This window comes from Dyella sp. 05T440 (assembly GCF_056395965.1).
The window spans coordinates 229,928-287,598 of the sequence record NZ_JBFTKN010000005.1; the positions used below are offsets into that span (position 1 = coordinate 229,928).

Annotated in this window: 51 protein-coding genes and 1 riboswitch (1 of these 52 cut by a window edge); of the genes, 45 read left to right on the forward strand and 6 right to left on the reverse strand. The window is 63.8% G+C overall.

Annotated features, from left to right (window positions below; genetic code table 11):
• From AC1DE1_RS07915 to AC1DE1_RS07930, 4 genes are all read left to right on the forward strand, one after another.
• Positions 1–61, forward strand: partial view of an OPT family oligopeptide transporter gene (locus AC1DE1_RS07915; RefSeq protein ID WP_477175301.1) — the 3' end only. 1,955 nt of this gene lie to the left of the window's left edge; 61 of the gene's 2,016 nt are visible here — the last part of the coding sequence; its start codon lies off the left edge, out of view; its stop codon occupies positions 59–61.
• A gap of 185 nt (positions 62–246) precedes the next feature.
• Positions 247–2,811 carry a bifunctional lysylphosphatidylglycerol flippase/synthetase MprF gene (gene mprF / locus AC1DE1_RS07920; RefSeq protein ID WP_477175302.1) on the forward strand — a complete coding sequence of 855 codons (2,565 nt, stop codon included), beginning with the start codon at positions 247–249 and terminating at the stop codon, positions 2,809–2,811.
• Complete coding sequence (locus tag AC1DE1_RS07925; protein ID WP_441611649.1) at positions 2,808–3,587, forward strand: AcvB/VirJ family lysyl-phosphatidylglycerol hydrolase; 780 nt, start codon at positions 2,808–2,810, stop codon at positions 3,585–3,587. Before mprF ends, AC1DE1_RS07925 begins: the two co-directional genes overlap by 4 nt.
• Before the next feature lie 117 nt (positions 3,588–3,704).
• Entirely contained in the window at positions 3,705–4,853 is a 1,149-nt protein-coding gene (locus tag AC1DE1_RS07930) for an acyltransferase family protein (protein ID WP_477175303.1), read from the forward strand.
• 94 nt (positions 4,854–4,947) lie between these two features.
• Here AC1DE1_RS07930 and pyrF read toward each other — a convergent pair whose 3' ends face one another.
• Positions 4,948–5,760, reverse strand: coding sequence for an orotidine-5'-phosphate decarboxylase (pyrF, locus tag AC1DE1_RS07935; protein WP_441605631.1), 813 nt, complete (start codon positions 5,758–5,760; stop codon positions 4,948–4,950).
• A 174-nt stretch (positions 5,761–5,934) separates the two neighbouring features.
• Entirely contained in the window at positions 5,935–7,596 is a 1,662-nt protein-coding gene (gene ettA, locus AC1DE1_RS07940) for an energy-dependent translational throttle protein EttA (protein ID WP_441605630.1), read from the reverse strand.
• Between the two features lie 178 nt (positions 7,597–7,774).
• Between ettA and AC1DE1_RS07945 the strand changes: the two genes are divergently transcribed.
• A complete protein-coding gene (locus AC1DE1_RS07945) occupies positions 7,775–8,764 on the forward strand; it encodes a DUF817 domain-containing protein (protein ID WP_477179063.1) in 990 nt (329 codons plus the stop codon).
• On the opposite strand, the gene AC1DE1_RS07950 is transcribed toward AC1DE1_RS07945, so the two are convergent.
• Together AC1DE1_RS07950 and AC1DE1_RS07955 are read right to left on the reverse strand one after the other, a co-directional pair.
• Positions 8,708–9,313, reverse strand: a complete 606-nt coding sequence (locus AC1DE1_RS07950; protein WP_441605629.1) for a TetR/AcrR family transcriptional regulator — start codon at positions 9,311–9,313, stop codon at positions 8,708–8,710. The genes AC1DE1_RS07945 and AC1DE1_RS07950 overlap by 57 nt on opposite strands.
• Positions 9,314–9,316: 3 nt before the next feature.
• Complete coding sequence (locus AC1DE1_RS07955; protein ID WP_477175305.1) at positions 9,317–10,405, reverse strand: alpha/beta hydrolase family protein; 1,089 nt, start codon at positions 10,403–10,405, stop codon at positions 9,317–9,319.
• A 143-nt stretch (positions 10,406–10,548) separates the two neighbouring features.
• Between AC1DE1_RS07955 and glyA the strand changes: the two genes are divergently transcribed.
• The 14 genes from glyA (at position 10,549) to AC1DE1_RS08025 (ending at position 24,782) form a co-directional block, all read left to right on the forward strand.
• Positions 10,549–11,802: a serine hydroxymethyltransferase gene (glyA, locus tag AC1DE1_RS07960; RefSeq protein ID WP_477179046.1), complete on the forward strand. Its 1,254-nt coding sequence runs from the start codon at positions 10,549–10,551 to the stop codon at positions 11,800–11,802.
• A gap of 92 nt (positions 11,803–11,894) precedes the next feature.
• Positions 11,895–12,413, forward strand: a complete 519-nt coding sequence (nrdR, locus tag AC1DE1_RS07965) for a transcriptional regulator NrdR (protein ID WP_441605626.1) — start codon at positions 11,895–11,897, stop codon at positions 12,411–12,413.
• A 1,283-nt stretch (positions 12,414–13,696) separates the two neighbouring features.
• Positions 13,697–14,761, forward strand: coding sequence for a bifunctional diaminohydroxyphosphoribosylaminopyrimidine deaminase/5-amino-6-(5-phosphoribosylamino)uracil reductase RibD (ribD, locus tag AC1DE1_RS07970; protein ID WP_477175476.1), 1,065 nt, complete (start codon positions 13,697–13,699; stop codon positions 14,759–14,761).
• Positions 14,762–14,828: 67 nt separating this feature from the next.
• Complete coding sequence (locus AC1DE1_RS07975; protein WP_477175307.1) at positions 14,829–15,845, forward strand: Gfo/Idh/MocA family protein; 1,017 nt, start codon at positions 14,829–14,831, stop codon at positions 15,843–15,845.
• Between the two features lie 126 nt (positions 15,846–15,971).
• A riboswitch (FMN riboswitch) is annotated at positions 15,972–16,140 on the forward strand.
• A gap of 128 nt (positions 16,141–16,268) precedes the next feature.
• Positions 16,269–16,910 carry a riboflavin synthase gene (locus AC1DE1_RS07980; RefSeq protein ID WP_477175308.1) on the forward strand — a complete coding sequence of 214 codons (642 nt, stop codon included), beginning with the start codon at positions 16,269–16,271 and terminating at the stop codon, positions 16,908–16,910.
• Positions 16,911–16,959: 49 nt separating this feature from the next.
• Positions 16,960–18,051, forward strand: coding sequence for a bifunctional 3,4-dihydroxy-2-butanone-4-phosphate synthase/GTP cyclohydrolase II (ribBA, locus tag AC1DE1_RS07985; RefSeq protein ID WP_477175309.1), 1,092 nt, complete (start codon positions 16,960–16,962; stop codon positions 18,049–18,051).
• 165 nt (positions 18,052–18,216) lie between these two features.
• Complete coding sequence (gene ldcA / locus AC1DE1_RS07990) at positions 18,217–19,188, forward strand: muramoyltetrapeptide carboxypeptidase (RefSeq protein WP_477179047.1); 972 nt, start codon at positions 18,217–18,219, stop codon at positions 19,186–19,188.
• Positions 19,189–19,228: 40 nt separating this feature from the next.
• Positions 19,229–19,690 carry a 6,7-dimethyl-8-ribityllumazine synthase gene (ribH, locus tag AC1DE1_RS07995; protein ID WP_046970675.1) on the forward strand — a complete coding sequence of 154 codons (462 nt, stop codon included), beginning with the start codon at positions 19,229–19,231 and terminating at the stop codon, positions 19,688–19,690.
• Positions 19,690–20,136: a transcription antitermination factor NusB gene (gene nusB, locus AC1DE1_RS08000; RefSeq protein ID WP_046970674.1), complete on the forward strand. Its 447-nt coding sequence runs from the start codon at positions 19,690–19,692 to the stop codon at positions 20,134–20,136. The genes ribH and nusB overlap by 1 nt, the downstream gene beginning before the upstream one ends.
• Entirely contained in the window at positions 20,136–20,675 is a 540-nt protein-coding gene (locus tag AC1DE1_RS08005; protein ID WP_441602459.1) for a GNAT family N-acetyltransferase, read from the forward strand. The genes nusB and AC1DE1_RS08005 overlap by 1 nt, the downstream gene beginning before the upstream one ends.
• Positions 20,676–20,715: 40 nt before the next feature.
• Positions 20,716–21,693, forward strand: a complete 978-nt coding sequence (thiL, locus tag AC1DE1_RS08010; protein WP_477175311.1) for a thiamine-phosphate kinase — start codon at positions 20,716–20,718, stop codon at positions 21,691–21,693.
• Entirely contained in the window at positions 21,690–22,190 is a 501-nt protein-coding gene (locus AC1DE1_RS08015; protein WP_477179048.1) for a phosphatidylglycerophosphatase A family protein, read from the forward strand. Before thiL ends, AC1DE1_RS08015 begins: the two co-directional genes overlap by 4 nt.
• Before the next feature lie 807 nt (positions 22,191–22,997).
• On the forward strand, positions 22,998–24,170 hold the full coding sequence (locus AC1DE1_RS08020) for an acyltransferase family protein (protein WP_441602462.1): 1,173 nt from the start codon (positions 22,998–23,000) through the stop codon (positions 24,168–24,170).
• A 36-nt stretch (positions 24,171–24,206) separates the two neighbouring features.
• Positions 24,207–24,782: a hypothetical protein gene (locus tag AC1DE1_RS08025; protein WP_441602463.1), complete on the forward strand. Its 576-nt coding sequence runs from the start codon at positions 24,207–24,209 to the stop codon at positions 24,780–24,782.
• 59 nt (positions 24,783–24,841) lie between these two features.
• Here AC1DE1_RS08025 and ahr read toward each other — a convergent pair whose 3' ends face one another.
• Complete coding sequence (gene ahr / locus AC1DE1_RS08030) at positions 24,842–25,849, reverse strand: NADPH-dependent aldehyde reductase Ahr (RefSeq protein WP_477175313.1); 1,008 nt, start codon at positions 25,847–25,849, stop codon at positions 24,842–24,844.
• A 145-nt stretch (positions 25,850–25,994) separates the two neighbouring features.
• Between ahr and AC1DE1_RS08035 the strand changes: the two genes are divergently transcribed.
• From AC1DE1_RS08035 to AC1DE1_RS08160, 26 genes are all read left to right on the forward strand, one after another.
• Positions 25,995–26,963, forward strand: coding sequence for a potassium channel beta subunit family protein (locus AC1DE1_RS08035; RefSeq protein ID WP_477175477.1), 969 nt, complete (start codon positions 25,995–25,997; stop codon positions 26,961–26,963).
• Between the two features lie 214 nt (positions 26,964–27,177).
• Entirely contained in the window at positions 27,178–28,044 is an 867-nt protein-coding gene (bla, locus tag AC1DE1_RS08040) for a subclass B3 metallo-beta-lactamase (protein ID WP_477175314.1), read from the forward strand.
• Between the two features lie 82 nt (positions 28,045–28,126).
• The gene (gene hemP / locus AC1DE1_RS08045) at positions 28,127–28,348 is read left to right on the forward strand and encodes a hemin uptake protein HemP (RefSeq protein ID WP_477175315.1); all 222 of its coding nucleotides are present in this window, start codon (positions 28,127–28,129) and stop codon (positions 28,346–28,348) included.
• 174 nt (positions 28,349–28,522) lie between these two features.
• A complete protein-coding gene (locus AC1DE1_RS08050; RefSeq protein ID WP_441602467.1) occupies positions 28,523–29,107 on the forward strand; it encodes a hypothetical protein in 585 nt (194 codons plus the stop codon).
• Positions 29,108–29,295: 188 nt separating this feature from the next.
• Positions 29,296–30,567 carry an efflux RND transporter periplasmic adaptor subunit gene (locus AC1DE1_RS08055; RefSeq protein WP_441602468.1) on the forward strand — a complete coding sequence of 424 codons (1,272 nt, stop codon included), beginning with the start codon at positions 29,296–29,298 and terminating at the stop codon, positions 30,565–30,567.
• Between the two features lie 22 nt (positions 30,568–30,589).
• The gene (locus tag AC1DE1_RS08060) at positions 30,590–31,312 is read left to right on the forward strand and encodes an ABC transporter ATP-binding protein (protein ID WP_046970517.1); all 723 of its coding nucleotides are present in this window, start codon (positions 30,590–30,592) and stop codon (positions 31,310–31,312) included.
• Positions 31,313–31,375: 63 nt separating this feature from the next.
• Complete coding sequence (locus tag AC1DE1_RS08065) at positions 31,376–32,689, forward strand: ABC transporter permease (protein ID WP_441602469.1); 1,314 nt, start codon at positions 31,376–31,378, stop codon at positions 32,687–32,689.
• 10 nt (positions 32,690–32,699) lie between these two features.
• Entirely contained in the window at positions 32,700–33,932 is a 1,233-nt protein-coding gene (locus AC1DE1_RS08070; RefSeq protein ID WP_477175317.1) for an ABC transporter permease, read from the forward strand.
• A gap of 68 nt (positions 33,933–34,000) precedes the next feature.
• Entirely contained in the window at positions 34,001–35,314 is a 1,314-nt protein-coding gene (locus AC1DE1_RS08075; RefSeq protein WP_477175478.1) for an ABC transporter permease, read from the forward strand.
• Positions 35,315–35,329: 15 nt separating this feature from the next.
• Complete coding sequence (locus AC1DE1_RS08080; RefSeq protein WP_441602471.1) at positions 35,330–36,559, forward strand: ABC transporter permease; 1,230 nt, start codon at positions 35,330–35,332, stop codon at positions 36,557–36,559.
• Positions 36,560–36,591: 32 nt separating this feature from the next.
• A complete protein-coding gene (locus AC1DE1_RS08085; RefSeq protein WP_477175318.1) occupies positions 36,592–37,896 on the forward strand; it encodes an ABC transporter permease in 1,305 nt (434 codons plus the stop codon).
• Between the two features lie 2 nt (positions 37,897–37,898).
• Entirely contained in the window at positions 37,899–39,122 is a 1,224-nt protein-coding gene (locus tag AC1DE1_RS08090; RefSeq protein ID WP_477175319.1) for an ABC transporter permease, read from the forward strand.
• 19 nt (positions 39,123–39,141) lie between these two features.
• Complete coding sequence (locus AC1DE1_RS08095; RefSeq protein WP_477179049.1) at positions 39,142–40,464, forward strand: ABC transporter permease; 1,323 nt, start codon at positions 39,142–39,144, stop codon at positions 40,462–40,464.
• An 8-nt stretch (positions 40,465–40,472) separates the two neighbouring features.
• Positions 40,473–41,684: an ABC transporter permease gene (locus AC1DE1_RS08100; RefSeq protein WP_477175321.1), complete on the forward strand. Its 1,212-nt coding sequence runs from the start codon at positions 40,473–40,475 to the stop codon at positions 41,682–41,684.
• Positions 41,685–41,795: 111 nt separating this feature from the next.
• On the forward strand, positions 41,796–43,130 hold the full coding sequence (locus tag AC1DE1_RS08105; protein ID WP_477179050.1) for an ABC transporter permease: 1,335 nt from the start codon (positions 41,796–41,798) through the stop codon (positions 43,128–43,130).
• 10 nt (positions 43,131–43,140) lie between these two features.
• Complete coding sequence (locus AC1DE1_RS08110; RefSeq protein ID WP_477175323.1) at positions 43,141–44,391, forward strand: ABC transporter permease; 1,251 nt, start codon at positions 43,141–43,143, stop codon at positions 44,389–44,391.
• 81 nt (positions 44,392–44,472) lie between these two features.
• Positions 44,473–46,278, forward strand: a complete 1,806-nt coding sequence (locus AC1DE1_RS08115) for a DUF885 domain-containing protein (RefSeq protein ID WP_441602477.1) — start codon at positions 44,473–44,475, stop codon at positions 46,276–46,278.
• A 147-nt stretch (positions 46,279–46,425) separates the two neighbouring features.
• Positions 46,426–47,763 carry a sigma-54-dependent transcriptional regulator gene (locus tag AC1DE1_RS08120; RefSeq protein WP_477175324.1) on the forward strand — a complete coding sequence of 446 codons (1,338 nt, stop codon included), beginning with the start codon at positions 46,426–46,428 and terminating at the stop codon, positions 47,761–47,763.
• A gap of 168 nt (positions 47,764–47,931) precedes the next feature.
• On the forward strand, positions 47,932–48,249 hold the full coding sequence (locus AC1DE1_RS08125) for a hypothetical protein (protein WP_477179051.1): 318 nt from the start codon (positions 47,932–47,934) through the stop codon (positions 48,247–48,249).
• A gap of 28 nt (positions 48,250–48,277) precedes the next feature.
• On the forward strand, positions 48,278–49,660 hold the full coding sequence (locus AC1DE1_RS08130; RefSeq protein ID WP_477175326.1) for a sensor histidine kinase: 1,383 nt from the start codon (positions 48,278–48,280) through the stop codon (positions 49,658–49,660).
• Positions 49,661–49,728: 68 nt separating this feature from the next.
• On the forward strand, positions 49,729–50,682 hold the full coding sequence (locus AC1DE1_RS08135; protein ID WP_441602481.1) for an SPFH domain-containing protein: 954 nt from the start codon (positions 49,729–49,731) through the stop codon (positions 50,680–50,682).
• Between the two features lie 19 nt (positions 50,683–50,701).
• Complete coding sequence (locus tag AC1DE1_RS08140) at positions 50,702–51,148, forward strand: NfeD family protein (protein WP_477179052.1); 447 nt, start codon at positions 50,702–50,704, stop codon at positions 51,146–51,148.
• A gap of 680 nt (positions 51,149–51,828) precedes the next feature.
• A complete protein-coding gene (locus AC1DE1_RS08145) occupies positions 51,829–53,103 on the forward strand; it encodes a threonine/serine exporter family protein (RefSeq protein ID WP_477175328.1) in 1,275 nt (424 codons plus the stop codon).
• A gap of 153 nt (positions 53,104–53,256) precedes the next feature.
• Positions 53,257–53,934, forward strand: coding sequence for a response regulator transcription factor (locus tag AC1DE1_RS08150; protein WP_477175479.1), 678 nt, complete (start codon positions 53,257–53,259; stop codon positions 53,932–53,934).
• Between the two features lie 346 nt (positions 53,935–54,280).
• Positions 54,281–55,609 carry an MFS transporter gene (locus AC1DE1_RS08155; protein WP_477179053.1) on the forward strand — a complete coding sequence of 443 codons (1,329 nt, stop codon included), beginning with the start codon at positions 54,281–54,283 and terminating at the stop codon, positions 55,607–55,609.
• Positions 55,610–55,702: 93 nt separating this feature from the next.
• Positions 55,703–57,037: a porin gene (locus AC1DE1_RS08160; RefSeq protein ID WP_477175330.1), complete on the forward strand. Its 1,335-nt coding sequence runs from the start codon at positions 55,703–55,705 to the stop codon at positions 57,035–57,037.
• 76 nt (positions 57,038–57,113) lie between these two features.
• On the opposite strand, the gene AC1DE1_RS08165 is transcribed toward AC1DE1_RS08160, so the two are convergent.
• Complete coding sequence (locus AC1DE1_RS08165) at positions 57,114–57,440, reverse strand: H-NS histone family protein (protein WP_477179054.1); 327 nt, start codon at positions 57,438–57,440, stop codon at positions 57,114–57,116.
• Positions 57,441–57,671 lie beyond the last annotated feature (231 nt).

Sequence of the window (57,671 nt, forward strand, 5' to 3'; positions counted from 1 at the left end):
CGTGCTGGTGCTGTACCGCTGGATTGCCCGCATGGCCAACGGATTGGGCGCCAAGCCCTGACCTCACACGGTCGCGACCTGCCTGAAGCGGGCGCGACCGAATGTCATGCCTGCATGCCACGATCGAACAGAAGAGCACGTTGACCGGCTATCCTAGACGGTCGCGAATATCTTGCGCGATGGTCATGTGGAGGCGGTAAACGCGTGGTGGAGCAGACAGGGGCCCAAGCCCCGATTTCCGGTGAAATGCTTGCACGCCCTGGCCTGATGGCCAGGTTGCGCAGGCTTGCCGGTCCGCTGCTTTCGGTGGCCATGCTGTGCCTGGCGCTATGGGCGCTGCACCGCCTCGCCAGCGAGGTGAGCTACCGCGAGGTGGCACGCTACGTCCACGGACTGGAGAACTACCGCGTCGCCCTGGCCGTGCTGCTCACCGCCGGCAGCTACGGCGTGATGATCCTCTACGACTGGTTCGGCCTGAAGTACATCGGCAAGCGTTTGCCGGGGCCGCAGGTCAGCCTGATCTCCTTCATCAGCTACGCCTTCAGCAATGCGCTGGGCATGGCTTTGCTGATCTCCGGTTCGATCCGCTACCGCTTCTACATCCAGGCCGGACTTTCCACGGCCGAAGTGGCGAAGGTGGTGGTCTACACCACGTTGAGTTTCTGGCTCGGCCTGAGCGCGCTCACCGGCGTGACCTTGCTGCTGGTGCCGATTCCGCCGTCCTTGCCGCTGGCCAGCTGGCGCATTCCGGTGGCCGCGGTGCTCACCCTGATCCCGCTGCTGTGGATCGTGGGCAATCGCCTGCTTGGACGTCCATTGCGTATTTGGCGATGGCGCCTGAGCTTGCCGACCACCCTGGTCGCCACGCGGCAGGTGTTGGTCGGCGCGGTGGATTGGGGTTTGGCCGCCTATGTGCTTTATCTGCTGATGCCCAATCAGGTGGACACGGGCTTCGGGCATTTCCTTGCGATCTTCGTGCTGGCGCAGATCGCCGGCCTGATCAGCCATGTGCCCGGTGGCCTGGGCGTGTTCGAGGCGGTGATGCTGGCCGGCTTCGGCGCCGAGGGTAACCAGGGTCTGGAAGCGCCCATCCTCGGTGCGCTGGCGGCGTATCGCCTTATCTACTATTTCCTGCCGCTGTTCGCAGCGACCGTGGTGGTGCTGTGGCGCGAGGCGCGTGGCCTGCGCCAGAAGACCTTGCTGGCGCCGTGGTTCACCGGTTTGCTGCCGCCGTTCTTCGCGGGCCTGACGCTCGTGTCGGGCGCGGTGCTGCTCTTCTCGGGTGCCACCTCGGCGCTGCCCACGCGCATGGCCATCCTGCGCGACGTGCTGCCGCTGGCCGTGCTGGAAGTGTCCCACTTCCTTTCCAGCGTGGTCGGCATGATGTTGCTGATTCTTGCGCGCGGTCTGCAGCGACGCCTCGATGCAGCCTATGTGCTCACACTGATCCTGCTGGTGCTGGGCGCGGTGCTGTCGCTGCTCAAGGGCATCGATTACGAAGAAGCCACGCTGTTGTCGGTGCTGGCGCTCGCGCTGGCGCCGGCGCACAAGTTGTTCTATCGCCGCGCGTCGATGTTCAGCGCGAGCTTCTCGTGGGGCTGGATCATCGCCATCGTGGCGGTGCTCGGCTGTGCGGGCTGGCTGGTCGGCTTCAGCTACAAGCACGTGGAATACAGCAACAACCTGTGGTGGGAATTCAGCTTCTATCACGGCGGTGCGCCGCGTGCGCTGCGCGCATTGGTGGGCGCGACCACCGCTGGCCTGTTGTTTGCGCTGGCCAACCTGATCCGCCCCGTGCGGCCGGACCTGCACCTGCCAAGCGAAGAAGACCTGCAGCGCGCGCTGCCGCTGATCAAGAACTACAACTCCGCCCAGGCGCATCTCGCCCTGATGGCGGACAAGACCCTGCTGTTTGATGCCGACAACCGCGCCTTCATCATGTACGACGTGGAAGGCCGCAGCTGGGTGGCCATGGGCGATCCGGTGGGCGAGGACGAAGAGGCACGTCGCGAACTGGTGTGGACCTTCCGCGACCAGTGCGAGCGTGCCGGCGGCTGGCCGCTGTTCTACCAGGTGCGCCAGGATGATCTGGACCTGTACCTGGAAGTGGGCATGAACTTCCTCAAGATCGGCGAAGAGGCCCGCGTGGAACTGGCCGGCTTCAACCTCGACGGCAAGTCCAAGAAGGTATTGCGCAACACCATCAACAAGCTCACCCGCGAAGGCATGCGCATGGAGATCGTGCCCGCCGACGCCGTGGCCGCGCTGATCCCGCAACTGAAAAAGATTTCCGATGCGTGGATGCGCGACAAGGGCGTGCGCGAGAAGGGCTTCTCGCTGGGCACCTTCGATGCGCGCTATCTCGAACGCACGCCGATGGCGCTGGTGTGGCAGGGCGAGGAACTGGTGGCCTTTGCGAACCTGTTCCTCACCGACAACAAGGAAGAGGCCTCGCTGGACCTGATGCGCCATCTGCCCGACGGCACGGCCGGCATCATGGATTTCCTGTTCATCAGCCTGATGCAGTGGTCCAAACAGGAAGGCTATCGCTGGTTCAACCTCGGCATGGCGCCATTTTCCGGCCTGCAGAATCGCCGCAGCGCGCCGCTGTGGAGCCGCCTGGGTGCGATGCTGTTTGGTCGCGGCGAGCGCTTCTACAACTTCCGCGGCCTGCACAAGTACAAAGACAAATTCGATCCCGTGTGGGAGCCTCGTTATCTTGCGGTGCCCAATGGCATCGCCCTCCCGCTGGTGTTCGCCAATGTGGCAAGCCTCATTTCGGGTGGACTGTCAGGCATGGTGCGCCGTTGAAACGACTCTGGAAGTGGTTCGCTCTCGTTGTGTTGATCGCCGCCGGCGTCGGCCTCTGGGCCTGGCAGCCCTGGCATCACGCCAGCATGCAGGAGTCGCTGGTGCAGGTGCCTGCACAGGCCGGCGTCACGCCGCTGGCGGGGCGCGAGGATGTAGTGGCGATTTTCTATTCCGGCGATGGCGGCTGGCGCGATCTGGACCAGTCGTTGGGCAAGATCATCGCCTCGCACGGCATCCCGGTGCAGGGTGTGAGCCTGCTGCAGTACTACTGGCGCAATCGTCCCGCAAAGGAGTCGGCTGTCGATCTGGATGCCTTGATCGCGCAGGCGGTGTCGCAACCGGGCAAGAAGCGCGTATGGCTGATCGGCTTCTCGTTTGGCGCCGACGTGCTGCCTTCGGTGATCGATCAGTTGAGCCCTGAGGGCCGCGCGCGCATCGCCCAGGTCGTGCTGCTGTCGCCCAGTCACGATGTCAATTTCGAAATCGAAATGGAAGGCTATATGAAGGAGGGCTGGTGGAAGACGCACACCCAGGACTTCTTTCAGTGGCTCAATCCCGTGCAGCATTACGATGCCCTGCCGCCGCTCGAAGCATTGAATGATCATCCGCCGGTGGTCTGCTACTACGGCGTCAAGGATAAGGACGACGCGCTTTGCGCCGACCCGAAATTGCCGACGTGGATCAAGGTCTACGAAAAGACCGGTGACCATCACTTCGACTACAACTACGAAGGCCTGGCGCAGCAGATGATTCACGATCTGCCGGCGGCACAGTAAACGCCTCTCACCTTGTGTGAGCGCAACCTGTGCGCGACGGGTTGGCGAAGAGAAGGCGCTCCCGCGCCTTGTTCGCGCACAGGGTGCGCTCCTACAAGGATTCGGTGGATGGATGCGATGACTGACCCTCAGGCTCAACGCAACACCGGCATCGACCTGCTGCGCGGCTTCTCCATTCTGCTGGTGGTGCTGCACCACATCGGCCTGCGCATTCCGCTGCGCAAGACGGCCTTGCTCGACGTGCTGCCGAAGAAGTTGCTGACGGCGCTTAATTTCAACGGCTACGAAGCGGTTTTCATCTTCTTCGTGATCTCGGGCTTTCTCATCACCAGCAATGCGCTGCGTCGCAGTGGTTCGCTGGCCGGCATCGACCTGCGTGCGTTCTATGCCCGACGCTTCTCGCGCATCGCTCCCTGCCTGCTGTTGCTGGTGTTCGTGCTCAGCTTGCTGCATTTGGCGGGCGCGCCGGATTACGTGATCGATCGGGCAGGGCAGTCGTTGCCACGTGCCATCGTGGCGGCGCTCGGCTTCCATCTGAACTGGTACGAAGGGATGACCGGTTACCTGCCGGGCAACTGGGACGTGCTGTGGTCGCTGTCGATCGAGGAAGTGTTTTATCTCGGCTTCCCCATCGTCTGCCTGCTGACTCGGCGTACTTGGGTTTTAGTGCCGATGCTGATCGCATTGGCGGTGTCGCTGCCATGGACGCACGCCGCATTGGCTGACAATGAGATCTGGCAGGAGAAGGCTTATCTGCCCGGCATGGCGGCGATTGCCACCGGTGTGCTCGGCGCGCTGATCGTGCAACGTTGGCGCAGCCTGCCGCGCGCTGTGGTCTGGATGCTGGTCGTCGTGGGCGTCCTGGGTCTGTACCTGGTGATGTTCGAGGGCAAGCTGCTGTGGCAGACGATGCGCGATGGCTACATGCTCGTGCTTACCACCTCCGCGCTGTGCCTGGTGTTGGCCAGCGCTTGGTCACGTCGTGCGGCGTGGCGCGGCTTAGGCTGGCTGCGTTCGTGGGGCCGTCTGAGCTATGAGATCTATCTCACGCACATGTTCGTGGTGTACGGCGTGGTGAGGATCTACAAGGCGATGGGCTCGGATATCGCCCACGGCTATCTCTGGTATCTGCCAGCCCTGCCGCTGTGCTGGTTGTTGGGCAAGGGCGTGGAGCGTTGGGTGTCGACGCCCGCCGAGCGGTGGTTGCGTGAGCGGATGTTGCGTGAGGGTGGAGCGTCAGCCGTAGTGCAAGGCGTCACCTTGTAGGAGCGCACTTGTGCGTGACCATCGTGCGGCAACGTAACATCGTGGCGCTGCGGTCGCGCACAAGTGCGCTCCTACAAAAAAACTGGGGCGACGATCAGCGGAAACGATTGATGGTGTCGCGCAAATCCAGCGCAGCAGTACGCGCAGCCTGCGCGAAATCCTCGTCATTGCCCGCGTAGAGAATTGCACGCGAGGAGCTGATCATCAGCCCGGTGCCGTCGGCGCTGCGGCCATGCTTGAGCACGGCTTCCACATCACCGCCTTGCGCACCGATACCCGGCACCAACAGCGGCATGTCGCCCACGATGCTACGCACCTTGCCCAGTTCTTCCGGCCAGGTGGCGCCGGTGACCAGCGCGCAGTTGCCGTTGGCGTTCCAGTCGCGTGCAATGGTTTCAGCCACGCGCAGATAGAGCGGCTGACCGCCGCAGTCGAGCGCCTGGAAATCCGCGCCGCCGGGATTGGATGTGCGGCACAGCAGGATCACGCCCTTGTCGGCACGTTCGAGAAACGGCTGGGCGGAATCGCGGCCCATATAGGGATTGAGCGTCACGGCATCGGCGCGGTAGCGATCGAACGCCTCGGCGGCATAGTGCTGCGCGGTGCTGCCGATGTCGCCGCGCTTCGCGTCGAGGATCACCGGCACGCCGGGATGCTTGTCGTGGATGTGCGCGATCAGGCGTTCCAGCGCGTCTTCGGCACGCAGCGCGGCGAAGTGCGCGATCTGCGGCTTGTACGTGCAGACCAGGTCAGCCGTGGCATCGACAATGTCGCGGCAGAATTCGAACACCGCGTCCGGGCGACCCTTGAGGTGCGCGGGAAATTTCGCGGGCTCGGGATCGAGGCCGACGCATACGAGGGAGTCATGGGCAGCCCATGCCTGTTGCAGGGATTGCATGAAGTGCATCGTGTTCTCCTCGTCGCTGCCTTTCACTCCCTCTCCCCTCCGGGGAGAGGGTTGGGGTGAGGGGACAATCTTGCGTTGTCGCTGATTTGAAATCTTGTTCTTTTGAGGATCGGGGCCAGCCGTGGCCCCTCACCCCAGCCCTCTCCCCGGAGGGGAGAGGGAGCAGGAGCTCGCTTACGCCAGCTTCTTGTACTTCACGCGATGCGGGCCGGCGGCTTCGTCGCCGAGGCGGCGTTTCTTGTCGGCTTCGTACTCGTTGTAGTTGCCGGGGAAGAACTCCACGTGCGAATCGCCTTCGAACGCGATGATGTGCGTGGCGATGCGATCGAGGAACCAGCGGTCATGCGAGATCACCATCGCGCAGCCCGGGAATTCCAGCATCGCGTCTTCCAGTGCGCGCAGCGTTTCGACGTCCAGATCGTTCGACGGTTCGTCGAGCAGCAGCACGTTGCCGCCCTGCATCAGGGTCTTGGCCAGGTGCAGGCGACCACGCTCACCGCCGGACAGGCTGCCGACCATCTTCTGCTGGTCGGTGCCCTTGAAGTTGAAGCGGCCGATATAGGCGCGCGACTGCAGCTCGTAACGGCCGATGGTGATGATGTCGGCGCCGTCGGAAACTTCCTGCCACACGTTCTTGTTCGGATCGAGGCTGTCGCGCGACTGGTCCACATAGGCCAGCTGCACGGTGTGGCCGAGCTTCACTTCGCCGCTATCAGGCGTTTCCTGGCCGGTGATCAGCTTGAACAGGGTCGACTTGCCGGCGCCGTTCGGGCCGATCACGCCGACGATGGCGCCCGGCGGAATCTTCATCGACAAGTCGTCGATCAGCAGGCGGTCGCCGAAGGACTTGGACACGTTCTTGAACTCGATCACTTCCTGGCCCAGGCGCTCGCCCGGCGGGATGTAGAGCTCGTTGGTTTCGTTGCGCTTCTGGTACTCGACCGAGTTCAGTTCTTCGAAACGGTTGATACGCGCCTTGCCCTTGGACTGACGGCCCTTGGCGGCCGAGCGCACCCACTCCAGCTCGCGTGCGAGAGCCTTCTGGCGACCCTTTTCGGCGGCTTCTTCGCGGGCCAGACGCTCGCTCTTCTGTTCCAGCCAGTCGGTGTAGTTGCCCTTCCACGGAATACCGCGGCCGCGATCGAGTTCGAGAATCCACTCGGCGGCGTGCTCGAGGAAGTAGCGATCATGGGTGACCGCCACGACGGTGCCCGGGTAGTTCTGCAGGAACTGCTCCAGCCAGTCCACCGACTCGGCGTCCAGGTGGTTGGTGGGCTCGTCGAGCAGCAGCATGTCCGGCTTGGACAGCAGCAGGCGGCACAGCGCCACGCGGCGCTTTTCACCACCGGACAGCGGCCCGATCTTGGCATCCCACGGCGGCAGGCGCAGCGCGTCGGCGGCCACTTCGAGCTGGCGCTCCAGGGCGTGCGCATCGTTCACGGCCAGGATGTTTTCCAGCTCCTGCTGTTCCTTGGCCAGCTTGTCGAAATCCGCGCCTTCTTCGGCATAGGCGGCATAGACCTCGTCGAGGCGCTTCTGCGCATCGAGGATCACCGACACGCCTTCCTCGACCGCTTCGCGCACGGTCTTCTCCGGATCGAGCTGTGGCTCCTGCGCCAGATAGCCGACCTTGATACCCGGCTGTGGGCGAGCCTCGCCCTGGAAGTCCGTGTCCACGCCGGCCATGATCTTCAGCACCGTCGACTTGCCCGCGCCGTTCAGGCCCAGCAGGCCGATCTTGGCGCCGGGGAAGAAGCTGAGCGAGATGTCCTTGATGATCTGGCGCTTCGGGGGAACGATCTTGCTGACCCCGTTCATGGTGTAGATGTATTGCATGGAACCTCCGGCGACGTGCACCCAGCCGGCCGAGAGGGCAGGCAGTGCGATCAGAGTGGGTGTAAACCACTCATTATAGCGGCTTGTGGGGTCGCTCCGGTGACTGCTGCCCGACCCCCGCGACCGTTCTGCCCGCGTCTTGCCCGATCCCGCCCCGGTCGTCGCCCAGGCCTTGGCCATGCTGGGGTTTTCCCGGATCAGGCCTATGGACAGGACAGCCACGCGGGCACCACAGCACTTGCTGCGCGTCGCCACCTCACTGGACGAGGAAGCCGCCCGTTGGGCCCGGGTGCGGGGGCCCTGGGCCGTGGTCGTGCACGAACTGGTCTGCTTCGGCGTCAAGCAGGCCAGGGCATGCCTGTTCGGCGGATGCATGCTGGCCCTGTTGTTGGCGACATGGGCCTGGTATCCCGTCGATGCGCCGCTGGCCCGCTACGACTTCCTTGTGCTGGCGGCGCTGGCCCTGCAGGTGCTGCTGATCGCCATGGGACTGGAGACGCGGGACGAGGCCAGGGTGATCCTCTGTTTCCATCTGGTCGGCACCGCCATGGAGGTGTTCAAGACCGCCATGGGCTCGTGGGTCTATCCCGAAGCTTCGCTGCTGCGCGTCGGCGGCGTGCCCTTGTTTACGGGATTCATGTATGGCGCCGTGGGTAGCTATATCGCCCGCGCGTGGCGGCTGTTCGAGTTCCGTTTCATCCGCCATCCCCCGTTCGCGGCCACGGCGTGGCTCGCGCTGGCGATCTACGTGAATTTCTTCACGCATCATTTCCTGCCTGACGTCCGCTGGCTGCTGTTTGCGGTGTTGGCTGTCTTGTTCGGCCGCACCTGGATTTTGTTCCGCGTGCGCCGCGCGTATCGCAGGATGCCCCTGCTTTTCGGCTTCGTGCTGGTGGCGCTGTTTATCTGGTTCGCGGAAAACCTGGGGACATTCGCATCGGCGTGGCGTTATCCGGCGCAGCGCCATGGTTGGGAGATGGTGCCGCTCGACAAACTTGGCGCATGGCTGCTGCTGATGGTGATCAGCTATGTGCTGGTGTCCGCCGTGGCCCGACGAACGCGTGGGCAGCGCTCCGTCGGATGTCGCGCACAGGGTGCGCTCCCACAGAAGTCAGCGCACCGGCCGGGCGGCGTCGAAGATCGCGCTGACAGTACGCGTATGCAGTGAGGCGGCGTCGTAGCCCGGGGGCAGCATGCCGGCGATTTCCAGCATGACTGCGCCATGCAGGGAGGCCCAGATCTGGTGGCCGATGATGGGGGCGTCGGCGTCGGCTGCGATGGTGCCTTCGGCGATCATTACGTCCACATGCGCGGCAATGGTGCCCCACATGCGCTCGTGCGCCTGGCGATAGGCGGGATCGTCCTGCCGTGTCTCCGGGTACTCGAACATCAGCCGGTAGGTGGCGGTGTTCTCGCGGGCAAAGGCGATATAGGCATCGCGCACGGCGCGGCTGCGGGTGCGGCCGTCGCCGGGCGATGCCAGTGCGCGTTCCAGGGCTTCGGAGAAACGGTTGAGGCCGCGGGTGCGCACCGCCGTGATGATTTCTTCTTTGTTATGGAAATAGCGGTAGGGGGTCATCGTGCCCACGCCCAGGTCGCCGGCCAGGCGCCGCATGGTGACGGCGGCCGGGCCTTCTTCCACGTAGATCTTCGCCGCCGCCTCGCACAGGCGTGCGCGGAAGGCTTCGGTTTCCTGCTCGCTCAGCGCCTTGGGCACGCGTCAGTCCTTGACCTTAAGCGTCTTGCGGAAGAACGCCAGCGCATCGGCATTGACCTGCTCATGCACCTTGGCGCGATCCACGCCGGCCGGATCGGTACACATCGGTGCGATCTCCTTGGCCAATTCAGCGGAGCAGGGCGGCAGGAACACCCAGTGGTCGGCGTGCGGTACTTCCTTCACTCCCGCCAGCGTCTTGATCAGCGGCTGGATGTGTTTGGCGTTGGCTTCCGGCGGCAGCACCTTGTCGTTCTGGCCGTAGTAGAGAAAAACCGGGACATGCACCTGATCGAAGCTGTGCGCGTCGAAGATCAGGCTCATCGGGGCCATCGCAAACGCTGCTTTCACCCGCGGATCGGCGGTGTCTCCGTACTTTCCGAGCTGGCCCTGCATGTCCTCCAGCACTTGTTCCATGGTCTTGCCCTGCCTGGCGGCGTTGGCCTTGAACTCCGCGGCGTGGCCGCAGACGTCCTGGTCGTGCGGATAGCGCTGGCAGAAGGCGACGAAGCGCACGAAGCGCGGCTGGGCACCGGCCAGCATCAAGGCCGTATAACCGCCCGCCGAGAAGCCGGCCACGCCGATGCGGTTCGGGTCGATCAGCGGCTTCCAGCGCGGATCGGCGAGCAAGGTGGAGATGGCGGACTTCACCTGCACCGGCCGACCGGCCAGCACTTCGATATGGCCGACCTGGCTGGTATCGCGAAAGTAGTCGCCCAAATGATTGAGCGTGGCGACCACGAAACCGTGGCTGGCGAGGTAGGTGGCCAGATCGTGATGGCCCAGGTTGCTGCCGCCGTTGCCGTGGGAAAGGATCACCAGCGGCTTGGCGCCAGGGATGGCGGGCGCGTCAGGCGTGGCCGCGACGTCGTAGGGGCCGATCGCCGTGGTGCCATGCGTCGGCTGCGACGAGGGATAGAACACATAGCCCTCGGTCGGCTTGCCGCTGACCGGGTCGGGGATCTGGATGGCGCTGATGCCCACGCCGGTGACGTCGGACGCCAGGGCGGCCAGGGGCAGGAGCAGAAAGATCAGAGCAAACGCGGCGAGCTTGCGCAGCGGGCGTACCGAGGCGCGGGACGGCTGGATCGGCATGGCGAGGTCCGTAGGCTGAGTTGCGTGCGCCGTACGGTACGATGTACGTAACCGGGGCGCAAGTGACCCCAAGGTGGCCGCAATAGCACATCACGGCTACAATTTCGCGTTCTAGCCCTGCTTGCCACCCCCACGAGGTCAGGATGTTCCCGAAGCACGAGACGATCGCCGGTTACGACAACGAACTGGCCCAGGCTATGGCCGACGAAGCCCGCCGTCAGGAGGACCACGTCGAGCTGATCGCTTCGGAGAACTACGCCAGCCCCCGCGTGATGGAAGCCCAGGGCAGCGTGCTCACCAACAAGTACGCCGAGGGTTACCCGGGCAAGCGCTACTACGGCGGCTGCGAATTCGTGGACGTGGCCGAACGCCTCGCCATCGATCGCCTCAAGCAGCTGTTCGGCGCCAACTACGCCAATGTGCAGCCGCATTCGGGTTCGCAGGCCAACCAGGCCGTGTACCTCGCGCTGCTCAATCCGGGCGACACCATTCTCGGCATGTCGCTCGCACACGGTGGCCATCTCACCCACGGCGCCAAGGTCAACGTCTCGGGCAAGCTGTTCCACGCCGTGCAGTACGGCGTGAACGAGCAGGGCCTGGTCGATTACGACGAAGTCGAGCGCCTCGCCGTCGAGCACAAGCCCAAGATGATCGTGGCCGGTTTCAGCGCCTACTCGCAGGTGATGGATTGGGCACGCTTCCGCGCGATCGCCGGCAAGGTGGGTGCGTATCTGTTCGTGGACATGGCGCACGTCGCCGGTCTGATCGCCGCAGGCGTCTATCCGAACCCGCTGCCGCATGCGCACGTGGTCACCTCCACCACGCACAAGACGCTGCGCGGTCCGCGCGGCGGCATCATCGTGGCCAAGGACGCCGGCGAAGAGATCGAGAAGAAGCTGCAGTCGATCGTGTTCCCGGGCATCCAGGGTGGTCCGCTGATGCACGTGATCGCCGCCAAGGCCGTGGCCTTCAAGGAAGCGCTGGAGCCGGAATTCAAGGCCTACCAGACCCAGGTGGTGAAGAACGCCAAGGCGATGGCCAAGACCTTCATCGAGCGCGGCTACAAGATCGTTTCCGGCGGCACCGAGAACCATCTGATGCTGGTCGATCTGATTGGTCGCGACGTGACCGGCAAGGACGCGGAAGAAGCGCTGGGCAAGGCACACATCACCGTCAACAAGAACGCCGTGCCGAACGATCCCCGCAAGCCGTTCGTCACCTCGGGCCTGCGCGTGGGCACGCCGGCCGTCACCACCCGCGGTTATCTGGAAGCGGACGTGGTCGAACTCACGCAGTGGATTTGCGACGTGCTTGACGCACCCAACGATGACGCCGTCATCGCCAAGGTGCGCGACAAGGTCACGGCGCAGTGCCACAAGTTCCCTGTCTACGGCTGAGCCGTCACGAAGGATGAGGGCCGATAAGAAACGAGAAGTGAGCAGGGGCGCCTTTTCTCGTTTCTTCCTCCCTTCCAGGAATCGATGAACCTATGCATTGCCCTTACTGCCAGCACGAAGACACTCGCGTGATCGACTCGCGCCTCGCCGAAGACGGTGCCACCGTGCGCCGTCGACGCGAGTGTCCCAAGTGCAGTGAACGCTTCAATACCTTCGAAACCGCCGAGCTCAAGCTGCCTTCCATCGTGAAGAGCGGCGAGCGCCGTGAACCGTTCGACGAACACAAGCTGCGCGTGAGCTTTGAACGCGCCCTGCAGAAGCGTCCGGTGCCCACCGATTCGGTGGACACCGCCGTGCGCGAAATCATCAACGACCTGCGGCGCTGCGGCGAACGCGAAGTGCCTTCGCGGCAGGTGGGGGAGTTGGTGATGCGTGAGCTGAAGAAGCTCGATCAAGTGGCGTATGTGCGCTTCGCTTCGGTGTATCGGAAGTTTGAGGACGTGCAGGCGTTTCGCGAGGAGATCGAGAAGTTGGAGCGCGATTTGCCGGAGCTGGAGGCGTTGCAGTTGTCGTTGTTGGGGGAGCAGGTGGCGCGCAGGAAGAAGTCCTGAGGGGACTTTTTTTGGAGGCGTGATGCTTCTAGGGTCTTGCTTCTTGCTTCTTGCTTCTTGCTTCTTGCTTCTTGCTCCTTGCTCCTTGCTCCTTGCTTCTTGCTCCTTGCTCCTTGCTCCTTGCTCCTTGCTTCTAGCTTCTAGCTTCTAACTCCTAGGTCTTGAGCTCTTCGGTCTCACTCCCTCTCTGAGCTCGTCATCCCGGCGCAGGCCGGCAGCGCTGTTCAACAGCCGAATGGCTGGTCATCCAGAGCCTCGGTGTTTGGCTTTAGCGACACGGCGATCTGGCTCGCCTGCCGCGGGCTTCCGTCCTCCTGCCGGAGGCCGGGTCACTTTTCTTTGCTTGCCCAAAGAAAAGTAACCAAAAGAAAGGCCCCCCGGATGACGCGCCTTCCGGGCCTTTGGCCCTCCAGGTGCGCGGTCGGGTTACGGGGTTTTTCGACAGGACATCCCTGTCCTGTCGAAAAACTGGCCGCATCCATGCGGCCACCCTGCGGGCTTTCCTCCACCCGCCCGCCGCGTCATACGGGGACCCCGGGGATCAAGAGCCACATCAAGGGCCGCGTAACGGACGGTGTTACGGGGTGTCTCTTCTTTTGTAGGAGCGCACTTGTGCGCGACCAGCCTACGGAGCGGTACATCTGAGCTCCGCGGTCGCGCACAAGTGCGCTCCTACAAGGGATCGCGATGGCCTGTGGATGGCGGATCAATGCTACCGCTCAGTCCTTTGTGGGAGCGCACCCTGTGCGCGACAAACCTACGAAGCGGTACACCGCAGCGTGGCTGTCGCGCACAGGGTGCGCTCCCACAGACAAGCAGACGCGGCAGGCGGATGGAGCAATACCTAAAGCCGATGCGCAGCGAGGCCCCGCTTTAAGTCCTCAGCGATTCGGGCGCGTTGCGCAGCGCTTTGAGGTACCCGCTGTGTACCCTCGGAGGTTGTTCCTCAACGACGCGCCTCAAGCGTTCGGGCTTATCCCAGCACGATGCTGCGGGCGTTTTAGGCCATTCTCTTTGGGTTACTTTTCTCTTGGGCCAGCAAGAGAAAAGTGACTCGAGCGGCGGCAGCCGTTCGAAACGCCCGCCGCGCAGGCGGCACCCTGGCCTCAAGGTGACAAGGAAACACCGAAGCTCTGGATGATCAGCCATTCGGCCGCTTGGGCAAAAGCCCCAACAAAAATCCCCGAATCACAAGTCCCCCACCTCTTCACCTAAACTCTCCCCACCGCACCCCAAAGCGACCCCGCATGGCCTCCCCATTCACCGCCATCGACCACCTGCACATGGCGCACGCCTTGCGCCTCGCCGAGCTTGGCCTCTACACCACCCATCCCAATCCTCGCGTCGGCTGCGTCGTCGCACATGGCGAACAGGTGGTGGGGGCGGGTTATCACGTGAGGGCTGGCGAGCCCCATGCCGAGGTCCACGCGTTGTGCGAAGCCGGTGAGCAGGCGCGCGGCGCTACTGCGTACGTGACGCTGGAGCCCTGTGCCCATCACGGTCGTACGCCGCCATGCGCGGATGCGCTGATCGCTGCCGGCGTCTCGCGCGTAGTCATCGCCGCGGAAGATCCGTTCCCCCAGGTCGCCGGGCGCGGCATCGGCAAGTTGCGCGACGCCGGCATCACGGTGGAAACCGGCCTGATGCGCGAGCCGGCACGCGAACTCAATATCGGTTTCTTCAGTCGTCTCGAACGCGGACGCCCCTGGGTGCGCGTGAAGCTAGCGATGAGCCTGGACGGCCGCACGGCGCTCGCCAATGGCGAATCGAAGTGGATCACGGGCGAGGCGGCGCGTGCGGATGTGCAGCGCTGGCGTGCGCGCAGTTCGGCGATACTCACCGGATCGGGCACGGTGCTGGCGGACAACCCGCGACTCACCGTGCGCCTGCCGGAAGGCGAGGCATTTACGCCTCCATGGCGCGTGGTGCTCGACAATCGCCTGCGTACGCCGTCCAACAGCCATGTGCTCGATGGCACGATGCCGACCCTGGTGCTGCACAACGAACAATACGCGCCGGTCGATCCACGCTTTCAGGCAACGGAGTTGGCGGTGGTCGCGGAGCAGGGCGGTGCGATGGACCTGCATGCCGTGATGGACGAGCTCGCGCGTCGCCATGTCAGCGAGGTCCATGTCGAGGCCGGCCCCAATCTGTGCGGCGCGTTGTTCGCCGCCGGACTGGTCGACGAGCTGTTGCTCTACATCGCGCCCGTGCTGCTCGGCGACAACGCACAAGCGCTACTGGGATTGCCCTCACTCAGTGATATGGCGTCGCGCTGGAAACTGCGCACGCTCGATCGGCGCGTGCTGGGCGAGGATATGCGGCTTTTGCTGCGTCCCGTCGTGTGAGCGACGGATTCACGATCAAGTTTGATGGCTATCACGGGCCATATCGCAAGCAGGAGTTCAAGAGCACATGACGAAGGCAGCGGTACGTTGGGGCATCATCGGTTGCGGCAACGTCACCGAGGTGAAGAGCGGTCCGGGCTTCAGCAAGACGCCCAACTCGGCGTTGATGGCGGTGATGCGCCGCGACGGCGAAAAAGCCCGCGATTACGCCGAACGCCATGGCGTGCCGCGCTGGTACGACGATGCGGCCAGGCTGATCGACGACGCCGACGTCAACGCCGTCTACGTGGCCACGCCGCCATCGACGCACAAGCAGTACGCCTTGATGAGCATTGCAGCAGGCAAGCCCGTGTACATCGAAAAACCGATGGCGATGGATCACGCCGAGTGCGAGGCCATCATCCATGCGGGGCAGCAGGCGAAGGTGCCCGTGTTCGTTGCGTACTACCGCCGCAGCCTGCCGCGCTTCCAGAAAGTGCGCGAGCTGATCTTCGGTCAGCTGGCGATCGGCAAGCCGCACATCGTCAACACGGTGCTGTACGAACCGCATCATCCGCGTTATCAGGATCCGGCCAACTTGCCCTGGCACGTGCGTCCGGAGATTTCCGGCGGCGGTGTGTTCATGGATCTGGGCTGCCACACGCTCGATATCCTCGACTGGCTGTTCGGCCCCATCGTTTCGGTCAGCGGGCAGGCAACCAATCAGTTGGGTGCGTATCCGGTCGAAGACGGCGTGGCCATGTCGTTCCAGTTCGGCAACGGCATGCTCGGCACCGGCCTGTGGAATTTCGACGGCTTCAAGCGCCACGACCAGATCGAAGTGATCGGCGACAAGGGCCGCATCGCTTTCGCCACCTTCGGTGACGGGCCGATCCACGTGGAAAACATGGAAGGCTCGCACGACTACCGCGTGGCCAACCCGCTGCATATCCAGCAGCCGCTGATCGAAACCATCGTGGCGGAGCTGACCGGGTACAAGGGCGCCTGTCCGTCCACCGCCGAAAGCGGCGCGCGCACCAGCTGGGTGATGGACCAGGTGCTGCGCGACTACCGCCAGGAAACTGGCCAGATCGCGAGCCTGTAACCCAAAGGCTCGCGGAAGGCACTCACTCCCAGGCGACACATTGTTCCCCGGGGCGGACGCTGCAGCGGCGGCCGTTGCCCGGGATGGTGTTAAACTGCGCCGGCCGGTTCGCCGGCAAACTACAAAAGACGTCTTCAGGGCGGGGTGCGATTCCCCACCGGCGGTAGGTGCCGTAAGGCACGAGCCCGCGAGCGCTTCCAGGTCATCGGAAGGTCAGCAGATCCGGTCCAATGCCGGAGCCGACGGTTGGCAGCCAGCGATGGCGGCCAGAAAGTCCGGATGAGAGAAGACGGTACGGTGCAGGCCCTGGTGGCGTGCGCCTGCCTGACGCCTTGGGGCGTTTTTCGCACTCTTACGCGGGAAACGTTTCATGTCCAAGCATCGTTGCCATTCTTTCGCCACCTCCGTTTCGGAGGTGCGCTGATGTTTACCGGCATCATCCAGAGCGTGGGCCGCATCGCGCGGCTGGAACCACGTGGCGGCGACGTACGTCTGTACGTCGACACGGCCGACCTTGACCTCTCCGACGTGCAACTGGGCGACAGCATCGCCGTGTCCGGCGTATGCCTGACCGCGGTGACGCTGGAGTCGCGCGGTTTCAGCGCGGACGTCTCCAACGAAACGCTCTCGCTGACCACGCTGGGCAAGCATCGCACGGGCGATCCGGTGAACCTGGAAAAGGCCTTGCGCCTGGCCGATCGCCTGGGTGGGCATCTGGTGTCCGGCCATGTCGATGGCGTGGGCAAGGTGGTGTCGATCACGCCCGATGGCCGCTCACTGCGCTGGGTCTTCGAGGCGCCTGCATCGTTGTCGCGCTACATCGCCGCCAAGGGCTCGATCTGCATCGACGGCACCAGCCTCACCGTGAACGAGGTGAACGGCCATCGGTTCGGGGTCAACCTTATTCCGCATACGGTGGAACACACGGCGTTCAACGCGCGTCGCGCGGGCGATGCAGTGAACCTCGAAGTCGACGTGGTAGCGCGTTACATCGAGCGGCTGATCGCCAGTGGCGATGCGCCGCGGATTGATGAAGCGTTTCTCAAGCAACACGGTTTTGCGTGATCGCCATGTCGCCACGCGCGGCGCACAACGTTACTGACTTGGACACCCCATGAGCTTCAACACCATCCCCGAAATCCTCGAAGACATCCGCGCCGGCCGCATGGTCGTGATACTCGACGATGAAGATCGCGAGAACGAAGGCGACCTCATCATGGCCGCACAGATGGTGCGCCCCGAGGACATCAACTTCATGGTGCGCGAGGCGCGCGGCCTGGTCTGCCTCACGCTTACCGAGCAGCGCACGCGCCAGCTGGGCCTGCGGCCGATGGTGGTGGACAACACCTCGCCGTATCAGACCAACTTCACCGTCTCCATCGAGGCGGCCGAAGGTGTCACCACGGGTATTTCCGCGCACGATCGCGCGCGCACCATCCAGGTTGCGGTGAAGTCCGATGCCAGGCCGCAGGATCTCTCGCAGCCGGGCCATATCTTTCCGCTGACGGCGCAGCCGGGCGGCGTGTTGACGCGTGCCGGACATACCGAAGCGGGCTGCGATCTTGCCGCGCTGGCGGGGTTGGAACCTTCGGCAGTGCTGATCGAAATCCTGCATGAAGACGGCTCGATGGCGCGCCGCCCCGAGCTGGAAATCTTCGCGAAGAAGCACGGCCTGAAGATCGGCTCCATCGCCGACCTGATCCGCTATCGCCTGGAAACCGAGAAGACCGTACAGCGCGTCTACGAGGGCGACGTCGATACCGAATTCGGTGCGTTCAAGCTGGTGGCTTATCGCGACGCCATCCGTCATGGACTGCATTTCGCCCTGGTGCGCGGCAAGGTGGACGACGGCGAGCCGGTGCTCACCCGCGTGCATGTGCGCAACACCTTGTCCGACGTGCTGCATCTGCAGCGCGACGACCTCGGCCTCACGGTGACCTCGGCGCTGCGTCGCATTGCCGATGAAGGCCGCGGCGCGCTGCTCGTGCTGTCGGGCGAAGACACCGCCGACGCCTTGCTGCGTCGCCTCAATCGCCAGCCCTCGGTGCAGGCGCCGGAGGAGGCGCAGCAGCAGGAATGGCGACAGCTGGGCCTGGGCGCGCAAATCCTCGCGGACCTGGGCATCCGCCAGCTGCGCGTGCTGGGTACGCCGCGCAAGATGGTGGGGCTGGGCGGCTTCGGGCTGGAAGTGACCGAGTACGTGTGAGCTAGCCTCTCCCCTGTGGGAGCGCACCCTGTGCGCGACTGACGGTGCCTCATGGCCTGAGGCCGTCGCGCACAGGGTGCGCTCCCACATCAAACTTGCCCGGCACGGCCACTTCCACGCCATCCATCCACCGGCATACTCAGGTTTTCACCACAAACCACCGCCATGACCTCTCCCGCCATCCGCCTCATCGCCCCTTCGGGCTATCCGCATGACCGTGACGCCATGGCGCGCGGTATCGCGCGTCTGCAGGCGGCCGGTTGCGCGGTGGATGGCTTGGAAGTGCTCGATCGCGTCGAACATCGTTTTGCCGGTCCCGACGCATCACGCGCAGGCGACCTCAATGCGCTGGCGACGATGCAGCAGCTGCCGGACATCGCGCTCGCCATCCGCGGCGGCTACGGCGCCACCCGCCTGCTCGAGTACCTGCACTACGACGCGCTGCGCGAGCGGCTGACAGGCTCCAACACCTTGCTGGTTGGCCATAGCGACTTCACCGCCATCCAGATGGCGCTCTACGCAAAGAGCGGACTGGTCACCTTCGGCGGCCCCATGCTGGGTCCCGATTTTGGTGCGCCCGAGCTCAACGGCCTCATGTGGGAACACTTCTGGCGCGCCGTGGGCGAGCCGCAGGCCACCGCCAGCTGGAGCACCTCCAGCGCCGCGGAGTTGGAGGTCGAAGGCCCGCTGTGGGGTGGCAACCTCGCGATGCTGTGCAGCCTGCTTGGGACGCCCTATTTCCCGGTCATCGACGACGGCATCCTGTTCGTGGAGGACATCGGCGAGCCGCCGTTCCGCCTCGAGCGCCTGCTGTACCAGTTGCAGTTGTCCGGCGTGCTGGATCGCCAGCGCGCCCTGGTCCTGGGCCATTTCACCCAGTGCCGTCCGCATAGCTACGACAACGGCTACGACACCGAGGCCGCGTTCGAGCAACTGGCCCGGGTGGCGCGGATTCCCATCGTCCGCGACCTGCCATTTGGCCATGAGCCGGACAAGTTCACGCTCCCGTTCGGCGTCCCAGCCCGCTTGCGGGTGGCAGCAGGCCAGGCCAGCCTGAGCTTTCGCGGCCATCCGACCCTCGCTGGGGCGGTTTCCCGGCCCGATCCGGGCACGCCGCCCTTGCATCCCGTAAAATAGACGGCCCCTCCGGGCCCGGAACCCAGGAAACGCATACCCCATGAAGACCATCGAAGGCGATTTCGCCACGCCCAAGGGCCGTTTTGCCATCGTCGCCGGCCGTTTCAACGGCTTTGTCGTTGAGCCGCTGGTGGCCGGCGCACGTGACGTGCTGGTGCGCCATGGCGTGAAGGACGATGCGATCGAGCTGATCCGCGTGCCGGGCGCCTGGGAAATCGCGCTGGCCGCCAACAAGGTCGCCAGCTCCGGCAAGTACGCTGCGGTGATCGCGCTGGGCGCGGTGATCCGCGGCTCCACCCCGCATTTCGACTTCGTTGCCGGTGAATGCGCCAAGGGCCTGGCCCAGGCAGCCTATGCCTCCGGCGTGCCGGTGGCCTTTGGCGTGCTGACCACCGACACCATCGAACAAGCCATCGAGCGTTCCGGCACCAAGGCCGGCAACAAGGGCGCGGATGCCGCCCTGGCCGCGCTCGAGATGGTCAATCTGTACGGAAAGCTGTGATGAACTCTCGCCCCGAAGGCATCGATCTGGCTGCACGCTCGCGCGCCCGTCGCCGTGCGCTGCAGGCGCTGTACGCCTGGCAGATCGGCGGCAGCCGCATGAATGCCGTGATCGAGCAGTTCCGCCACGAGCAGGATATGGAAGTGGCGGATCTGGAATACTTCGAGGACCTGCTCAACGGTGTCGAGCGCAACGTCAAGACCATCGACGAGGCGATCAAGCCCTACGTGGACCGCGACGTGGAGCAGATCGACCCGATCGAGCGCGCCGCCCTGCGCCTGGCCACCTATGAGCTCAAGTACCGCCCGGACGTGCCGTACCGCGTGATCATCAACGAGGCGATTGAAGTCACCAAGCGCTTCGGTGCGGACCACGGCCACAGCTACGTCAACGGTGTACTCGACAAGCTCGCCGGCGTGCTGCGCACCACGGAGAAGCGTCACTGATGGACGGGGCCGCGGAGCACGCGTCCGTGATTCCGGTGATCGAGACAGCGCGCCTGCGCCTGCGCGCGCACCGCGTCGACGATCATGCCGAGCGCGTGGCCTTGTGGTCCGACCCTGAGGTGACCCGTTTTATCGGCGGGCGTCCCTTTGGCGCGGAAGAAGTCTGGCGGCGCTTCCTGCAGTACATCGGTCTGTGGCACACGCTTGGCTACGGCTATTGGGCCGTCGAAGAGAAAGCCACGGGCCGCTTCATCGGCGACGTCGGTTTCGCCGACCTCAGGCGCGAGATGGAGCCTTCGCTGCAGGGCATGCTGGAATTCGGCTGGGCACTGGCACCGCATGCGCAAGGCAAAGGCTATGCGAGCGAAGCCGTGGCCGCCGCCATCGCCTGGGGCGAGCGCAACTTCGCCGATCGACGGCAGGTGTGCATCATCTCGCCAGACAACCTGCCTTCGATCCGCGTGGCGGAGAAGGCCGGTTTCACGTTGTGGCAGGAATCCACCTATCACGACGCTCCCACCCTGGTCTTCAGCCGCTGACTTTCTGGCTGGACCGACTGATCAGCGCAGGTCGCAAGCCATGGAATTCCGACTGATCGACCGTATCCGCGAACGCACCGCGCAAGGCCGCGAAGACGTGAAGTTGGGCATCGGCGACGATGCCGCCGTGGTCGCGCCACCGACAGGGCAGGAGCTGGCCATCGCGATCGACACCATGGTCGAAGGCGTGCATTTCCCATATGGCACGGCGGCAGCGGATATCGGCTGGAAGTCGCTGGCGGTGAATCTTTCCGATCTCGCCGCGATGGGTGCGAGCCCGGCCTGGGCATTGCTGGCGCTGACGTTGCCGACGCAACCGGCGGAGCAGCTCAGCGCTTTTATTGATGGCTACGCCGAAGGGTTTGCCCAGTTGGCGCAGCCGCACCGGCTTGCCTTGATCGGCGGCGACACCACGCGCGGCGCACTGACCATCAGCGTTGCGGTGCATGGCTTCGTTCCGCCCGGCAAAGCGCTGACGCGCACCGGCGCGCGCGCAGGCGACGTCGTGCTGGTTACCGGCACGCTGGGCGACGCAGCCGCTGGTTTGCATCTGCTACAGCGCGGCGCGCGCGTGGATGAAGGCGATGGGCGCGCCGCCTATCTGATCGAACGACTGCATCGGCCCACGCCTCGCCTTTCGGTTGGCCTGGCGCTGCGCGATCGGGCGAGTGCCTGCATCGATATCTCCGACGGCTTGCTCGCTGACCTTGGGCATATCTGCGAGGAAAGCGCCGTGGGCGCGGAAATCGAAGCGCCGTTGCTGCCGTGCTCGCCGATGCTGATGGCAAGCTTCGACGACCTGTCCGTGCGCGACTTCGCGCTGGCCGGCGGCGACGACTACGAACTGTGCTTCACCGTGCCGCCGGCACTGGTGGCCGACGTTCAGACCGATCTGGCGCGCCTTGGCTGCGGCGCCACGCGGATCGGGCGCATAATCGAAGGCGCCGGCGTGCGCGTGCGCGACGCCCAAGGACAATGGCTGGAACCCTCGCAACGCGGCTGGGACCATTTCGCATGAGCGACAAGACGATCCTCACCCCGGAACAACGACGCGCCTTGCTCGCTACGCCAGCGGGCTGGCTGGCCTGCGGTTTTGGTTCTGGCCTGGCGCCGGTGGCGCAGGGCACGTTCGGCTCACTGGCGGCGCTGCTGCCATGGTTGTTGCTGCGCAGTTTGCCGGTGCAGCTCTATGTGTTCGCGATTGCGGTGGGCTTCGTCATCGGCGTGTGGGCGTGCGGGGTGGCGGGGCGCCTGGTCGGTGTGGACGATCATCGGAGCATCGTGTGGGATGAGTTTGTTGGGTTGTGGATTGCGCTGATTCCCGCGGTGACGGGGCCGTGGTGGGCGGTGGTGCTCGGGTTTGCGTTGTTTCGGTTGTTTGATGTGTGGAAGCCTTGGCCGATTGGGTGGTTGGATCGTCGGCTTAAGGGTGGGGTGGGGGTGATGGTGGATGATGTGGTGGCGGGGGTGTTTGCGGCTGTGGTGCTTGCCATTTTGATGGCGTTGCTGCGTTGACCCCGTTCGCCGTCACCATGACGCAGACCGGATCCGGCTCTCAGCTTGTCATCCCGGCGTAGGCCGGGGACGCTGTTCAACAGCCGAAGGCTGGTCGTCCAGGGCCTCGGTGTTTGGTTGTCGCCTTGAGGCCAGGGTGCCGCCTACGCGGCGGGCGTTTCGAACGGCTGCCGCCGCTCGAGTCACTTTTCTCTTGCTGGCCCAAGAGAAAAGTAACCCAAAGAGAATGGCCTGATAACGCCCGCAGCATCGTGTTGGGATAAGCCCGAGCGCTTGAGGCGCGTCGGGATGGGACAACCTCCGAGGGTACACAGCGGGTACCGCAAAGCGCTGCGCAACGCGCCCGAATCGCTGAGGACTTAAAGCGGGGCCTCGCTGCGCATCGGCTCTTGTCATCCCTTCTCCGTCTGCCGCCCGGGCTTGTCTGTGGGAGCGCACCCTGTGCGCGACAGCCACGCTGGGGTGTACCGCTCCGTAGGATTGTCGCGCACAGGGTGCGCTCCCACACAGACAAGCCGATCGGTACAGGCCTGATGGCTCCCTTGTAGGAGCGCACTTGTGCGCGACCGCGGCGCTGGGGTGTATCTCTCCGTAGGTTTGTCGCGCACAGGGTGCACTCCCACATGGTTAGGTTGGCGCTGGGCTGAAGGTCGGGGCATTGGCATCTTTACGGCGGTGCTTCCATGCGGCAGCTGAAGCGGGCCAAGCCCCGCTTTCGCCACAAACCCAACACCGTCCCGCCTGCGCGCCGCGATATATTTCACGGTCGCGATTCCGTTCGATGCGTTCGCGTCGGATGCCGCAGGGATGCCAAGGGGAGATGACGTGAACCGATTGCCGGGTCTGGATTTACTGCGCGCGATTGCAATCGTGTGGGTGATGATTTTCCATTCGTACATCATCGGTGGCTGGGGTCACTTCGGCGGGATCGAGCAGAACGGGTGGATGGGTGTCGACCTGTTCTTTGTCCTCAGCGGCTTTCTGATCGGCTCGCAGGTGCTCAAGCCGCTGGCGGAGGGGCGGGGATTCTCGTTCGGGGATTTCTACCAGCGCCGCGCCTTTCGTATCCTTCCGGCGTACTTGGTGGTGGTGGCGGCGTATTTCATTTGGCCGTCCGTGCGCGAGCAGGGGGAGCTGCAGCCGCTGTGGCAGTTCCTGACCTTTACGGTGAACCTGCTGATCGACGCCAAGGATCACCTGGCGTTCTCCCACGTATGGTCGTTGTGCGTGGAGGAGCATTTCTACCTGCTGTTCCCGCTACTGGCATGGTGGCTGGCGCGGCGTCCGTCCGTGCGTCGGTTCGTGCTGGTATGCACGGCGGTGGTGCTGGCGGGGATGGTGGTGCGGGGTGTGATGTGGGCCTGGGAACTGGCGCCGTTGGCCGGTCTTGACCAAAATTCCTATGGAAAAACCTTCCTGGAGCGCATTTACTATCCCACGTGGTCCCGTCTGGACGGCCTCTTGATGGGCGTGATGCTGGCTACGGCCAGGGTCTACCGGCCCGTCCTCTGGTCCCGATGGGGACGACATGCCAACGGCTTTCTGCTCGCAGGGGTAGCGGTAGTCGGCGGTGCGATCATGTTGTTCCGCGATCGGACCGGCTTCATTCCCACCGTGGTGGGGTATCCGTTGCTTTCCTTCGGCTTGGGGCTGCTGGTGTTGGCCGGCGCTCAAACGTCTGGCGTGCTTGCGCGTCTGCGCGTACCGGGTGCCGGCTGGTTGGCGGCGGTGTCGTACAGCTTGTATCTGTCACACAAGGCGGTATTCCATCTGGTGGAATCCGCCGCGGGGGAAAAGCTGGACGGACATGGCCTGCTGACTTTTGCAGCTTATGCGTCAGCGGTGTTGGGGGTCGGAGCGTTGCTTCACTACGGGGTGGAGCGTCCATTCCTGAAACTGCGGACGCGGGTTTTACATCAGGCGCCGGCTGCAGCTCACGCGTCTGGCGTGATTGCCGGAGCCGGAACGGATGCGGCCTGATGTGGGTTAGGGGATTCACTCTAAGGGGAGGGTGTCATGTGCAAGCTCATGCGCATTGTGTGTTTCATGCTGCTGTTGTCCGTCGTGCCTTGTTCCGTGTTTGCCGCCACGGCGGCGCCGGCGGGCCCTTGCCGAACGATTGATCCGTCGACCTGCGCGAACGCCAACCAGCTCTCGCGAGCCAATGGCTTCGTGACGGCGCTGGGGCATTTCGCCGGCGACAGCAAGGTCAACTATTTCCGCGGCAGTCGCTCGGTGAGCGAGCAGGCGTTGTCGGCGCTGGGCGGCTCCTCGCCGTCGGTGCAGGTGCTGGCCGATAAGCGCTTCCTGTTCACGGCCTGCCCGGCGCGCGAGTGCGGTGGCAGTGCGGCTGCGGTGATCCTCAACGAGTACGGCCAGATCGAGGCGCTGGGTTTCTCCAGCTATCACTGCGATACCGCCTGCGACGATTTCCGCCACCTGGATTTCTACGTCCGCAAAGATGGCGACAACGAGGCGCTGATCAGCGAGTTGAAGGCGTGGGGTCTTGGCGATCCGCTCAAGAGCACGCTGTGGCGTCCCGAGGCCGACCAGGGCATCGAGAACCGTGTAGACGTCCATACGCTGCCGTAAGTGCAGCGTTCTCATCGACGGCCGCCTGGTCGGGCGGCCGTCGATACTGCTTCAGGCGGCTAGGCCTTGAGCACGATGCGATAGCGCGCCTTGCCCTCCTCAAGATGCTTGAGCGCGGCATTGACGTCCGACATGGGGAACATTTCCACCTGCGGGCGGATGTCGTGGCGGGTGGCGTAGTCGAGCAGGGTGGCGATATCCACCGGTGCGCCGGTGGGCGAGCCGGAAACCTCCCGCTCCGTCAGAATCAACGCGAACGCCGAGACGGGAATGGGCTCAAGCACGCCGCCCACCACATGCATGCGACCACGCGGCGCGAGTGTGCCGAGCAGCGCCGCCCAGTCCAGCGGCACATTCACCGTCACCAGCAATAGATCCAGCGAGCCGGCGATGCCCGCAATCGCGTTGGCATCGCGACTGGAAACGACGTTGTGCGCACCGAAGCTGCGCGCCTCGTCCGCCTTCGACGCGTTGGAGGTGAAGGCAGTGACTTCGCAACCCCAGGCGCGGGCAAACTTCACCGCCATATGCCCCAGGCCGCCGATTCCAACCACGCCAACGCGGGCGCTCGGGCTGATGTTGTAGGCCAGAAACGGCTTGAGCACCGTGATGCCGCCGCACAACAGCGGGCCCGCACTCGGCAGGTCGATGCCGTCGGGCAGGGGGATGGTCCAGGCCCAGTGGGCGCGCACTTTGTCGGCAAAGCCGCCGTGATGGCCACCAATGGTCGGCTGCACTTCGGGACACAGGTTCTGGTGACCTGACAGGCATTGATGGCAATGCATGCAACTGCCCGCGGTCCAGCCGATGCCCACGCGCTGGCCGACCTTCAATCCTTTGGCCTGCGGGCCCAGAGCCGTGACTCGTCCGACGACCTCGTGACCCGGTACGAAGGGAAAGCGCGACATGCCCCATTCGTTGTTGATCATCGAAAGATCGGAGTGGCAGACGCCGCAATAGTCCACCGCCACTTCCACTTCTTCGGCGCCCAACGGGCCGAGATCGAACTCGGCAAGCACCAGCGGCTTGCCCGCTTCCTGGACAGCCCAGCCTTGCATGGTTGACATGGCATTGCTCCGGTCGGGGAGGGTGGCGTGTGGGAAAACGCGCAGTCTAGGGCGCCCCGTGTCGGTGCCACGTGTAAAGCACAACGATGGACGAATGACGCACGCTGTTGGCATGCTGTTCCATCCCCACCCGTGGAGCGCTCCCATGCAATACCGTCGCCTTGGCACATCCGGCCTGCAGCTTTCTGCGCTCTCGTTCGGCGCATGGGTCACCTTTGGCACCCAGGTGGGGCGTTCGCTGGCGCGCGATCTGCTCGCGATGGCCCACGATCACGGCATCAATTTTTTCGACAACGCCGAGGTCTACAACCATGGCGTCGCCGAGACGCTGATGGGCGATGTGCTCGCCGATCTGCGCTTTCCCCGCGACAGCTACTGCGTGTCGAGCAAGGTTTATTTCGGTGCGGTCGACAGTCCGCTGCCCACCCAGCGCGGCCTTTCGCGCAAGCACGTGATCGAGGCCTGTCATCAGGCGCTGGAGCGCTTGCGCGTCGATCATCTGGATCTCTACTTCTGCCATCGACCCGATCCGGATACGCCGATTGTCGAAACCGTGGCGGCGATGGATACGCTGGTGCGCCAGGGCAAGGTGCTCTATTGGGGCACCAGCGAATGGCCGGCGGAGGCCATCATCGAAGCCCATCGTGCGGCGCGCGACAACCACATGTTCGCGCCGACGATGGAGCAGCCGCAGTATAACCTGCTGCATCGCGAGCGCGTGGAGCAGGAATACGCGCCGCTGTACGACACTTACGGCATGGGCACCACGATCTGGTCGCCGCTGGCCTCGGGTTTGTTGAGCGGCAAGTACAACCAGGGCGTGCCTGCCGAATCGCGTCTGGCGCAGCCGGGCTACGAGTGGTTGCGTGAAGCGGTGCTGGAGAACGATGGCTCGCGACTAGAGAAGGTGCGACGCCTGGCGCCGATCGCCGATGAACTCGGCGTCTCCATGGCGCAGCTGGCGATTGCCTGGTGCCTGGCCAATCCGCACGTTTCCACGGTGATGCTGGGGGCGAGCAAGTTGGAGCAGCTGGAGCAGAATCTTGGTGCGTTGGCGTTGTTGCCGAAGTTGGATGGGGATGTTTTGAAGCGTATTGCGGCAGCAGTGGCGTGACCTGATCTTCTGTGGGAGCGCACCCTGTGCGCGACCGCCACGCCCGGGTGTATCGCTCCGTTGGTTTGTCGCGCACAGGGTGCGCTCCCACACACAGCAAATGCCCTTTGCCCGCGGTTTGCCACAACTGGTCCCCGTGTCGCCCGCGCACGGCCCTCGGCATCCGCAAAAAGCGCGACATGCTGCCCCGACTTTCCATCAAGGATGTTGGCTTATGAAACTTTCCCGCATCGCGATTGGCGGCTGCCTCGCGCTCGCCTCGATCACCGTCGCGCACGCTGACAAGGCGGCCTGGACGCAGCCGCAGCAGCCGTTTCGCATCTACGGCAACACTTACTACGTCGGCACGCACGGGCTCACCGCCATTCTTATCGCTTCATCTGACGGTTTGGTGCTGCTTGATGGCACGCTGCCGCAGAACGCCGCGCTGGTCGAGGCCAATATCAAAGCGCTGGGCTTTCAGCTGCACGATGTAAAGCGCATCCTCAATTCGCACGCGCATTCGGATCATGCCGGCGGCATCGCTGCGATCGCGCGCGACAGCGGTGCACGTGTGATGGCAAGTGAAGTCGGTGCGAAGGAGTTGCAGCTGGGTGGCCACTACCCGGACGATCCGCAATACGGCGACGCGCCGACGTATCCGCCGATGAGTTCGGTGGAGGTCGTTGCAGACAACGGCGTGGTCCGCCTGGGCGACGTGACCGTGACTGCCCATTACACGCCTGGACACACGCCCGGCAGCACCACCTGGACGTGGCAGTCGTGCGAAGGCACGCGCTGCCTCAACATGGTTTACGCCGATAGCATCAGCGCGCTGACGGCCGGCAGTTTCCGCTACAGCGATCCGGCCCATCCGGAGCGGGTGAGCAACTACCGGCACGGGCTGGCCGTGATCGCCAGCTTGCCCTGCGACATTTTGATGGTGCCGCATCCCGACCAGATCGATTTCCTCGAGAAGGTCGCCCGCCGCAGCGCCGGCGCGCCCGATCCCCTGGTGGACCCCGCCGCCTGTAAGGCCTACGCGCAGATGGGAACCCGCAGCCTGGATGACAGGTTGGCCAAGGAGCGCGTAGGGCAATAGACCGCCCGTAAAACAGGGTGTTGACACGGAAATGAGAATTATTATCATCTGAGGTGTCACCACTCTCCTGCGGAGCTCCACCATGACCACGACGGTTTTGTCCCTCCCCCAGGGTGCCGACGCCCTGGCGCGCCCGTTCCGCCTGCTCAGCCTGAAGCCATCGGCCCCCTCATCGGACGCCGTCACGCGCCGTGTTTCCAGCCAGATGCTGCTCAAGGGCGAACGTGAACTGGTGATCCAGCACCAGGGCAACGAATACCACCTGCGCCTGACCCGCAACGACAAGCTGATCCTCACCAAGTAAGGCTTGCCACGGCCGCGCCTGACGCGGGTCAGTGACGAGCGTGCCGTCCCCCGAGGGAGCTTCAGGGGCAAGGACGCCTTCCTCCGGCCATGACCGGAACACCTCCCCAGACCATTAGCCACGCGGTTCTCCCCGGACGCCAGCCAGGTCGCTTCCTGCCAAGGAGTACTGACGATGTTTGGCTGGCTTGCACATGCCTTTGCTACGAACCGATCCGGTACAGACACGGCGGCATGGACCATCAGCCGCAGCTCGGTTCGGATCGACGGCACGACGCTCGCCGCGCGCCTGCCATCGCTGGGTGGCGTGCTGTATCTGCCGGCTTGCGCCGCCTCGCGTCCCGCACGCGAGCTGGCTCCGGGCTGGCTGGTGACGCGGCAGGATCTGGCGCCGCTGCTGCAAACGGAAGAACTGCGCGCATCAAGCATGATCGGCGCAGACGGCCCGCGCGAATGGATCGACTGCTTCGATGCGTCCGGCACGTTCTGCGCCCGCCTGCACCTGCTGCCGGACACCGACTATCTCGCCTGGGATGCCTTGCTTGCCGGTGGCACGCCGCTGCCGGCCGCGCCGGTATGCCCCGGCGAAGTGGCCTGCAAGGCGGCGATTGCGGAACTGCTGTGTTTTCACACCGCGCGGATCGCGTCGCTGGATGTGCTCGACACGCTGCCGCTGGGACAACTCTCCTCACTGGGCCGAGGCATTGCCCGCGACGTGGCGAGGGCGGCGGCGGTGTCGCTGGCGCCGGCGTTCGACTAGGCAGGCGTCACGGTCACGTCCGCGGACGTTTGTCCGCCTGTCCGTGCAGGTGTCCGCGGACAGCTGTCCGCGCCCTGGGTGTGATTTCAACTCGCTGAAAAATATCGAATAAATTGGCGCTTTGGACTTGGCACGCGGATTGCTCAGTAGGGTCAGGGGCCGCATTGTCAGCGGCCAGGGACCCATCGATGATTCGCGATACCTCCGCACAAGACCGACTGGTCGAGGTCAAATCCAATCCCAAGCGCCGCATGCTGCTGATCGGCATTGGCGTGGCCGTGGTGGCCGTGCTGGCCTTGTTCGGTCCGCGCATTGGCCGCCTGTTCTCGGCCGACGCTTCGGTGAGCAGCTCGCGCCTCGCGTTCGCCACGGTGGAGCGCGGTCCGTTCGTGCGCGACATCGCGGCCGAAGGCAAGGTGGTGGCGGCAGTCAGCCCCACGCTCTACGCCACCTACGGCGGTGCGGTCACGCTCAAGGTGCACGCGGGTGATGCGGTGAAGAAGGGCCAGGTGCTCGCCGTCATCGACAGTCCCGAACTGACCAACAAGCTAGCCCAGGAAATGAGCGCCGCCGACGCCATGCAGGTGGATTACCTGCGCGCCCAGATCGACGCGCGCAAGACGCGTGGCGAGCTGCAGAAGGCCTTCGACAACGCCAGCATCGACAAGCAGGGCGCGGAACGCGACCTTGCCCGCTACCAGAAGGCCTTTACGCTGGGCGCCGTGCCCAGCATGGACGTGGACAAGTCCAAGGACACGCTCGAGAAGATGCGCATCACGCTCGAGCATGCCAAGACCGATCTGGCCACCAACACCGACAGCCTGAACTTCGACATCCAGTCCAAGAAGCTCGCGCACGATCGCCAGCTGCTGATGGTGAAGGATCTGCAGCGCCAGGTGGACGACCTCAACGTGAAGTCGCCGGTGGACGGCCAGGTCGGCCAGCTGTTCATCGCCGAGCGCGCCACGGTGGCCAAGGATGCCCAGCTGGTCAGCGTGATCGATCTGTCCGCGCTCGAAGTGGAAATGAAGGTGCCGGAAAGTTTCGCGCGTGACCTGGGCATCGGCATGACCGGCGAGATCAGCGGCAACGGCGTCACCTGGAAGGGCCTGGTGAGCGCCATTTCGCCCGAAGTGGTGAATGGCGAAGTTGCCGCCCGCCTGCGCTTCGACGGCCAGACGCCCAAGCAGCTGCGCCAGAACCAGCGCCTGTCCGTGCGCATCCTGCTCGACAAGCGCGACAACGTGCTCACCGTGCAGCGCGGCTCTTTCGTCGACGAATCGGGCGGCAGCTATGCCTACCTCGTGCGCGACGGCGTGGCGGAAAAGCATCCCATCCGCGTGGGTGCCAGCAGCATCGACAAAGTGGAAATCCTCGATGGCCTGAAGGAAGGCGACAACATCGTGATCTCCGGTACCGACAGCTTCAAGGGCGCCCAGCGCGTCGCCATCTCCAACTAACCACCACTCGAAGGACAACACCATGCTCAAGATGACTCATCTGTCCAAGGTCTACCGCACCGAAGTGGTGGAGACCTATGCGCTGCGCGACTTCAACATCAACGTGAACGAAGGCGAGTTCGTCGCCGTGACCGGTCCGTCCGGCTCGGGCAAGACCACCTTCCTCACCATTGCCGGCCTGCTGGAAACCTTCACCGGTGGCCAGTACCACCTCGACGGCGTTGAAGTGAGCAACCTCAACGACAACGAGCGCTCGCGCATCCGCAACGAGAAGATCGGCTTCATCTTCCAGGCGTTCAACCTGATTCCCGACCTCAACGTGTTCGACAACGTCGAAGTGCCGTTGCGCTATCGCGGCATGAAGGCGGCCGAACGCAAGGAACGCATCATGGATGCGCTCGAGCGCGTGGGCCTGGCGTCGCGTGCCAAGCACTATCCGGCGGAACTCTCCGGCGGTCAGCAGCAGCGCGTCGCCATCGCGCGTGCGCTCGCCGGTTCGCCGCGCCTGCTGCTGGCGGATGAACCGACCGGCAACCTCGACACGCAGATGGCCCGTGGCGTGATGGAGCTGCTGGAAGAGATCCATCGCGAAGGCGCCACCATCGTGATGGTGACGCACGATCCGGAGCTGGCTGCCCGCGCGCAGCGCAACGTGCACATCATCGACGGTCAGGTGGTCGACCTGGCGGAAGACCCGCGCTTCCACCACGCCGTGCACGCCGCCCGCAACAACGCTCCGGCCTGATAGCCGGCCGCCGATGCCTCCTGCTTCGGCAGGAGGCGGATTGAAGCCCTGTAAAGGACGACCATGTTCGCCTACTACCTCCAGCTTGGCTTGCGCAGCCTCCGCAAAAATCCGCTGTTGACCCTGCTGATGGTGTTGGCGATCGGCTGCGGTGTGGCCGCGTCGATGACCACCTACTCGGTGTTCCGCGCGACCTCCAACAACCCGATTCCGCAGAAGTCCTCGCAGCTGTATGTGCCGCAGATCGACAACTGGGGTCCGGAAGCGCAGCAGGACAACAAGGGCGAGCCGCCCAACGCGATCACCTATACCGACGCCATCAACCTGATGCGCGACAAGCGGGCGACGCGCCAGACGGCCCTGTTCCCGGCGGCGATGTCGATCGTGCCGGCGGATCCGTCCATGCTGCCGTTCCGCGAAACCAGCTACGCCTGGTATGCCGATGCGTTCCCGATGTTCGACATTCCCTTCCTCTATGGCCATGGCTGGACGGCGGACGAAGATGCCTCGCACGCAGCGGTAGCCGTGATCGGCAAGGCGCTCAACGACAAGCTGTTCAATGGCGCCAACAGCGTAGGCAAGAACATCAACCTCAACGGCCGCGATTACCGCATCGTCGGCGTGGCGGCCAAGTGGAACCCCGAGCCGGTGTTCTACGACGTCATCAACACCAACGGCTTCGATGATCCGATCGAAGTGTTCATTCCTTTCACGCGTGCCGTGGAAGTGCAGACGACGACCAACGGCAACAACAACTGCAGCAAGGACCCGGGCAAGGGTTGGGATGCGTGGATCAAGTCCGAGTGCGTGTGGTTGGGTTACTGGGCAGAATTGCCGACCACGGCCCAGGCGGATGCCTATCGCCAGTATCTCAACGGTTACGCCGCCGAGCAACAGCGTGCCGGCCGTTTCCACTGGGCACCCAATACGCGCCTGCGCAATGTTACCGAATGGCTCGATTACCAGAAGGTGGTGCCGCAGGAGGCCAAGGTCTCGCTGCTGGTGTCGCTGGGTTTCCTGCTGATCTGCCTGGTAAACACGGTGGGTTTGCTGCTCGCCAAGTTCATGAAGCGCTCCTCTGAAATCGGCGTGCGCCGTGCGTTGGGGGCGACGCGCAAGGAGATCTACCTGCAATTCCTGATCGAGGCAGCCGCGATCGGTCTGGCCGGTGGCGTTGTGGGCTTGGTGCTCACGGGCTTGGGCGTGATGGGTATCTCGCTGGTGTTTGAACCGGATATCGCCAAGCTCGCCACGCTCGACGGATCGCTGGTACTGCTCACCATGCTGCTGGCAATCCTGGCGACCGTGCTGGCGGCCTTTTATCCCACGTGGCGTGCTGCGCAAGTGCAGCCGGCATGGCAGCTGAAATCCAACTGAGGCGACGACGATGCTACAGATCAAGCCCATACTCGCCGCGCTCAAGCGTCACAAGGCAGGCACGGTTCTCATCGCCATGCAGATCGCCCTGACTTTGGCGATCGTCTGCAATGCGATTTTCATCATCCATCAACGCCTGGACCGCGTGCAGCGTCCCACCGGCATGGTGGAAAGCGACCTGATGGCGATCCAGACCCGCTTCGTCGGCACCGAGGAAACCAAGGCGGGTCCTCTGGTCAAGGCGGACCTGGTCGCGCTGCGCCAGCTTCCGGGCGTGCAGGATGCGGTGGCCTTGAACTCCTATCCGCTGCGCGGCGGTGGCTGGTCCACCGGTGTGCGCACCGATCCGGATGCGAAGAATTCCAAGGGACATACCACCCAATACTTCGGCGACGAGCACACCTTGCCGACCATGGCGCTCAAGCTCATCGCCGGACGCAACTTCCGTCCGGACGAAATCGTGGAAGCCGATCCGCAGGCCATACCCGATCCGGCCGCGATCATCGTGAGCAAGGCGCTGGCCGACAAGATGTATCCGGAAGGTTCGGCACTGGGCAAGACCATCTATATCGGCGATTCCAAGTCGCCCAGCACCATCGTGGGCATCGTGGAGCGCCTGCAGGTGCCGTGGAATGGCACGTGGTCTGACTCGTTCTACGAGAACTCGCTGATTCAGCCTGTACAACTCACCAGTGCGTTCACCAATTACCTGATCCGCACCAAGCCCGGCCAGCTGGCCGATGTGATGAAGGCGGCACCGGCGGCCTTGGTCAAGGCCAACCGCATGCGCGTGATTCCTTCCGAGCGTGGCGTGCGCAGCTTCGCCCAGGTGCGTGAGTATGCGTACAAGGGCGACCGCGGCATGGCCATCCTGATGGGCGTGGTGTGCCTGGTGCTGTTGGGCATCACGGCCGCGGGCATCGTCGGCTTGACCAGCTTCTGGGTTGGCCAGCGCCGCAAGCAGATCGGCGTGCGACGCGCACTGGGCGCGACCAAGCACGACATTCTCAGCTACTTCCTCACCGAGAACCTGTTGATCGGCATTGCCGGCGTGGTGATTGGCGCCTTGCTCGCGGTCGGCATGAACCTGTGGCTGGTGACGCAGTTCGAGATGGCGCGTTTGTCCGTGGTCTATGTGTTGGTGGGCGTGGTGACGCTGCTGCTGCTGGGGCAGGGTGCCACCCTGGCGCCGGCCATGCGCGCCTCGCGCGTGTCGCCGGTGGAAGCCACGCGCTCGGTCTGACCGGCGCGTGGTGTAGCAAGACAAGGATCGCAAGGCCTGTTGGGAAACACGAGGTAACGATGAGCGGCATGTTTGTGCACAACTTGCGACTGGGCGCGGCGAGCCTTCGGCGCAACGTCTTGCTGACGACTTTGATGATCATGTCGATCGGCTTTGGCGTGGCGGCGTCGATGGTGACCTTTGCCGTGTTCCGTGCAGTATCGGGTGATCCGATCCCGCAGAAGTCGTCGCAGTTGTTCGTGCCGCTGATCGACAACCGTGGACCGCAATACAACCGCCACGGCGAGCCGCCCTCGGCGCTCAACTATGTCGACGCCGTGGCCCTGATGCGGGCACACAAGGCGGTGCGCCAGACCATGCTGTATCCGGTGGGTCTTTCGGTGATGCCGGATGACCCGCACCGCATGCCGTTCAAGGCGCCGGGCTATGCCACCTACGGGGACTTCTTCAGCATGTTCGAGGTGCCCTTCCTGTATGGCAGTGGCTGGAGCAGCGCCGAGGACGATGCGCGCGAGCCGGTCATCGTGATCAGTCGAGATCTCAATCAAAAGCTGTTTGGCGGCAACAACAGTGTCGGTCAGCGACTGGTGCTGGATGACAAGCAGTACCGCATCGTCGGCGTCACCAACAAGTGGGATCCCAAGCCGCGCTTCTTCGACACCTTCAGCGGCAACGCGTATGCCGATCCGGCGCAGATCTATATCCCCTTTACGTACGCCATCGCGCAGCACATCGACACGCGCGGCAACAACAATTGCGGCAGCGACGGTAAGCGTGGCGACACGTGGGATAGCTGGTTGCAAGGCGAATGCGTGTGGATCAACCCGTGGGTCGAGCTGAACAATGCCGAGCAGGTCCAGGCCTACCGGCAATTCCTGGACGGCTACGCGCGTGAGCAGCGCAAGGCGGGTCGCTTCAATTGGGCTCCCAACAATCGACTGCGCAACGTGCGCGCGTGGCTGGACTACCAGCATGCGGTGCCGCCGGAAAGCCGTATATCGATGACGCTGGCGTTTGGCTTCCTGCTGATCTGCCTGGTCAACACGATTGGCTTGTTGCTCGCGAAATTCATGCGCCGCGCACCGGAGATTGGCGTGCGTCGCGCGCTCGGTGCCTCGCGTGCTGACATCTATCGCCAGTTCCTGGCGGAGGCGGCGATGGTTGGACTGGCGGGCGGTGCCCTGGGATTGCTGTTCACCGCGATCGGCATGCTCGGCCTGGGCATGGTGTTCGAGCCGCAGATCGCGCGGCTTGCGCATCTGGACGTGTCGTTGATGCTGTTGACCTTGCTGGTGGCCATCACGGCGACCGTGGTTGCGGCGTTCTATCCCACCTGGCGGGCGGCGCAAGTGCAGCCCGCCTGGCAGCTCAAGTCCAACTGAGGGGAGGGACGAGCCATGCAGATCAAACCGATTCTTTCCGCCTTGCGCCGGCACAAGGCGGGCACCTTTCTGATCGCCGCGCAGATCGCGCTGACGCTGGCGATTGTCTGCAATGCGTTGTTCATCATCCAGCAGCGCGTGGCGCATCTGTCCGAACCGAGCGGCATCGACGAAGCCAACACCTTCGTGATCAAGAGCGAATGGGTAGGCGCGCCCGGCCCCGATCAGGCCGATGCGCAGATGCGCGAAGACCTGCAGGTGCTGCGCCAGGTGCCCGGCGTGCAAAACGTGACGCCGAGCAATTCGTATCCGCTGCGCGGCGACGGTTGGGATGACGCCATCAGGCTCAAGCCCGACCAGGTCCAGGACACCTCCGGCGCCACCATCTACTTCGCCGACGAAAACTTCATCGACACGCTGGACCTCAAGCTCATCGCCGGGCGCAATTTCCGGGCCGAGGAAATTGGGCATATGGACCTGCGTTACAAGCTCGCGCCGCCGGTAGTCATCATCACCAAGGCCCTGGCGGAAAAACTCTTCCCGGGCGAAACCGCGGTGGGCAAGACGATCTACCTGATCGGCGGTCCGGCGACCGTCGTGGGCGAAGTGGAGCTGCTGCAGGCGCAAAGCGTGGAGCATTGGGCCTCCGAGTTCGCCTATCGCTCGGTGATCATCCCCGAGCGGCTCAATGTGTCGCTGGGCGCGTTCTACATCGTGCGCACTCGACCGGGGCAGCTCGATACAGCCATGCCGGCCGCGGTCAAGGCGCTGTTTGCGCATAACCCGCGACGCGTGATCAACGAGGACGATGGCGTGCTTCCATTCAGCGAAGTGCGCTCGCGCGCCTACGAGAGCGATCGCGGCATGGCCATCCTGATGGGTGTGATCTGCGCGGTGCTGCTGGCCGTTACCGCGGCAGGCATTGTCGGTCTCACCAGTTTCTGGGTCGGCCAGCGCCGCAAGCAGATCGGTGTGCGGCGCGCACTGGGTGCGACCCGGCGCGACATACTCAATTACTTCATGACCGAGAACCTGCTGATCAGCGTGGGCGGCGTGCTGTTCGGGGCGGTGCTTGCGATTGCGATCAATTTGTGGATGGTCACGCGTTTTGAGATGCATCACCTGTCGATGGTGTATCTGATGGCAGGCGTGGCGATGTTGTTGTTGCTGGGACAGGGTGCGGTGCTGGCGCCGGCGCTTCGCGCGTCGCGCGTGCCGCCGGTGGAGGCCACGCGATCGGTGTGATCGCGTGGAGGGTGCTAAGGAGGGGAAACCACATGTTCGGCTATTACCTTGACCTGGCGCTACGCAGCCTCAGGCGTAACAAGATTCTCACCGCGCTGATGGTGGTGGCGATCGCCCTGGGCATCGGGGCGAGCATGACTACACTCACGGTGCTGCATGTGCTGTCGGGCGATCCGTTGCCCGGCACCAGCGCCACGCTGTTCTATCCGCAGGTCGATCCGCGCGACATGGACGGCTACGAGGAAGGCAAGCGCCCGCCGGAACAGGTCAGCTGGGTCGACGGCATGAACCTGCTGCATGCCAAGCGCGCTGACCGCCAGGCCTTGATGACGGGTGGTGCCGTGCCGGTGCAGCCGGCACAGGCCAATATCGATCCATTCTTCAGCGATGCGCGCTACACGAGCAGCGACTTCTTCCCGATGTTCAAGCTGCCGTTCCTGTACGGTCGTCCGTGGAGCGAGTCCGAAGACAACGCCAAGGCGCGCGTGGTGGTGATCAGCCGCACGCTCAATGAGAAGCTCTTCGGCGGCAAGAACAGCGTCGGACAAACGCTGCGCATGAAGGACAGTGCGTTCCAGGTGGTTGGCGTGCTGGACACCTGGCGCCCGACGCCGCGCTTCTACGACTTGAACATGGAAAGCTACGGCTCGGTGGAAGACGTCTTCGTACCGCTGACCACCGCTCGCGATGTCCACTTCGAACACAGCGGATCCACCGATTGCTGGGGTACCGGTGGCGGCGACGACGAGCACGCCGAAACTTCGCCGTGCGTCTGGCTGCAGTTCTGGGTGCAGATCAACGGTACGGACAAGGTTGCCGCCTATCGCGACTACCTGGTGCATTACTCGCAGGAGCAGAAGACGCTCGGTCGCTTCCAGCGTCCGCCGAATGCGCAGCTGCCCAGCCTGATGGAATGGCTGGACATCAACAAAGTGGTGCCCGGCGACGTGCGCCTGCAGACCTGGCTGGCGCTGGGCTTCTTGCTGGTGTGTTTGGTCAACACGGTGGGCCTAATGTTGGCGAAATTCCTGCGCAAGTCGGGCGAGCTGGGTGTTCGCCGTGCGCTGGGCGCTTCCAAGCGTGAGGTGTTTGCACAGCTGCTGATCGAGTCCGGCGTCATCGGCCTCGCCGGCGGCATGGTCGGGCTGCTGCTGGCCTTCCTGGGCCTGTGGCTGGTGCGCAAGCAGCCGTCCAGTTACGCGGCGCTCGCGCATATGAGCATGGGCATGTTGTTGGTGACGTTCCTGCTGGCGGTTGGCGCCACCTTGCTTGCCGGCCTGCTGCCGGCATGGCGCGCCTGCCAGATCACTCCCGCACTGCAACTGAAGAGCCAGTGACCATGGACATTCTTCCGATCCTCTCCACGTTGCGCCGCCACAAGACCACCGCGTTCCTGGTGATCGTGGAAATCGCGCTGACCTGCGCCATCGTGTGCAACGCAGTGTTCATCATCAACCAGCGCATCGAGCGCATCCACATGCAGAGCGGCGTAGATGAGCAGCGTCTGCTGCATATCGCGCTGACCAATATCGGCGTGACCAAGGACGACAAGGCGCGCCGTGCGGAGGACCTGGCCGCGCTGCAACAGGTGCCGGGCGTGGTGTCGGTGGCCTCGGTCAACCAGGTGCCGTTCGGCAATTCATCGTCCAACGGCAGCATCAAGCTCGATCCCAAGCAGCGCCTCGCCACGCTCAATGCCACCGACTACTTCGGCGAGAACGTCACCCAGACGCTGGGCACCCAGCTGATCGCGGGGCGCGAACTGCACGCCGATGACTATATGGACATGGACCAAGTGGTCAGCGCGGCGGCGGCAAAGGATGCCAAGGGCATTCCGCACGTCACGGTGATTACGCAGAAGATGGCCAATCGCCTGTGGCCGGGACAGTCGGCGCTGGGCAAGCAGGTCTACATGTCCGACTACGCATTCACCGTGGTGGGCGTGGTCAAGGAGCTGATTCGCCCATCGATCTGGGACGATTCGGCGGCCAGCTACTCGATGGTGTTGCCGATACGCGTGGCGAACAACGAGTACATCGTGCGCGTGGACGACCCGAAGAATCGCGAGCGGGTGCTGAAGGCGTCAGTGGCGAAGCTCAAGGAGATCAACCCGCATCGCATCGTGCTCAAGCAGCATCTGTTGTCGAACATGCGCGAGGATTTCTTCCAGAACGATCGCGCGATGACGGGACTGCTGGTGGCTGTATGTGCGGCGCTGCTTGTGGTCACCGCACTGGGCATCGTCGGCCTGGGCAGCTTCTGGGTCGCACAGCGTCGCCGGCAGATCGGCGTGCGGCGCGCGCTGGGTGCGACGCGCAGAAATATCCTGCATTACTTCCAGACCGAGAACTTCCTGCTCGCCACCATCGGCATCGGCGTGGGCATGGTGCTGGCCTACGGCATCAACCTGCTGTTGATGGTTCACTACGAACTGCCGCGGCTGCCGGCGATTTATTTCCCCGTGGGCGCCTTGCTGCTCTGGACGATAGGGCAGCTGGCCGTGCTGGGGCCGGCGATGCGTGCAGCAGCGGTGCCGCCGGTGGTCGCCACGCGTTCGGTCTGAGTCACGGAGGGACAAGGGAATGTTCGGTTACTACCTCGATCTGGCGCTGCACAGTCTCGGCCGCAACAAGATACTCACCGCATTGATGGTGTTGGCCATTGCGGTGGGTATCGGCGCCAGCATGACGACGCTCACGGTGGTGCATCTGCTCTCCGGCGATCCCTTGCCGGGACGCAGCCAGGCGATCTTCTATCCGCAAGTGGACGCCGATCCGAAGAACAAGGACAGCAGCGAACCGCTGGACATGCTGGACTACCGGTCAGCGCTAGACCTGTGGAGCGCCAAGCGCGCCGATCGTCAGGTGATGCTGGTGCAGAGCACGGTGCGGCTGAATACGGCCGATGCCGGCAAGCCCGCCGTGATGATGCCGATGCTGTCGGCCACGGCGGACTTCTTCAGCATGTTCAATGTGCCGTTCCGTTATGGCGGGCCCTGGAGCGAGCAGGATGATGCGGCCCGCGCGCGCGTGGCCGTGATCACTGACGATCTCAACCAGAAGCTGTTCGCCGGCGAGAACAGCGTGGGGCGCGTCCTGCGCCTGCGCAGCAGCGACGTGCGTATCGTGGGCGTGCTCAAGCCATGGCGACCTTCGCCACAGTTCTACGCAGTCCGGGGCGGCCGCTTTGCCGCGGGCGATACCAGCGACTTCTATGCCAAGCCGGAAGACGTGATCACGCCGTTCTTTACCGGGCTGGACGTCAACGATGGCAATTTCCAGCAATTCACCTGCTGGCAGATGCCCGCGCGTCCGGGACATTTGCAGGATTCTCCCTGTGTTTGGGTCGCGCTATGGGTGCAGATCAACGATCCCACCCACGTCGCCGCTTATCGACGCTTCGTGGCTGACTACGCGGCCCAGCAGCAGGCAATCGGTCGCTTTACGCATTCGGGCAACACGCGTATGCGCAGCCTGATGGGTTGGCTGGATTTCAATGGCGTGTTGCCCAGCAATGTGCGACTGCAGGCTTGGCTGGCGGTGGCTTTTCTGGCCATCTGCCTGGTCAACATGGTGGGCTTGTTGCTGGCGAAATTCCTGAGGCGCAGTGGCGAAATTGGTCTGCGCCGCGCACTGGGCGCCAGTCGCGCGGCGGTATTCGCGCAGTACATGGTGGAGTCGGGCCTGATCGGTTTGATTGGTGGGGCGTGTGGCTGGTTGCTGACCATGGCCGGGCTCTGGTTCATCCGGCAACAACCGGTGGCCTATGCGGATCTTGCGCGACTGGATGTGCCGATGTTCCTGCTCACCTTCGTCGCCGCGATCGGCGCCAGCCTGCTGGCCGGCGCGCTACCGGCAGTGCGTGCGTGCCGCGTGGTGCCGGCATGGCAACTGAAATCGCTGTGAGGTCCGCCATGACGCAATTTGCTCCCATCCTTTCCGCTTTGCGCCGTCATCGACTCGCCACGGCGCTTATCGCGCTGGAAATCGCGCTCGCCTGCGCCGTGTTGTGCAACGCCTGCTTTCTTATCGTGGGACAGCTGCGGGCGCTGCATATCGAAAGCGGTGTGGCCGAATCCTCGCTGGCGGTGATCAACCTAGGTTGCGACGGATGCAAGGGCTCCGACCTCAACGCCAGGGTGACCACCGCGCTGCGCAGGGTGCCTGGCGTGCAGTCGGTGGCGGTGGTCAATGCCGTGCCGTTCGCGCAACCCACAGGCTATGCCGGCATCAACCTCGACCACGAACATTTCATCGCCGTGCCGCACTTCTACGCGGGCGGTCCTGGCGCCGTGGAAACGCTGGGGCTGCAACTGGTGGCGGGACGTGCATTCCAGCCGGAGGACTTTCAGACGGCCGAACTGTGGTTGCCACAAAACCCCTCTGTGTGGATCACCCGCGCCTTCGCTGAGCGGTTGTGGCCGGGACAGGATCCGCTGGGCAAAGAGTTCTTTTCGGACCAGTACCACTTCCGCGTGGTCGGCGTGATGGCGCACTTGACGCCTCCCGATCCAGGTGGCGGTCATGGCGACAGTGCGGGCGAGTGGTCCGTGTTCGTGCCGGTGAATCCAGGCACGTCGCTCAATGGTGTTTATGCGGTGCGCGCGAATCCCGCCGATCTGCCGCGTGTACTCCGCGAAGCTCGCGACGCGGCGCAGAAGGCTGCCCCCGAGGCGGTGCTCGACCTGCAACAGAGCCGCACGGTGCCTGAGTTGCGCTCGGATTTCTTTCGCCAGACGCGGATCATGGTCGGCACGCTGGCCGGCGTCATCGTGGCGTTGCTGCTGGTGACGGCGCTGGGCATCGTGGGGCTGGCCAGCTTCTGGGTGCAGCAACGGCGCAAACAGATCGGCATACGCCGCGCCATCGGCGCCACGCGCGGCGACATCCTGCATTACTTCCAGGCCGAGAATTTCCTGATCGTGACGGTGGGCATCGCCATCGGCATGGTGCTGACCTTCGCACTCAATCTGGTGCTGATGAAGTTTTACGAAGTGCCGCGCCTGCCGGTGTATTACCTGCCAGTGGGTGCGCTGGTGCTGTGGGGACTGGGGCAGCTAGCCGTATTGGCGCCGGCCCTGCGCGCGTCGCAAGTACCGCCGATGGTGGCGACGCGATCGGTGTGATTTCTTGCGGGGAATGGCATGGACGGCGCTGCGCCGGTTAATGTCACAGGGGAGCAGCGTGCCGCGAACGCTGCGGCACGATGGTGACTCAAACAACAGGGCAGGGAACGGATGCGTTACAACCTGATGTTGGCGTGGCACGGACTCAAGCGATTTCCACGCAGCACCATACTCGCCGTGCTCACCGTGGCGATGGGGCTGGCCGCCACCATGACGACGCTGGCCTTGCTGCACCAACTCACGGCCGATCCGTTGCCGGGGCGCAGTGGCCATCTGTATCTGGCGTGGGTGGATACGGTGAGGGCCAAGTCGGCGCAAAGTACATCGCTCAACGGTGTGGCGATCAACGCCAACCACCGGATCAAACTGGACGATGCGAAGGGGCTCTTGCACGACCACCGGGCCCACTGGCAGGCCCCCATGGCCAGCACCTCCGTGGAGATGACCGGCAGTGGGCCCAATCCGCGCAGCAAACACGATTACGTGATGGCAACCACCAGCGAGGTGATACCGCTGTTTGGCATTGCGCTGCGTAGCGGGCGCGGTTGGACGCCTGGTGAGGACGAGCTGCGCGCACGCGTGGTCGTGATCGACAGCGAGCTTGCGCAATCGATCTATGGGACGGTCGACGTTCTAGGTCGTGAATTGAAAATCGGCAAGGGTGTGTTTCGCATTATCGGTGTGAGCGCGGTTTTCGCGCCTCAGCCGCATTTCTACGATCTTTCGGCATTCGCATTCAGTGGCACACGGCGGGATCGTGCTTTCGTTCCTGTATCCGCCTTGCTGGATGCCGGTGGCGAACTGTCCGGCAACGATGGCTGCGACGAAGACGCGCCTGCGAAAAAGACCACGCTCTTTGGCACCGACGTCGCGCATTGCGCCGCGTTGAGCTATTGGGTGGATCTCCCTTCGAAAGCCCAGGTCGACGATTTTCGGTCTTATCTCCAGCATTACGTGGAAGAGCAGAAATCGCTGGCAGGTTTTGACAAGCCCGCGCGCTCTGACCTCATAGGCGTGGGGGCATGGCTGAGCAGGCAGAACGTGGTGCCGGACAACGCACGGTTGAACGCGTGGCTGGCGGGCTCGTTCCTGCTTCTGTGCATGGCCAACGTGGCGGGCCTGTTCGCGGCGCGCTTCCTGCGTCGTGGCGCGGAAATCGGCATTCGTCGTGCTCTGGGTGCACCTCGGCGTGCGATTTTCCAGCAGCACGTCTTCGAGGCGGCACTGATTTGCCTGGTCGGTGGTTTGCTGGCGCTACCGCTGACTTTGTTCGGGCTGTGGACGTTGCGTCTGCAGGACAGCGGCTTCACCGATCTGGCCCGCCTGGATCCGGCGATGTTCGGTGCACCGTTCCTGCTTGCGTTGGGCGTGGGTGTGCTTACGGGGTGGTTGCCTGCCTGGCGGGCGTCGCGCGTTGAGCCTGGCTTGCAGGTCAAGAGCGCATAAGGGGAGCGCGATGTCACTTCGGATCATGCTCAAGATCTTGCAGCGCCATGCGCTGATGCCTGCGCTGGTCTTGCTACAGGTGGCGTTGGCATGCGCCATTCTGTGCAATGTCCTGTTCCTCGTCTGGCAACGCGTGCAGCCGATGGTCGCCCCCAGCGGCCTTGCCGAGGACGAACTGGTGCTGGTGGATCAGATCGCCTCACACGTACGGCCGTGGACCGCTGCCGAGGCGCGCGAGGGGCAGCTTGCACTGAGTCATCTCCCAGACGTGCGTTCGGCGTCGGGTGCGCTGGGGTTGCCCATGATCGGCCAGGTGACCGTCGATTACGCGCTCAAATCGCCCTCGGGCGTGTCGGTGGGTGTGAACGGTTATTTCGGCGATGGCCTGGTCAAGACACTGGGTCTTCAGTTGGTCGAGGGACGTGATTTCCTGCCCGGCGAGTACGGAGACATTGGTGTCAGCCAGAGCTCCAGCGGCGTGCCCACCGCCAAAACAGCTCAGTCCATCATCATTACGCAGTCGCTCGAGCGGCAGTTGTTCAAAGGTGAGTCTGCGGTGGGCAAGCTGTTGGCTGTCCCCGATGACCCCAGCGACCCGGGCTATCGGGTGGTGGGTGTCGTGCGCCATCTGATGCGCAACCAAGTCGATCTTGCGACGGATGGGCGCGCCGACAACACCATACTGGCGGCCCTGCGTGTCGGCGATACAGCCATCCTCAGTTACGCCGTACGGATCGATCCGGCCATGCGCGAGGTGGCCTTGCGTGGCATCCGCGACACCATCAAGCGTGAGTTTGGTCCCCTGATGGGCGGGGAATCCTTTGTGCGCATCGGCACCTATGCCGAGCGCCGCAGTGAAGCATTGAGGAGCGCCCGCGCCGCCCTGTGGCTCTTCGCCGGCGTCACCATCGCCGTCATCGTCGTCACCGCCATCGGCATCATGGGCCTCACCGGCTTCTGGGTGCAGCGGCGCACGCGCCAGATCGGCATCCAGCGGGCGCTGGGGGCGCGTCGCTCGCAGGTGTTGCGCTATTTCATGCTGGAGAACCTGCTGATTGCCGGCGCTGGCGTGGTGGTCGGCATGGCGTTGGCTTATGTGGCCAATGGGCTGCTGATGCATTACTACGAGCTGCCGCATCTGCCTTGGAACTACCTGCCCATCGGTGGTGCGGTGGTGCTGCTGCTGGGCCAGTTGGCCGTGCTGGCGCCGGCCAGGCGGGCGGCCGAGGTGCCCCCGGTGGTGGCCACGCGGGCTATCTGAACGAGGGGCCGTGCAGTTCGGCACGGGCAGCGCGGCCCGCGGTGTGCAGAATAGGCGTTATCTCAACCCGAGGATGTACCCATGAAGATTGGACCACGTATGCTCCTGGTCAGCCTGGCACTGTCTGCGGCCTGTGCCGCCTCGGTGCAGGCCGCCACGGCGGATGTCTCCACGCGCGAAAAGGCGTTGAACGATCTGCTGGCCGAGCAGTGGCAGCACAATCTGGAGAACTCGCCGGAGTTCGCCACCATCCTCGGCGATCTGCGCTACAACGACCGCTGGACCGACGCCTCGCTGGCGCACCAGCAGGCCGAAATAGCCAAGGCCCAGGACTTCCTCAAGCGCTTCCAGGCGATCGACACCACCGGCTTCTCCGCCGATGACAAGCTCAACCAGCAACTGATGGTTCGCCAGCTGCAGGACGCGCTCAAGTCGCATCAGCTGAAGCTCGACGAGATGCCGCTGGACCAGATGAGCGGCGCGCACCTGCAGCTCGCCGGTTTCATCAGCTCCATCCCGTTCGACAACACCAAGGAATACGACGACTACCTCGCGCGCCTGAAGGCCGTGCCGGCCCTGTTCGACCAGGTCACCGCGGTCGCGCAGCAGGGCCTGAAGGACGGCATGATGCCGCCGAAGTACCTGCTCGAAAAAGTCGTCACGCAGATCGACAGCATCGGCAAGCCGGCCGGCATGGACAGCGTGTTTGCCGAGCCGTTGAAGCACTTCCCCAAGTCGGTCTCCGCGGCTGACCAGAAGCGCCTGCACGACGCCATCCTCGCCGCGATCGACCAGCAGGTGCGCCCGGCTTACCAGAAGCTCGGCGCGTTCGTGAAGAACGATTACGCCCCGCACGGCCGCAGCGAGCCGGGCGTGTGGCAGCTGCCCAACGGCGCGGCGATCTATGCCTTCCAGGTGGAGCAGATGACCACCACCAAGGAAAGCCCGGAGCGCATCCACGAGATCGGCCTGTCCGAAGTGAAGCGCATCGAAGGCGAGATGACCGAGATCGCCAAGCAGCAGGGCTTCAAGGATTTGCCGAGCTTCCGCGAGTCGCTCAAGACCAACCCGAAGGTGCATGCGACCTCGCGTGAGGACATCCTCAACCGCTATCGCAATTACCTGGCTGGCATGCAGCCGGAACTGCCCAAGCTGTTCGGCCTGCTGCCCAAGACCAAGGTGGAAGTGGTGCCGGTGGAAGCCTTCCGCGAGAAGGAAGCCGCTGCGGCCGAATATCACCAGGGCACGCCGGATGGCTCGCGTCCGGGCCAGATCTTCGTCAACACCGGCGACTACCAGAACCGCAGCGTGCTGAGCATCGAGTCCACCGCCTATCACGAAGGCATCCCGGGCCATCACATGCAGATCTCGATCGCGCAGACCCTGCCCAAGCTGCCGCCGTTCCGCCAGCAGGCGGGCTATACCGCGTATATCGAAGGCTGGGCGCTGTATGCCGAGCAGCTGGGCAAGGAAGTGGGGTTCTACAAGGATCCGCTGTCCTACTACGGTCATCTGTCCGATGAACTGCTGCGCGCCGATCGCCTGGTGCTCGACACGGGCGTGCACTACAAGCACTGGTCGCGCCAGCAGATGGTCGACTTCTTCCATGCCCATTCCAGCGAAGATGAGCCGGATGTGCAGGCCGAAACCGACCGTTACATCACCTGGCCGGGCCAGGCGCTGGCGTACAAGATGGGCCAGCTGAAGATCCTCGAGCTGCGTGCGCGCGCCAAGAAGGAGCTGGGCGACAAGTTCGACATCCGCTCGTTCCACGACGAAGTGCTGGGCGGCGGCGCACTGCCGCTGGACGTGCTGGAATCGCGTACCGATGCCTGGATTGCGGCCGTGAAGGCGGGCAAGGCGCCGGTGCATCCGGTCGCTGGTTGATCCACCTGCGTGCGTCGCCCTCGGGGCGGCGCACGCATCCCTGGCCAGGATGGACGGGAAGATGAACGACGAATCGCCACGAATCGACCGATTGATGGCAACCTTTTGGCGTGGAGATGCATCCACGTCTACATGTGCAAGCGACGAATGCGAACCGTACTGATCATCGACGACAACCCGGCCGTGGGTGAGGCGCTGTCCCTGGCGCTCTCCCTGCATGAGATCCGCCCGCTGATCGCGCTCACGCCCGAGCAAGGCCTGGCCATGCTCGAGACCGAGCGGGTGGACGTGGTGATCCAGGACATGAATTTCACTGCCGATACCACCTCGGGCGAGGAGGGCATCGCGCTGTTCCGCGAGCTGCGCCAGCGCCACACCGATATGCCGGTGATCCTGCTCACGGCCTGGACCCACCTGGAAACCGCGGTTGAACTGGTCAAGGCGGGGGCGGCCGACTATCTCGCCAAACCGTGGGACGACGCCAAGCTGCTCGCCACGGTGGAGAACCTGCTGGAGCTTTCCGAGTCCACCCGCGAGGTCACGCGCGCGCGCAACGAGCGCCGCAAGCGCCGCGAAGACCTGCAGCGCCGCTACGACCTCGACGGCATCGTGTTCGCCTCCGAAGCGATGGCACGCACGCTGGACCTGGCCTGCCAGGTGGCGCGCTCCGACGTGCCCGTGCTCATCACCGGGCCCAACGGCGCCGGCAAGGAACGCATCGCCGCCATCGTGCACGCCAACTCGGCAGTCAAACGTGGCCAGTTCATCGCCGTGAACTGCGGTGCGCTGCCGGGTGAATTGATCGAAGCCGAATTGTTCGGCGCCGAAGCCGGCGCTTACACCGGCGCCAACAAGGCGCGCGAAGGCCGCTTCGAAATGGCCGACGGCGGCACCTTGTTCCTCGACGAAATCGGCAACCTGTCGTTGTCGGGACAGGTGAAGCTGCTGCGCGTGCTGGAGACCGGCCAGTTCGAGCGACTGGGCTCGGGTCGCACGCGCCAGGTAAAGGTGCGCGTCTTGAGCGCCACCAATGCCGACCTGAAGGCCATGATCCGTGCAGGCACCTTCCGCGAAGATTTGTATTACCGCCTCAACGTGATCGAAGTGAACCTGCCGCCGCTGGCCGATCGCGTCGACGACATCCTGCCGCTGGCCGAATTCTTCCTCGGTGGCCGCGCTGAACTGACCGATGCCGCGCGCGATTCGATGCTGAGCTATCCGTGGCCGGGCAACGTGCGTGAATTGAAGAACTCCATCGAGCGCGCCGCTTTGCTGGTGAGTGATGGCCGCATTACGCCCGAACAGCTGAACCTGCCGCAGATTGCCGTAGCCGGCACACGCAACCTGGATGAACCCAGCCGCGAGTCGGTGGAAGCCGCGCTCGACAAGGCCGGCGGCGTCGTCAGCCGCGCGGCCCAGACCCTGGGCCTGTCGCGGCAGGCGCTGTATCGCCGCATGGAACGTTACGGCCTGGCCCAGGCGTGATAGCCGCAGGAGCGGCAGCAAACACCTGTGGGAGCGCACCCTGTGCGCGACACGGGGTCGCGAAAAGCTGTCGCGCACAGGGTGCGCTCCCACAGGGGCAAGCCCGCTGGGCAATTGCCCGCACGCCTAAGCCCGAGGATGATGTTGACCGTGCAGAAGGAGTCCGCCATGCGACACCGCACCCTGCTACTCGTCATCGGCTTGTGCTGCCTGAATGCTGCAGCCTGGGCCCAGGGCAGCGCGCCCCCCAAAACTCCCAACCTCACGCTGCCCACGATGCCGCCCGCCCCGGCGAGCACGGTGGCAGACGGCTATCGCGACACCTTGAGCAGCGCAGCCAACGATGCGCAACGCTTCAACTTCAGCGCCAACCCCGCCAGGGACAAGGCGCCGCCCGATCAGTCGCCAATCCGCGTGATCATCAACAACGGCCACGGGCCGAACGTAAACTGCGTGCCCATGGGGCCAGGCGCGGGATGCCACTGATGCGGATGGCTCACGGAGGAGACTTTTGATGCGGCTGGGTTTGCGTTCGCTCGAGTCACGCATGGTGATCCTGCTGGGCTTTGCAGGCCTGACCGGCGCACTCATCTATGCCGGCGTCACCCAATGGCCGCTGCCGCAGATCCTGGTGTGGATGCGGCACGACCTGGGCATCGACCTGGGCGCACCGGCGCGCTTTGGTTTCTATGGCGGCATTGTTGTGTCGCTCGCGTTCCTGCTGCCGTTGTCGCTGTGGCTGGGCCATCGCGTGATGTCGCCGATCACCAAACTGCTGCGTGCGCTCGAAGGCGCCGTTGCCAGCTATCGCGATGGCGACTTCAGCTTTTCCATTGCGGCCACGCGTCGCGACGAACTGGGCGAACTCATCCGCATGCACAACGCGCTGGGCCAGACCCTGCGCGAACAGCGGCAGAACCTCGCCCAGCGTGAATTGCTGCTCGATACCGTGGTGCAGAACACGCCGGTGGCGCTCGTGCTCACCGATGCGAGCAACCGCGTCACCTACGCCAATATTGCCGCGCGCCATCTGTTCAACGAAGGCCGCACGCTGCATGGCCTGAGCTTCGCCGAGCTGATCAGCGACAGCCCCGAAGCGCTGCGGCGTGCGGTGGAAGGCGGCGAGGATGCGCTGCTCACCGTTGAAATGGATGGCGGCGAAGAGACCTTCCATCTCTCGCAACGCAGCTTCCGCCTGCATGGCAGGCCGCATCGCCTGCAGCTGTTTCGCCGCATGACGCGCGAGTTGTCGCGCCAGGAAGTGGCGACGTGGAAACGCGTGATCCGCGTGATCAGCCACGAACTCAACAATTCGCTGGCGCCAATTTCCTCGCTGGCGCATTCGGGTGCGGAACTGGCGCGTCGCGGTGATACCGCGCGCCTGCCGGGCGTGTTCGCCACCATCGGCGAGCGCGCGCGCCATCTGCATGGATTCATCGCCGGCTACGCCAGCTTCGCCAAGCTGCCCGCACCCCAGCCGGTGGCGATCGACTGGAAGCCGTTCCTCGACGGCTTGTCGCTGCACTGCAAGTTTCAGCTGCGCGGCTCGGTTCCCGAACAAGCGGGCTGGTTCGATGCCGCGCAGATCGAGCAGGTGCTGATCAACCTGGTCAAGAACGCGCACGAATCGGGCAGTGCCGACGACGAGGTCTCGCTATCGCTCGGGATCATCGGCCGCGACGTGCGTATCGAAGTGGCCGACCGCGGCCCCGGCATGAGCGAAACCGTGCTGGCGCAGGCGCTGCTGCCGTTCTATTCCACCAAGCGCTCGGGCACGGGTCTGGGCCTGGCCCTGGCGCGCGAGATCGCCGAAGCCCATGGCGGCCGCATCGCCCTGGCCAACCGGGAAGAGGGCGGCCTGCGGGTGAGCCTGCTCCTGCCCCTGGGGCCGCGCTGACCCGCTGATCGCTTGTCTCCGCGCTCGCCTATACTCGGGGGCAACCTTCATGGAACGGGGATGTGGCAATGGGACAGCTGTTTGCTTTGGTGATCATCCTGGTCGCGGTGATCGTGCTCGCCAAACTGGTGCGCATCGTGCCGCAGGGTTACGAATGGACAGTGGAGCGCTTCGGACGCTACACGCGCACGCTCTCACCCGGCCTGCATTTCCTGGCGCCCTTCATCTACAACATCGGGCGCAAGATGAACATGATGGAACAGGTGCTGGACGTGCCCTCGCAGGACGTCATCACCAAGGACAACGCGGTCGTGCGCGTGGACGGCGTGGTGTTCTACCAGGTGCTGGATGCCTCCAAGGCCGCCTATGAGGTGGCCAATCTTGAGCAGGCCGCGTTGGCCTTGATCATGACCAATATCCGTACCGTGCTCGGTTCGATGGATCTGGACGAATCGCTCAGCCAGCGCGATGCCATCAATGCCAAGCTCCTGAAAGTGGTCGACGAAGCCACCCATCCGTGGGGCGTGAAGGTGAACCGCATCGAGATCAAGGACATCGCGCCGCCGCGCGACCTGGTCGATTCGATGGCCCGCCAGATGAAGGCAGAGCGCGAGAAGCGCGCCAATATTCTCGACGCAGAGGGCTTCCGTCAGGCGGCCATCCTCAAGGCCGAAGGTGAAAAGCAGTCGGTCATCCTCGCCGCCGAAGGCGAAAAAGAAGCCGCCTTCCGCGCCGCCGAGGCCCGCGAACGATCCGCCGAAGCCGAGGCAAAGGCGACCGCGATGGTGTCCGAGGCGATCGCCAACGGCAACGTCAACGCGCTCAACTACTTCGTCGCCACCAAGTACGTCGAGGCGCTGAAGGAAATGGCCAACTCGCCCAATCAGAAGATGTTGCTGCTGCCGATGGAATCCACCGGCATCCTCGGCTCGCTCGCCGGCATTGCCGAACTGGCCAAGGATTCGCTCAGCCAGCAGCAGGCGAGCACTACGGTCCGCCGTACACCGCCCTCGATCAGCTGAGACCAGGGACGCGACGACGATGGAACAGATCGCCCTTCACTACCTATGGTGGATTCTTGCGCTGGTGCTGATCGCCATTGAAGTGATCCTGCCCGGCTATTTCATGTTGTGGATCGGCATTGCCGCCGGCATCACCGGCGTTGTGGTGCTGGTGGCGTCGGATTTGTCGATGCTGGGGCAGGCACTGGTATTCGCGGTGCTCGCTTTTCTGTCGTGCGCCGCCTACTGGTATGGCCTGCGCCCTCGCCTGATGCGCGACGAGCCGGGCGATGCGCTGCTCAATCGCCGCGGTGAACAGAAGATCGGCCAGCGCTACGTGCTGGTGGAACCGATTGTTCATGGGCGAGGCAAGGCGAAAGTGGGCGACGGCATGTGGCTGGTGAGTGGGCCGGATTTGCCGGCGGGGGCGATGGTGGAGGTGGTTGGGGTGGAGGGGACGACGTTGCTGGTGAAGGTGGCGGATTAGGTTGTCGTTGGATTGAGTCGATCCCATCTGCTCGTCATCTCGGAGTCGGCTGCCTCTTGCTCGTCGTCTCGGCGCGGGCCGGAGGCGCTTTTCAACAGCGAAGCTGGTCATCCAGGTGCGGTGCGTTGCGATTGTTGCGATACCGCCAGCGTGCCGCCTACGCGGCGGGCGTTTCGAACGGCTGCCGCCGCTCGAGTCACTTTTCTCTTGCTGGCCCAAGAGAAAAGTAACCCAAAGAGAATGGCCTGATAACGCCCGCAGCATTGTGTTGGGATGAGCCCGAACGCTCGAGGCGCGTCGTTGTGGGACAACCTCCGAGGGTACACAGGGGGTACTTCAAAGCGCTGCGCAACGCGCCCGAATCGCAGAGGACTTAAAGCGGGGCCTCGCTGCGCATCGGCTTTGGGCATCGCTCCATCTGCTGCCACGCCCGCTTGTCTGTGGGAGCGCACCCTGTGCGCGACAGCCACGCCGCGGTGTACCGCTCCGTAGGTTTGTCGCGCACAGGGCCCTTGTAGGAGCGCACTTGTGCGCGACCGCAGGACTGGGATGTACCGCTCCGTTGGCTGGTCGCGCACGAGTGCGCTCCTACAAAAAGCCATCCAAATCAGTTTTACTAGGGTCATGCCCATGACCCCACCTTCATCATCCGCGGCCAACGCCGCCCCCACGGTCACGCGATGAATCCTTCGACCGTCCTCACCCCGCTTGCCCTGGCGCCGCTCAATACGCGCATCGCGTTCCTGCTGGAGCTGGCGCGACGGCTGCATCAGTACGGCACGGCGGCGCCACGTCTGGAGGGGGCGATCTGGGGCGCGGCCCAGCGGTTGGGGCTGGTGGCGGACGTGTGGTCCAGTCCCACGGCCATCATCATTTCGTTCACCGACCTGTCCCAGGGTGAGGACGAAGTGGCGCAGGTGACGCAGGTGATGCGGCTGGCGCCCGGTGATGTGAACCTCGGACGCCTTAGCGACGCCGATGCCATCGCCGACAAGGTGATCGCTGGCGACATCGAATTGCGCGAGGGTTTTCGCCTGTTGCGCGAGCTGGGTCGACCCGATACGCGCCGCGCGCAAGCCGGTGTGATCGCCAGTTACGGCCTCGCCGCCGCCAGCGTGGTGGCGCTGCTGCTGCACAGTTCGTGGGCCGACCTGGTGACGGCCGCGCTGATCGGACTGATCATCGGCACCATCACGGTGCTGTCGGCCACGCGTCCGCGCCTGGCAGTGGCGAGTGAGGCGATCAGCGCCTTGGTCGCGACCACCATCGCCATCGTCGTCAGCCAGTTCGTGGTGCCGCTGGCGATCAAGTCGGTGATTCTGGCGGGACTGATCGTCCTCATGCCCGGCATGGCACTCACGACGGCAGTGCGCGAAATCTCCAGCCAGCATCTGGTGGCTGGCGTGGCACGCATGGGCGGCGCCATCGCCACGCTGATCAAACTCACCTTCGGTACCGTCGCCGCCACGCAGCTATGCAGCGCGTTCGGCATCGAAGGGCGTGATTACGCACTGCCGCCGTTGCCCGCATGGACGGACTATCCGGCACTGCTCGTCGGCGCTTTCGCCTTCGCCATTTCCTTCCGCGCGGCACGACGCGACTGGCTGGTGGTGATGGCGGCCGTGGTACTGGGCTATCTCTCCACACGCTGGGGCGGTGCGTTGGCCGGCAAATTGCCGGCGGCGCCGTTTGGTGTGTTTCTTGGCGGATTGATCCTCAGCAGCGTGGCCAATCTCTATGCGCGCTTCGTGCATCGGCCTGGCGCCTTGATTCGCGAACCGGGCATTATCCTGCTGGTGCCCGGTAGCGTAGGGTTTCGCAGCGTGTCGTATATGTTGGAACGCGATACGACCCTGGGCATGGACAGCACCATGCTGCTCATCACGCTGCTCATTGCCCTGGTGGCAGGGTTGCTGTTTGGCGACCTGTTGATCGCGCCACGCCGCTCGCTTTGAAACATGCCCGCCGCGCCGGTATTCGCTGACAGGACAGCACGCCAATAGCCTGTACGTCGCATCGTAGTATCTCCGGCAGGATGCACCTTACGATTCTTACTTGGGCTGCAACGGCCATCTGTCGAATGGAGAAGAACCTTGCAGCCGGATGCGATGGCGGAGGGGCAGCTGCGCAGCGTTCTGATCGTCGATGACCATCCGATGTTCCGGCTGGCCTTGCGTTATGCGCTGACTACGCGCCATGCGCATGTGAACATTGTCGAGGCGGCGAGCCACGCAGCACTGGAGGCTGCCATCACGGCGGACGCGTTCGATCTCGCCCTGCTCGATCTGGCCATGCCCGGCGCCAACGGTTTCTCCTCGTTGGTGCATTTGCGCTGCGAGCGCCCGGATATGCCGGTGATCGTGATTTCCTCCTACGAGGACCCCTACACCGTGGGCCGGGCAAGGCAGTTCGGTGCTGCCGCTTTCGTGCCGAAATCCGCCACGGCGAGGGACATCTGGCATGCGATCGAGATCGTGCTCGCCGGCGGCACTTGGTTCCCGGCCGATAAGATCGATGATGGCAGCGCCAATGCCCGGACCCGGCGACGCCTCACCTCCCTGACAACACAACAGCTTCGAGTGTTGCTGTGCGTTGGCGAGTGTCTGCTCAACAAGCAGATCGCCGACGAACTGCATCTGTCGGAAAACACCGTCAAAGTCCATGTCAACGCGATTCTTAAGAAACTCCAATGCACTACGCGCACACAGGCGGCGGTGCTGATACGCAGCCTTATGCTGGACTCACCGGTCGCGTCTTTGCAGATTCGCGGTGAAGGCGTCAGCTGACAACGCATCGCTATGGCGCGGCCTTGATCGGGCAGATGGATCATGGGCGGGATGGGCCTCGATGCACGCCCATAGTCACGAAAAAAATCGGTAAAGGCGCCCCGGATATGCTTCAAATAGGGCAAATCGTCTTGCTTGAAATGATTGGCTTCGATCGTTCTTTGGACGTCCAAATCGAATGCGCGTACGTGCGTGAGATCGCGCGAGCTTGATTGATGTTGCAGTGCGTTAGTACCAATTAGCTATAGGTCGCTGCAGCGTCGCTTCCCTAGGATGAATGAACACCACGCGGTTGCCACGAGCAAGTCGCGTCGCGCGCCATGCGTGATCAAACACGGGGGAGACGATGAGAGCAAAGGTTGAGGAATTCCAAGGCGTCGACGCGGCGCCGTCGCTGTCGTCCCTGCAACGACTGAAGTCGATCGTGGGCGGCTCGATCGGCAACTTGGTCGAATACTACGACTGGTACGTCTACACGTCGTTCTCGCTGTACTTCGCCAAGGCGTTCTTTCCACAGGGTGATGCCGTATCGCAGGCGCTCAACGCCGCGGCCATCTTCGCGGTCGGCTTTCTCATGCGGCCCATCGGCGGCTGGTACTTCGGCCGTTACGCGGACCGCCATGGGCGGCGCGCGTCGCTCATGCGCTCGATCGTACTGATGTGCGCGGGTTCGCTGCTGATCGCGCTGTGCCCGACCTACGACACGATTGGTGTCGCCGCGCCTGTATTGCTGGTCTTTGCACGCTTGATGCAAGGCTTGAGCCTGGGCGGCGAGTACGGCAGTTCGGCGACGTATCTGTCCGAAATGGCTACCGGCAAGCGGCGGGGCTTCTGGTCGAGCTTTCTCTACGTCACCCTGATCGCGGGCCAATTGCTGGCGCTGGCCGTGCTGATCGTCATGCAGCAGTGGTTTTTCAGCGAGGGACAGCTCAAGGCCTGGGGCTGGCGTATTCCCTTCGCGATTGGTGCCGTCGTGGCCCTCGTCGCACTGTTCCTGCGTCGGAACATGGCCGAAACCGCTGCGTTCGTGAGCAGTCAGGCCAAGGCGGCGACTGTCCAGCGGGCGAGTTCGCTGGGCTTGTTGATCAAGCACTGGCGTCCGGCGCTGATCGTGGTCGGTTTGACCATGGGCGGCACGCTGGCCTTCTATACCTATACGACCTACATGTCGAAGTTCCTGGTGCTCAGCGTCGGCCTGAGCAAGGAGACGGCGACCCTGATAAACGCCGCCACCTTGTTGGTCTATATGTTGCTGCACCCGCTGGTGGGCGGTCTCTCCGACCATATCGGCAGGCGTCCGATCCTCATTGCATTCGGCGTACTCGGCGTGCTGTTGACGGTGCCGGTGCTCAGCACGCTGCGTGGCGTCACGAGTCCTTACGAGGCCTTTGCACTGATCATGCTGATGCTGGTGGTCGTGTCGGGTTACACGTCGATCAACGCGGTCGTGAAGGCAGAGCTGTTTCCTGTCGAGATACGCGCCCTCGGCGTGGGTCTTCCGTATGCCCTGGCGGTCGCGATCTTCGGCGGCAGCGCAGAGACGGTCGCGCTTTGGTTCAAGCAGAGCGGCCATGAGAGCGGGTTCTATTGGTACGTCACGGCGTGCATCGGCTGCTCGTTGCTGGTTTACCTCTTCCTCCCCGATACCAAAAAGACCTCGTTGATCGAGGACTAAGCAGCAGCTTTTCCCTCCGCATCTCCCGGTCCGCGCAAGCGGGCCGTAGGGAAGTGCGGCCTTTTTTCCCGCGAAAAGTCGAGGAGCCGGTTGATGAAGAACAGAATGCGCAATGCCTTATCGTTGGCCGCGTTGCTCAGCGCGGCCGGTTTTACGACCACGGCGCAGGCCGCCGATGAACTGACCTGGCATGGCCTCACGCTGTATGGCACGTACGACATCGGCCTTGTGCACCAGACCCATGGTGCGCCAGTGAGCAAGGACTGGGGCGTTGGCACGGCGTATCTGATTGCAAAGAACAGCGACAAGCCGCAGACGACGATCGCGCCGAATGGGCTTTCGCAATCGCGCATCGGCCTGAAGGGCAAGCAGGATCTGGGCGGCGGCGTCGCCTTCGTCTTCAATCTCGAAGTCGGCTTCAATCCGCAGTCGGCTCGACTTTCCGATGGTCTGGCTTCGCTTGCCTACAACAACGGTCGCGCGCTGGACCAGCAGAGGTCGGCAGGCGATGCGTCGCGAGCAGGCCAGCTGTTCAACGGCCCGGCATTCGTTGGTTTGAGTTCGAAGGAGCTGGGAACGCTGACGGCCGGACGCAACAATACGGTGTTGCTCGACAATATCGGTCGCTACGATCCGATGAACAGTTCATATGCGTTCTCGGTGATCGGCCTGCAGGGCGCCACCTCAGGTGGTGGTTATACGCAGGATGCGCGGGCCGACAATTCGCTCAAGTACAACGGGAAGTGGGGCGGCGTGCGCCTGGCCGCGTTGTACCAGGTCGACAGTGGACATGGCGGCCAGGGCACGGGCTGGCAACTCAATGCCGGCTTCGATGGGCAGAATTTCTCGGTGGATGCGGTCTACGCGAGCAAAAAGGATGGCGTGTCCGCCGCCTCGCTCAATGCCGCGCAAGCCAGGATCATGCCGCGCGGTTCGCTCGCCGCCGTTGTTTCGGACAACAGCGCGTGGACGATCGACGGAAGCTACACACTCGGCGCTTTCAAGCTATATGGTGGCTTCGAGCGCATCGAATTCGAGAATCCTTCGCGCCCGCTCCGGCCGGGCTTCACCGGCCTCGGGGGATATACCTTCAGCGTGGTCAACAACGAGGCATTTCCACATGCCAAGCACCTCGACGTATCGTGGCTTGGCGTGAAATACGCCATCAACAAGGATTTCGACCTTACCGGCGCCTACTATCACTACAACCAGAACGCCTACGGCAAAACGATTTGTCATGAACGCAGCGCGGCCAATTGCAGCGGCCAGCTCGATGCCTATTCGGTGCGTCTGGTCTGGCACAACTTCGCCAAGCGTTTCGACGCTTATACGGGTGCGATGTTCTCAAGTGTTTCGGACGGACTCGCCGCAGGTTACCTGCACAGGTCGACGATTGATCCGATGGTGGGTGTGCGCTTTCAGTTCTAGGCGCTCTGAAAATCAACGTGCACGGATAAAAAAAAGCCGGCCAATGGCCGGCTCTTTCTATGGCGCTGATTAGCGATCAGATCGCCAGATCCTTTTCTTTTTTACCGGCCTTCAGCGCATCGTTGAACCAGCGCGGACGCTTGCCGCGGCCGGACCATACCTGTTCGGGGTCGGCGGGATTGCGATACTTCGGTGCCACCGTGCCGCCGCTGCGGCGCGTCTTTCCGCCACGTGCATTGCCGAAGATGTCTTCGARGGAATAACCCTCGGCCTTGATCAGTGCGTGGATTTTCTCGCGCAGCTTGCCGACTTTTTCCTTGCGCAACTCCTGCTGGCGAACCTGCGCTTTATTGATCAGGTCATTGAGCTGGTTATGGTTGAGACTCTTGAGATCAACTGCCATGCGTAACTCCCGGGGTGAGTGTGACTGCCTGACTTGGGTACTGCGACTTAAGCAGTACCTCTTTTGGATTATTGATTTTTACCGATTAACTGAACTGTTGCAAAGCAAATAGTACTGATTGGGAAAAATTCTTAGCGATCTGCCAGGACATTAATGCCAATAGGGACCAAAGCCCGTATCGAGCCAGAGGGGGGGCAGAGCGACATCGGAGGGTGGCCTCCCGCGCTCCGG

Coding starts and splice junctions, on each gene's coding strand:
- AC1DE1_RS08060 (WP_046970517.1), top strand. CDS start 30,590: ATGCTCAAGATGACTCATCTGTCCAAGGTCTACCGCACCGAAGTGGTG.
- ribBA (WP_477175309.1), top strand. CDS start 16,960: ATGAGCTTCAACACCATCCCCGAAATCCTCGAAGACATCCGCGCCGGC.
- ahr (WP_477175313.1), bottom strand. CDS start 25,849: ATGTCAACCATGCAAGGCTGGGCTGTCCAGGAAGCGGGCAAGCCGCTG.
- AC1DE1_RS08035 (WP_477175477.1), top strand. CDS start 25,995: ATGCAATACCGTCGCCTTGGCACATCCGGCCTGCAGCTTTCTGCGCTC.
- ettA (WP_441605630.1), bottom strand. CDS start 7,596: ATGCAATACATCTACACCATGAACGGGGTCAGCAAGATCGTTCCCCCG.
- pyrF (WP_441605631.1), bottom strand. CDS start 5,760: ATGCACTTCATGCAATCCCTGCAACAGGCATGGGCTGCCCATGACTCC.
- AC1DE1_RS08025 (WP_441602463.1), top strand. CDS start 24,207: ATGTGCAAGCTCATGCGCATTGTGTGTTTCATGCTGCTGTTGTCCGTC.
- AC1DE1_RS08005 (WP_441602459.1), top strand. CDS start 20,136: ATGGACGGGGCCGCGGAGCACGCGTCCGTGATTCCGGTGATCGAGACA.
- AC1DE1_RS07975 (WP_477175307.1), top strand. CDS start 14,829: ATGACGAAGGCAGCGGTACGTTGGGGCATCATCGGTTGCGGCAACGTC.
- AC1DE1_RS08150 (WP_477175479.1), top strand. CDS start 53,257: ATGGCGGAGGGGCAGCTGCGCAGCGTTCTGATCGTCGATGACCATCCG.
- AC1DE1_RS08070 (WP_477175317.1), top strand. CDS start 32,700: ATGCTACAGATCAAGCCCATACTCGCCGCGCTCAAGCGTCACAAGGCA.
- hemP (WP_477175315.1), top strand. CDS start 28,127: ATGACCACGACGGTTTTGTCCCTCCCCCAGGGTGCCGACGCCCTGGCG.
- AC1DE1_RS08140 (WP_477179052.1), top strand. CDS start 50,702: ATGGAACAGATCGCCCTTCACTACCTATGGTGGATTCTTGCGCTGGTG.
- thiL (WP_477175311.1), top strand. CDS start 20,716: ATGGAATTCCGACTGATCGACCGTATCCGCGAACGCACCGCGCAAGGC.
- AC1DE1_RS08115 (WP_441602477.1), top strand. CDS start 44,473: ATGAAGATTGGACCACGTATGCTCCTGGTCAGCCTGGCACTGTCTGCG.
- AC1DE1_RS08090 (WP_477175319.1), top strand. CDS start 37,899: ATGGACATTCTTCCGATCCTCTCCACGTTGCGCCGCCACAAGACCACC.
- AC1DE1_RS08100 (WP_477175321.1), top strand. CDS start 40,473: ATGACGCAATTTGCTCCCATCCTTTCCGCTTTGCGCCGTCATCGACTC.
- AC1DE1_RS08075 (WP_477175478.1), top strand. CDS start 34,001: ATGTTTGTGCACAACTTGCGACTGGGCGCGGCGAGCCTTCGGCGCAAC.
- AC1DE1_RS08050 (WP_441602467.1), top strand. CDS start 28,523: ATGTTTGGCTGGCTTGCACATGCCTTTGCTACGAACCGATCCGGTACA.
- AC1DE1_RS08095 (WP_477179049.1), top strand. CDS start 39,142: ATGTTCGGTTACTACCTCGATCTGGCGCTGCACAGTCTCGGCCGCAAC.
- glyA (WP_477179046.1), top strand. CDS start 10,549: ATGTTCCCGAAGCACGAGACGATCGCCGGTTACGACAACGAACTGGCC.
- AC1DE1_RS08085 (WP_477175318.1), top strand. CDS start 36,592: ATGTTCGGCTATTACCTTGACCTGGCGCTACGCAGCCTCAGGCGTAAC.
- AC1DE1_RS08110 (WP_477175323.1), top strand. CDS start 43,141: ATGTCACTTCGGATCATGCTCAAGATCTTGCAGCGCCATGCGCTGATG.
- nusB (WP_046970674.1), top strand. CDS start 19,690: ATGAACTCTCGCCCCGAAGGCATCGATCTGGCTGCACGCTCGCGCGCC.
- AC1DE1_RS08125 (WP_477179051.1), top strand. CDS start 47,932: ATGCGACACCGCACCCTGCTACTCGTCATCGGCTTGTGCTGCCTGAAT.
- mprF (WP_477175302.1), top strand. CDS start 247: ATGCTTGCACGCCCTGGCCTGATGGCCAGGTTGCGCAGGCTTGCCGGT.
- nrdR (WP_441605626.1), top strand. CDS start 11,895: ATGCATTGCCCTTACTGCCAGCACGAAGACACTCGCGTGATCGACTCG.
- AC1DE1_RS08155 (WP_477179053.1), top strand. CDS start 54,281: ATGAGAGCAAAGGTTGAGGAATTCCAAGGCGTCGACGCGGCGCCGTCG.
- bla (WP_477175314.1), top strand. CDS start 27,178: ATGAAACTTTCCCGCATCGCGATTGGCGGCTGCCTCGCGCTCGCCTCG.
- AC1DE1_RS07930 (WP_477175303.1), top strand. CDS start 3,705: ATGACTGACCCTCAGGCTCAACGCAACACCGGCATCGACCTGCTGCGC.
- AC1DE1_RS08145 (WP_477175328.1), top strand. CDS start 51,829: ATGAATCCTTCGACCGTCCTCACCCCGCTTGCCCTGGCGCCGCTCAAT.
- AC1DE1_RS08020 (WP_441602462.1), top strand. CDS start 22,998: ATGCCAAGGGGAGATGACGTGAACCGATTGCCGGGTCTGGATTTACTG.
- AC1DE1_RS08160 (WP_477175330.1), top strand. CDS start 55,703: ATGAAGAACAGAATGCGCAATGCCTTATCGTTGGCCGCGTTGCTCAGC.
- AC1DE1_RS08015 (WP_477179048.1), top strand. CDS start 21,690: ATGAGCGACAAGACGATCCTCACCCCGGAACAACGACGCGCCTTGCTC.
- AC1DE1_RS07945 (WP_477179063.1), top strand. CDS start 7,775: ATGCTGGGGTTTTCCCGGATCAGGCCTATGGACAGGACAGCCACGCGG.
- ribH (WP_046970675.1), top strand. CDS start 19,229: ATGAAGACCATCGAAGGCGATTTCGCCACGCCCAAGGGCCGTTTTGCC.
- AC1DE1_RS08130 (WP_477175326.1), top strand. CDS start 48,278: ATGCGGCTGGGTTTGCGTTCGCTCGAGTCACGCATGGTGATCCTGCTG.
- AC1DE1_RS08055 (WP_441602468.1), top strand. CDS start 29,296: ATGATTCGCGATACCTCCGCACAAGACCGACTGGTCGAGGTCAAATCC.
- AC1DE1_RS08080 (WP_441602471.1), top strand. CDS start 35,330: ATGCAGATCAAACCGATTCTTTCCGCCTTGCGCCGGCACAAGGCGGGC.
- AC1DE1_RS07980 (WP_477175308.1), top strand. CDS start 16,269: ATGTTTACCGGCATCATCCAGAGCGTGGGCCGCATCGCGCGGCTGGAA.
- AC1DE1_RS08065 (WP_441602469.1), top strand. CDS start 31,376: ATGTTCGCCTACTACCTCCAGCTTGGCTTGCGCAGCCTCCGCAAAAAT.
- AC1DE1_RS07955 (WP_477175305.1), bottom strand. CDS start 10,405: ATGCCGATCCAGCCGTCCCGCGCCTCGGTACGCCCGCTGCGCAAGCTC.
- ldcA (WP_477179047.1), top strand. CDS start 18,217: ATGACCTCTCCCGCCATCCGCCTCATCGCCCCTTCGGGCTATCCGCAT.
- AC1DE1_RS08120 (WP_477175324.1), top strand. CDS start 46,426: ATGCGAACCGTACTGATCATCGACGACAACCCGGCCGTGGGTGAGGCG.
- AC1DE1_RS08105 (WP_477179050.1), top strand. CDS start 41,796: ATGCGTTACAACCTGATGTTGGCGTGGCACGGACTCAAGCGATTTCCA.
- ribD (WP_477175476.1), top strand. CDS start 13,697: ATGGCGCACGCCTTGCGCCTCGCCGAGCTTGGCCTCTACACCACCCAT.
- AC1DE1_RS08135 (WP_441602481.1), top strand. CDS start 49,729: ATGGGACAGCTGTTTGCTTTGGTGATCATCCTGGTCGCGGTGATCGTG.